Origin of the sequence: Streptomyces shenzhenensis, from assembly GCF_003688995.1 — a bacterium.
GTDB lineage: Bacteria > Actinomycetota > Actinomycetes > Streptomycetales > Streptomycetaceae > Streptomyces > Streptomyces shenzhenensis_A.
In genome coordinates this window covers 1-56096 of sequence record NZ_PENI01000050.1, presented here as the reverse complement: position 1 = coordinate 56096, position 56096 = coordinate 1, and the positions used below count along the sequence as shown (strand labels likewise).

The 56096-nt window shown below is 69.6% G+C and carries 49 protein-coding genes, 9 tRNA genes, 1 other RNA gene and 5 pseudogenes; 30 read left to right on the top strand and 34 right to left on the bottom strand.

All coding sequences use genetic code 11. The annotated features are described in order from the left end of the window. Positions 1-418, bottom strand: a pseudogene (locus CTZ28_RS43305) (hypothetical protein); the annotation flags it as partial. 1062 nt (positions 419-1480) lie between these two features. Here CTZ28_RS43305 and CTZ28_RS43300 point away from each other — a divergent pair. Beyond that, entirely contained in the window at positions 1481-1738 is a 258-nt protein-coding gene (locus tag CTZ28_RS43300) for a hemolysin XhlA family protein (protein WP_259472078.1), read from the top strand. 133 nt (positions 1739-1871) lie between these two features. After that, positions 1872-2354 (top strand): hypothetical protein, encoded by a 483-nt coding sequence (locus CTZ28_RS43295; protein ID WP_121895255.1) that lies wholly within the window; start codon positions 1872-1874, stop codon positions 2352-2354. A gap of 154 nt (positions 2355-2508) precedes the next feature. Here the strand turns inward: CTZ28_RS43295 and CTZ28_RS43290 are convergent, their stop codons facing one another. Further along, a complete protein-coding gene (locus CTZ28_RS43290; RefSeq protein WP_121895254.1) occupies positions 2509-2772 on the bottom strand; it encodes a GntR family transcriptional regulator in 264 nt (87 codons plus the stop codon). Between the two features lie 302 nt (positions 2773-3074). On the opposite strand from CTZ28_RS43290, the gene CTZ28_RS47565 reads away from it, so the two are divergent. From CTZ28_RS47565 to CTZ28_RS43270, 4 genes are all read left to right on the top strand, one after another. Further along, positions 3075-3299 (top strand): hypothetical protein, encoded by a 225-nt coding sequence (locus CTZ28_RS47565; RefSeq protein WP_121895253.1) that lies wholly within the window; start codon positions 3075-3077, stop codon positions 3297-3299. An 81-nt stretch (positions 3300-3380) separates the two neighbouring features. After that, positions 3381-3566 carry a hypothetical protein gene (locus CTZ28_RS43275; RefSeq protein ID WP_121895252.1) on the top strand — a complete coding sequence of 62 codons (186 nt, stop codon included), beginning with the start codon at positions 3381-3383 and terminating at the stop codon, positions 3564-3566. A 35-nt stretch (positions 3567-3601) separates the two neighbouring features. Then, entirely contained in the window at positions 3602-3727 is a 126-nt protein-coding gene (locus CTZ28_RS49150; RefSeq protein WP_259472077.1) for a hypothetical protein, read from the top strand. 176 nt (positions 3728-3903) lie between these two features. After that, positions 3904-4308, top strand: coding sequence for a hypothetical protein (locus CTZ28_RS43270; protein ID WP_121895251.1), 405 nt, complete (start codon positions 3904-3906; stop codon positions 4306-4308). A 193-nt stretch (positions 4309-4501) separates the two neighbouring features. Here CTZ28_RS43270 and CTZ28_RS43265 read toward each other — a convergent pair whose 3' ends face one another. Both CTZ28_RS43265 and CTZ28_RS43260 read right to left on the bottom strand, forming a co-directional pair. Next, positions 4502-5353: a helix-turn-helix domain-containing protein gene (locus tag CTZ28_RS43265; RefSeq protein ID WP_121895250.1), complete on the bottom strand. Its 852-nt coding sequence runs from the start codon at positions 5351-5353 to the stop codon at positions 4502-4504. Beyond that, positions 5325-6116 (bottom strand): DUF6879 family protein, encoded by a 792-nt coding sequence (locus tag CTZ28_RS43260; RefSeq protein WP_121895249.1) that lies wholly within the window; start codon positions 6114-6116, stop codon positions 5325-5327. The genes CTZ28_RS43265 and CTZ28_RS43260 overlap by 29 nt, the downstream gene beginning before the upstream one ends. Positions 6117-6250: 134 nt before the next feature. Here CTZ28_RS43260 and CTZ28_RS43255 point away from each other — a divergent pair, with 134 nt between their 5' ends. The 3 genes from CTZ28_RS43255 to CTZ28_RS43240 all read left to right on the top strand — a co-directional run bounded on the left by CTZ28_RS43255 (position 6251) and on the right by CTZ28_RS43240 (position 7721). Continuing rightward, a complete protein-coding gene (locus CTZ28_RS43255; protein WP_259472076.1) occupies positions 6251-6433 on the top strand; it encodes a hypothetical protein in 183 nt (60 codons plus the stop codon). Further along, positions 6430-6819 (top strand): hypothetical protein, encoded by a 390-nt coding sequence (locus tag CTZ28_RS49145; protein WP_259472075.1) that lies wholly within the window; start codon positions 6430-6432, stop codon positions 6817-6819. Before CTZ28_RS43255 ends, CTZ28_RS49145 begins: the two co-directional genes overlap by 4 nt. 284 nt (positions 6820-7103) lie before the next feature. After that, positions 7104-7721, top strand: coding sequence for a glycine-rich domain-containing protein (locus tag CTZ28_RS43240; RefSeq protein ID WP_310887658.1), 618 nt, complete (start codon positions 7104-7106; stop codon positions 7719-7721). A 216-nt stretch (positions 7722-7937) separates the two neighbouring features. Here the strand turns inward: CTZ28_RS43240 and CTZ28_RS43235 are convergent. From CTZ28_RS43235 to CTZ28_RS43210, 5 genes are all read right to left on the bottom strand, one after another. After that, positions 7938-8010 (bottom strand) — tRNA-Lys (locus CTZ28_RS43235). A gap of 102 nt (positions 8011-8112) precedes the next feature. Beyond that, entirely contained in the window at positions 8113-9636 is a 1524-nt protein-coding gene (locus CTZ28_RS43230; RefSeq protein ID WP_121895246.1) for an amino acid permease, read from the bottom strand. A gap of 77 nt (positions 9637-9713) precedes the next feature. Continuing rightward, complete coding sequence (locus tag CTZ28_RS43225) at positions 9714-11486, bottom strand: FG-GAP repeat domain-containing protein (RefSeq protein WP_121895245.1); 1773 nt, start codon at positions 11484-11486, stop codon at positions 9714-9716. 157 nt (positions 11487-11643) lie between these two features. Further along, a complete protein-coding gene (locus tag CTZ28_RS43220) occupies positions 11644-13827 on the bottom strand; it encodes a DEAD/DEAH box helicase (RefSeq protein WP_121895244.1) in 2184 nt (727 codons plus the stop codon). A gap of 831 nt (positions 13828-14658) precedes the next feature. Further along, positions 14659-15009 carry a metallopeptidase family protein gene (locus tag CTZ28_RS43210; RefSeq protein WP_067022470.1) on the bottom strand — a complete coding sequence of 117 codons (351 nt, stop codon included), beginning with the start codon at positions 15007-15009 and terminating at the stop codon, positions 14659-14661. Between the two features lie 104 nt (positions 15010-15113). Here CTZ28_RS43210 and CTZ28_RS43205 point away from each other — a divergent pair, with 104 nt between their 5' ends. The 7 genes from CTZ28_RS43205 (at position 15114) to CTZ28_RS43175 (ending at position 21725) form a co-directional block, all read left to right on the top strand. Then, the gene (locus CTZ28_RS43205; RefSeq protein WP_259472074.1) at positions 15114-16667 is read left to right on the top strand and encodes a metallophosphoesterase; all 1554 of its coding nucleotides are present in this window, start codon (positions 15114-15116) and stop codon (positions 16665-16667) included. Between the two features lie 79 nt (positions 16668-16746). Further along, positions 16747-16819 (top strand) — tRNA-Glu (locus CTZ28_RS43200). Between the two features lie 37 nt (positions 16820-16856). Then, a tRNA-Asp gene (locus tag CTZ28_RS43195) sits at positions 16857-16931 on the top strand. Between the two features lie 25 nt (positions 16932-16956). Continuing rightward, positions 16957-17030: transfer RNA gene (locus tag CTZ28_RS43190), tRNA-Phe, on the top strand. Between the two features lie 202 nt (positions 17031-17232). Beyond that, positions 17233-21210, top strand: a complete 3978-nt coding sequence (hrpA, locus tag CTZ28_RS43185) for an ATP-dependent RNA helicase HrpA (RefSeq protein WP_121895241.1) — start codon at positions 17233-17235, stop codon at positions 21208-21210. Between the two features lie 94 nt (positions 21211-21304). Next, a tRNA-Asp gene (locus CTZ28_RS43180) sits at positions 21305-21379 on the top strand. Positions 21380-21533: 154 nt separating this feature from the next. Further along, positions 21534-21725, top strand: coding sequence for a DUF6274 family protein (locus CTZ28_RS43175; protein WP_121895240.1), 192 nt, complete (start codon positions 21534-21536; stop codon positions 21723-21725). A gap of 487 nt (positions 21726-22212) precedes the next feature. Here the strand turns inward: CTZ28_RS43175 and bldC are convergent, their stop codons facing one another. Further along, positions 22213-22419, bottom strand: a complete 207-nt coding sequence (gene bldC / locus CTZ28_RS43170) for a developmental transcriptional regulator BldC (protein ID WP_003949541.1) — start codon at positions 22417-22419, stop codon at positions 22213-22215. Between the two features lie 498 nt (positions 22420-22917). Continuing rightward, positions 22918-23760 (bottom strand): DUF8083 family protein, encoded by an 843-nt coding sequence (locus tag CTZ28_RS43165; protein WP_121895239.1) that lies wholly within the window; start codon positions 23758-23760, stop codon positions 22918-22920. 255 nt (positions 23761-24015) lie between these two features. On the opposite strand from CTZ28_RS43165, the gene CTZ28_RS43160 reads away from it, so the two are divergent. Next, the gene (locus CTZ28_RS43160; protein WP_121895238.1) at positions 24016-25104 is read left to right on the top strand and encodes a Leu/Phe/Val dehydrogenase; all 1089 of its coding nucleotides are present in this window, start codon (positions 24016-24018) and stop codon (positions 25102-25104) included. Between the two features lie 430 nt (positions 25105-25534). Further along, entirely contained in the window at positions 25535-25786 is a 252-nt protein-coding gene (locus tag CTZ28_RS43155; protein ID WP_121895237.1) for a DUF3073 domain-containing protein, read from the top strand. A gap of 105 nt (positions 25787-25891) precedes the next feature. Here the strand turns inward: CTZ28_RS43155 and purM are convergent, their stop codons facing one another. The 7 genes from purM to purS form a co-directional block, all read right to left on the bottom strand. Then, positions 25892-26956 carry a phosphoribosylformylglycinamidine cyclo-ligase gene (gene purM / locus CTZ28_RS43150; RefSeq protein ID WP_121895236.1) on the bottom strand — a complete coding sequence of 355 codons (1065 nt, stop codon included), beginning with the start codon at positions 26954-26956 and terminating at the stop codon, positions 25892-25894. Positions 26957-26986: 30 nt separating this feature from the next. Continuing rightward, entirely contained in the window at positions 26987-28516 is a 1530-nt protein-coding gene (purF, locus tag CTZ28_RS43145; protein WP_121895235.1) for an amidophosphoribosyltransferase, read from the bottom strand. A gap of 41 nt (positions 28517-28557) precedes the next feature. After that, positions 28558-28734, bottom strand: coding sequence for a hypothetical protein (locus tag CTZ28_RS50075; RefSeq protein ID WP_259472073.1), 177 nt, complete (start codon positions 28732-28734; stop codon positions 28558-28560). Positions 28735-28812: 78 nt separating this feature from the next. Continuing rightward, positions 28813-29595 carry a maleylpyruvate isomerase family mycothiol-dependent enzyme gene (locus CTZ28_RS43135; RefSeq protein WP_121895234.1) on the bottom strand — a complete coding sequence of 261 codons (783 nt, stop codon included), beginning with the start codon at positions 29593-29595 and terminating at the stop codon, positions 28813-28815. Between the two features lie 280 nt (positions 29596-29875). Then, on the bottom strand, positions 29876-32134 hold the full coding sequence (gene purL, locus CTZ28_RS43130) for a phosphoribosylformylglycinamidine synthase subunit PurL (RefSeq protein WP_121895233.1): 2259 nt from the start codon (positions 32132-32134) through the stop codon (positions 29876-29878). Next, a complete protein-coding gene (gene purQ, locus CTZ28_RS43125; protein ID WP_121895232.1) occupies positions 32131-32835 on the bottom strand; it encodes a phosphoribosylformylglycinamidine synthase subunit PurQ in 705 nt (234 codons plus the stop codon). Before purQ ends, purL begins: the two co-directional genes overlap by 4 nt. Beyond that, positions 32832-33104 carry a phosphoribosylformylglycinamidine synthase subunit PurS gene (purS, locus tag CTZ28_RS43120; protein WP_067056252.1) on the bottom strand — a complete coding sequence of 91 codons (273 nt, stop codon included), beginning with the start codon at positions 33102-33104 and terminating at the stop codon, positions 32832-32834. Before purS ends, purQ begins: the two co-directional genes overlap by 4 nt. A 309-nt stretch (positions 33105-33413) precedes the next feature. Here purS and CTZ28_RS43115 point away from each other — a divergent pair, with 309 nt between their 5' ends. The 8 genes from CTZ28_RS43115 (at position 33414) to CTZ28_RS43080 (ending at position 38001) form a co-directional block, all read left to right on the top strand. Continuing rightward, positions 33414-33731, top strand: coding sequence for a histone-like nucleoid-structuring protein Lsr2 (locus tag CTZ28_RS43115; RefSeq protein ID WP_121895231.1), 318 nt, complete (start codon positions 33414-33416; stop codon positions 33729-33731). Positions 33732-33855: 124 nt separating this feature from the next. Next, positions 33856-33927, top strand: a tRNA-Gly gene (locus tag CTZ28_RS43110). An 80-nt stretch (positions 33928-34007) separates the two neighbouring features. Continuing rightward, positions 34008-34080, top strand: a tRNA-Gly gene (locus tag CTZ28_RS43105). 141 nt (positions 34081-34221) lie between these two features. After that, positions 34222-35166, top strand: a complete 945-nt coding sequence (locus CTZ28_RS43100) for an ABC transporter ATP-binding protein (protein WP_121895230.1) — start codon at positions 34222-34224, stop codon at positions 35164-35166. Further along, complete coding sequence (locus CTZ28_RS43095; RefSeq protein WP_121895229.1) at positions 35163-36014, top strand: ABC transporter permease; 852 nt, start codon at positions 35163-35165, stop codon at positions 36012-36014. Before CTZ28_RS43100 ends, CTZ28_RS43095 begins: the two co-directional genes overlap by 4 nt. Before the next feature lie 59 nt (positions 36015-36073). Next, complete coding sequence (locus CTZ28_RS43090) at positions 36074-37294, top strand: sensor histidine kinase (RefSeq protein WP_121895228.1); 1221 nt, start codon at positions 36074-36076, stop codon at positions 37292-37294. Then, positions 37291-37905 (top strand): response regulator transcription factor, encoded by a 615-nt coding sequence (locus CTZ28_RS43085; RefSeq protein WP_121895227.1) that lies wholly within the window; start codon positions 37291-37293, stop codon positions 37903-37905. Before CTZ28_RS43090 ends, CTZ28_RS43085 begins: the two co-directional genes overlap by 4 nt. Positions 37906-37928: 23 nt before the next feature. Then, positions 37929-38001: transfer RNA gene (locus tag CTZ28_RS43080), tRNA-Gly, on the top strand. 46 nt (positions 38002-38047) lie between these two features. On the opposite strand, the gene CTZ28_RS43075 is transcribed toward CTZ28_RS43080, so the two are convergent. The 6 genes from CTZ28_RS43075 to ffs form a co-directional block, all read right to left on the bottom strand. Beyond that, a complete protein-coding gene (locus CTZ28_RS43075) occupies positions 38048-38947 on the bottom strand; it encodes a phosphoribosylaminoimidazolesuccinocarboxamide synthase (RefSeq protein ID WP_121895226.1) in 900 nt (299 codons plus the stop codon). A gap of 68 nt (positions 38948-39015) precedes the next feature. Then, positions 39016-40515, bottom strand: a complete 1500-nt coding sequence (locus CTZ28_RS43070) for a N,N-dimethylformamidase beta subunit family domain-containing protein (RefSeq protein WP_121895225.1) — start codon at positions 40513-40515, stop codon at positions 39016-39018. 322 nt (positions 40516-40837) lie between these two features. After that, positions 40838-42700 (bottom strand): hypothetical protein, encoded by a 1863-nt coding sequence (locus CTZ28_RS43065; protein ID WP_121895224.1) that lies wholly within the window; start codon positions 42698-42700, stop codon positions 40838-40840. 270 nt (positions 42701-42970) lie between these two features. Continuing rightward, the gene (gene purD, locus CTZ28_RS43060; RefSeq protein ID WP_121895223.1) at positions 42971-44221 is read right to left on the bottom strand and encodes a phosphoribosylamine--glycine ligase; all 1251 of its coding nucleotides are present in this window, start codon (positions 44219-44221) and stop codon (positions 42971-42973) included. Between the two features lie 208 nt (positions 44222-44429). Further along, on the bottom strand, positions 44430-46742 hold the full coding sequence (locus tag CTZ28_RS43055) for a DNA polymerase III subunit gamma and tau (protein WP_121895222.1): 2313 nt from the start codon (positions 46740-46742) through the stop codon (positions 44430-44432). A 58-nt stretch (positions 46743-46800) separates the two neighbouring features. After that, positions 46801-46899: signal recognition particle sRNA small type (gene ffs, locus CTZ28_RS43050), an RNA gene on the bottom strand. A 71-nt stretch (positions 46900-46970) separates the two neighbouring features. Here ffs and CTZ28_RS43045 point away from each other — a divergent pair. Beyond that, positions 46971-47058, top strand: a tRNA-Ser gene (locus CTZ28_RS43045). Between the two features lie 63 nt (positions 47059-47121). Here CTZ28_RS43045 and CTZ28_RS43040 read toward each other — a convergent pair. Next, positions 47122-48293, bottom strand: a pseudogene (locus tag CTZ28_RS43040) (tyrosine-type recombinase/integrase); the annotation flags it as partial. Positions 48294-48297: 4 nt separating this feature from the next. Further along, positions 48298-48528: pseudogene (locus tag CTZ28_RS43035) on the bottom strand (DUF2637 domain-containing protein); the annotation flags it as partial. 34 nt (positions 48529-48562) lie between these two features. Between CTZ28_RS43035 and CTZ28_RS43030 the strand changes: the two are divergent. Beyond that, a pseudogene (locus CTZ28_RS43030) lies at positions 48563-48937 on the top strand (hypothetical protein); the annotation flags it as partial. A 50-nt stretch (positions 48938-48987) separates the two neighbouring features. Here the strand turns inward: CTZ28_RS43030 and CTZ28_RS43025 are convergent. The 3 genes and pseudogenes from CTZ28_RS43025 to CTZ28_RS43020 all read right to left on the bottom strand — a co-directional run bounded on the left by CTZ28_RS43025 (position 48988) and on the right by CTZ28_RS43020 (position 51024). Continuing rightward, a complete protein-coding gene (locus CTZ28_RS43025; protein ID WP_259472079.1) occupies positions 48988-49824 on the bottom strand; it encodes an ImmA/IrrE family metallo-endopeptidase in 837 nt (278 codons plus the stop codon). A 132-nt stretch (positions 49825-49956) separates the two neighbouring features. Next, a pseudogene (locus CTZ28_RS49135) lies at positions 49957-50172 on the bottom strand (helix-turn-helix domain-containing protein); the annotation flags it as partial. Positions 50173-50190: 18 nt separating this feature from the next. Continuing rightward, positions 50191-51024: a hypothetical protein gene (locus CTZ28_RS43020; protein WP_121895220.1), complete on the bottom strand. Its 834-nt coding sequence runs from the start codon at positions 51022-51024 to the stop codon at positions 50191-50193. Positions 51025-51226: 202 nt separating this feature from the next. Here CTZ28_RS43020 and CTZ28_RS43015 point away from each other — a divergent pair, with 202 nt between their 5' ends. Then, complete coding sequence (locus CTZ28_RS43015) at positions 51227-51667, top strand: hypothetical protein (protein ID WP_147481284.1); 441 nt, start codon at positions 51227-51229, stop codon at positions 51665-51667. Between the two features lie 1005 nt (positions 51668-52672). Here CTZ28_RS43015 and CTZ28_RS43010 read toward each other — a convergent pair. Both CTZ28_RS43010 and CTZ28_RS43005 read right to left on the bottom strand, forming a co-directional pair. Continuing rightward, a complete protein-coding gene (locus CTZ28_RS43010) occupies positions 52673-52927 on the bottom strand; it encodes a GlcG/HbpS family heme-binding protein (RefSeq protein WP_121895218.1) in 255 nt (84 codons plus the stop codon). Between the two features lie 71 nt (positions 52928-52998). Next, positions 52999-53967 (bottom strand): NADP-dependent oxidoreductase, encoded by a 969-nt coding sequence (locus tag CTZ28_RS43005; protein WP_121895217.1) that lies wholly within the window; start codon positions 53965-53967, stop codon positions 52999-53001. 139 nt (positions 53968-54106) lie between these two features. Here CTZ28_RS43005 and CTZ28_RS43000 point away from each other — a divergent pair, with 139 nt between their 5' ends. Next, positions 54107-54484 (top strand): winged helix-turn-helix transcriptional regulator, encoded by a 378-nt coding sequence (locus CTZ28_RS43000; protein WP_121895216.1) that lies wholly within the window; start codon positions 54107-54109, stop codon positions 54482-54484. Between the two features lie 205 nt (positions 54485-54689). Here the strand turns inward: CTZ28_RS43000 and CTZ28_RS42995 are convergent, their stop codons facing one another. The 3 genes from CTZ28_RS42995 to CTZ28_RS42975 all read right to left on the bottom strand — a co-directional run. After that, a complete protein-coding gene (locus CTZ28_RS42995; RefSeq protein WP_121895215.1) occupies positions 54690-55091 on the bottom strand; it encodes a DNA-binding protein in 402 nt (133 codons plus the stop codon). Continuing rightward, positions 55088-55336 (bottom strand): type II toxin-antitoxin system CcdA family antitoxin, encoded by a 249-nt coding sequence (locus CTZ28_RS42990; protein WP_121895214.1) that lies wholly within the window; start codon positions 55334-55336, stop codon positions 55088-55090. Before CTZ28_RS42990 ends, CTZ28_RS42995 begins: the two co-directional genes overlap by 4 nt. Positions 55337-55860: 524 nt before the next feature. Beyond that, a partial coding sequence (locus CTZ28_RS42975; RefSeq protein ID WP_310887657.1) for a DNA-directed RNA polymerase subunit alpha C-terminal domain-containing protein occupies positions 55861-56096 on the bottom strand: 236 nt, incomplete at its 5' end.

The window sequence follows — 56096 nt, the reverse complement described above, 5'->3', positions numbered from 1 at the left end:
ACGACAGCACCGTCGGATCGATCAGATCGCTCCTAAGCGAAGCGGCCCCAGGGAAGAGTACCCCCCCCCCCGCGGATTCAGGATTTTTCACCTCGACCCGGTATTTGCCGCCGCCCAGGCTGTTGCCCGGGGTCAGCTTCACCGTGCCGTCCGCCTGCGTGGTACCGGTGATCGACCGCCCCGCGTCATCGGTCAGCACCACCGAGACACCGGACATACCCGGCTCCAGCGCCTGGTCCCACTTCCCGTTCGCGTTCACCTCACGCACGACACGGATGGTCGCGTCACCGTCCCCGGAGTCGGCCGCCGCCGGGGACACCGACGACACCACCCCCGTCACGGCGAGCGACGCCGATAACGCCGAAGCCAACGCCAAAGACATACCGCCGGACCATCGCCGACGCTGCCGCAGATCCACTGCCAATTCCTTTCGCCATCAACAGGGCGTGCGTCCGAAGCGAGCCTGCTCGCGAACCGAAACGCGTCTGTAAGAATCTTCACGACCGCCTCATATGACGAGCACATGAGCCGAACGAGCGAGTTCCTCACCTTGTGAGGCCGGGGTGGCATTAGGGCCGCCGCCCGTTTCTTCCGGATGCTCGATGTCCTGGACCCGAACTCAGAAGACAACGTGCTCATCACGATCAGCCGGCGCCAGCTACATCGAGCCCGCAGGGCATGCCGAGGTGCACGGTTCGTGGTGGTGCAGGGGGGCGCGTCGTTGTGCCGGGGGTCGGTAATGCGTCCGTGTGCTTCCGGTCCGTCACCCAATGGGATGTTGCCCCTGTGGACGGCCGCCGTGCCGGGCGGTCAACATTGGCGCTGGCGTGCTCGCCGGGGTTCCAGCCGGTCACGCTGGGGTGGGGCCCCGCCCTGATACATCCACCGACAGGGGCCCCGCCCTCGACATGCGGGCCGGAGTCCCGCGCACACTCTGGCGTGTACTCAGGGGGCGGTTGACAGACAGGCACGCTCTGGGCCGCCCCCCGGTATAGCGGCGCCTGACACGCCCCTTACACCGTGGTGGCGGTGATCATGCCAGGTGAAGGGCACGGTGTCGTGACACAACCGGCGCACGTCACCTGATGGGATGACCGCTGGTGGACAAGCGGGGTGGCCGAAACTCATCGTGATCACCGGTGTCGTGACCTGACGGGTTCAGCCTCCCTGCTTTGCGGGGCCAGCAGGATGCGGTGCCACGCCGGGTGGGGCCCCTCACGCCGACCGAGGGGCCCCACCCACGAGATCGTCATGCGAGCCCGGATCCCCTCGCCCGCCGCACGACGCCATGCGGGGGGGCACACTCATCCCTCGCCACTGGACCAAGGCACCTTGAACCAGTGGCTATCGGCCACTGCTGCCTTCGGGCAGTGGGGCCCTTTCGCCATGCCCGGAAATACCCACGCGGCGTGACGTCATCTTGACGAGCGATCCCCGACGCCGCGACCGTGTGAACCGACGACGGGGCGGGAGCGCGCGAGTGACCACCACCCCAGACCCGGGCGTCTACATCAGTTCGTCACAGATGTACCAGGAGTTGAGATCCCTGAGCACTGGCGTGACTCGGGTAGAGACCAAGCTCGACACCATCGGCCAGGGTGTGACCGAGGTCGCGAAGGACGTCGCCGACCACGAGTCCCGCATCCGAGCCCTGGAGGAAACGCGGTGGCGCGTGGCCGGGGCCGCTGCCGTCCTCGGCGCCGCCGCCGGGGTTGCCGGCCAATACCTGATGCGCTGACCCCACAGCGGCCCGCTCTCCTCCGCGAGGGCGGGCGGGGGCGGCAGCAACCTTGGCCGTAGTCGCTTCCGCCGGGAAACCGGCCGTGAACCTCCTGCGTCTCAGGTAGCGCTCTTGGCTGATCACCAAGTGAGTGATCGGCCGTCTTCGCATCATGGGCCATGGGGGGGAGATGCTGTTTTCGATACCCGACTACGGTTGGTGCCTGATCGCGGTTGCGGCGAGCGCGTTCTACATGCTCGGATTGTGGGCCCTGGGCCGCGGACTCCCTGACGAACTACAGCCCACGGAGCAGGAGAGCCGGCTGAGAAGACAGGCGTTCTACTTCGTTCCTGTGCTCCTGGTTGTTTTCCTTGTGGTGAATGTTCTGTTCCGGCCCGAACCGGCATCAACGATTCTGTTCCTGTACAGCGACGCGGTCGCCGTGATTCCGGTCGCCCTGGTTCCGGTCCGCTCTCGGCTCGTTCGCGCCACGCTGGCCCAGCGGCGCAACCCCGGCACCAAGATCAAACTTGACTGGGTTACGAAGGTATGGGTTTGGGGTGTCCTGTGGGCGTCCATACTGGCGGGCGCAGCCGCTCTGATGTCGGCACCGGGCCACGGTACGAGTCGCTAGAAGACGTCTCACCTTGGTGGATCTGCGCTCGCGGATGAAGCCATCCCGGGAAAAACATCTGCGGCCCGCGCGCTCACCCAACCGAAAACGGCCCCGCTCTCCGCATGGAATCCGCTATGGCGGGAGGGCGGGGCCGCCTTCGTGCGTTCAGGGGTCAGCCATTCGTTCCGGCGGGCGGGAGTGCCATCACGAACACTCCCTTGCCCTGCACACCCTGCACCAGGCCCTCGTCGGCGAGCAGCTCCAGCGCGCTCTTGATGGTGCGCCTCGACACGGTGCCGCCGGTCTCCTCCTCCAGTTCGGCCTGGGACGGAAGCCTGCGGCCCACTGGGACCTCGCCGTTACGGATGCGCTCGCGCAGCACGTTGGCTAGCTGCACGTACAGCGGCGTCATGGCGTCCCGGTCGAGACTCATCATGCTGTGACCGTAAGAGCACCGCCCGAGCAGTGATCCGGCGGAACGGCGGCATCTCGGCGAGCTTGGCCCGCTCGGCGGCGAGACGCGCGCGCTCGGCGGCCTTGGGCGCCCCAGGCTTGCCCCTCTTGTTACAGCGCGCGACCTGCTCGCGGCGGGCGGCGTTCTTGGCGCGGATGACGTCGTTGCGGTCGTCGATGGCGTTGAACATGTCCTCGACGTGGTCGACGCCGAGCCGGCGCGTGGCAACCATCCCCCTTCGGGAAGACACCAGTTGATGTGAATTCCCGAAGGGAGACCGCAGGATGGCGAAGGTGAGCAGACGCAGAATCCTGGGCGCATGCATCGTGGGCCTCACACCCATCGTCATGGCCCTGTTCATCACTGCTGTCGGGTCGAGCGACGCGGTCGAGATCGCACTGTGCTGGGCCTCGATGCTCACGGCCTCGGCCATCGGGGTCTGGACAGTTCTGGACCCCGGCGAAGGTGAGGTCGATAACGACGGCTTCGGCGGCGGGGTCGGGATGTGAACCCCCGTCACGGTCGGGCCATCCTCCCCGATCCGCTGGGATCACTTCCACTGACAGCAGGCCGCCAGCGATGATGTCGGCATGACTGACCGCATCAGCACCCTGATCTCGGCCTTCGGTGTCCTGGTCTGCACCGTGGTGCTCGCCATGTCCATCGGCTCCGGAATGTCGGCCCCCTGGATCGCATTCTGGAGTGCGACCTTCCTCGTTGCCCTCTACGCACTCGTACGTGACGTCAGGCACCTTCGCGCAGGCCAGACGAACTGACAGAAGACCCGGCGCCACAGGCGCATCATGGGGGCATGGAGCAGTACATCCGCCCCGGCCACCTCACCGCCGCACAGACCCGCCAAATCCTCGACGACATCAGCGCCGTCGCCGTCGTCACCACGCTCGACGCTGAACGCGCACATCGCGCTGCCGCGTGACCGCAGGTCAGACACTGTGTGACGATCGCCGTGCACAGCTGTGCCCTGAGACGGGTACTACAACGGCGAGAAGTGTGGAGTTCCTCCGCCGGGCCAGGTGCCTCGCTGAACGCAGCGACCAGGCAGTGGACACAGTGGTGCATGATGTCCCCTCAGCTTCAGTTCCAGGGGGGAACATGCACGTCCGCCGTACCGCCGTCGCGGCCACCGCCGCCCTCGCCTTCGCCCTCGTCGGGTGCAGCAGCGACAACGGCCAGGAAGACACCGCCGCCAAGCCCAGCCCCAGCAACACGCCCAGCGTCAGCGCGAGCGCCACCGAGGAAGCCGCCGGTATCCCGCCGAAGCCCGACGCCGCCACCAGCGAGGTCCTGCTCGACGTCCTCAAGGCCATCAACCCCGCCCTTGTGAAGGACGAGGACAAGACCATCGACAACGCCCGCAACCAGTGCTCGACCATCAACGGCGGAGGCAAGGCCGACCAGGCCGCCAAGGACCGCTTCTCCACCAGCGACCACGAGGTCACCGACGCGGAGGCCGCGGCCATCAACGCCGCCCTGACAGCAAGCCTCTGCAAGTCCTGACCCCGCACCACACCCGAGGTCCCGCCCACCAGTGGGGCCTCCGTCGTACCTGGAGGCTGACGTCATGGCCGGCCCCGCTCGTGGCAGCCATCAGCACCGCGATCACCGAGCAGTGCGGCATGGTGACCGCCGACATCGTCACCGACAGCGTGCAGCACATCGCCGCCGTCGCCGCAGCAGTGAGAGCGCGCCCTCACCGTGGGGCGAGCGCTCGCCGGGCCCGGTGGATGACGTTCTGAGCGTCCGCCCCGTACACCGTCGACTCGCTCAGCGTGGACCACACCCGCAGGTAGGTGGCCACGCTGTCGGCGTCGTCCAGCCATATCTCGGCGTGCCAGTCCTCAGTGATGACGAGGCGCTCGTCAAGGACCCAGAACCCGTTCGCGGTCGGCACCTTCAACGACGCCGTGAGGGGGATGATCCCGAGCTCCACAGTGTCCATGCCGATCGTCCCGGCGAGCCGATCGAGCTGCGCGGCGAGTACGGAAGGCGGGCACACCAGTGCGTGGAGAGCCGCCTCCCACACCAGGGCATGGAACCTGTGGCCTGCCTCGTAGAGCCACTCCTGGCGCCGCACGCGGGCACGCACGGCTTCGTCGGTGTCGCGCGTCGACCCGAACAGGTCCGCGTACCGCAGGAAGATCGCCCGCGCGAAGTCCGCAGTCTGGAGCATGCCCGGGATGACGGACTCTTCCCACGCGCAGATGGCCGTGGCCCGGCCGACTTCGAGGTTCCAGCTGTCCTGAACGGGCCGGTGGCCAGCGGCGAGTTGGCGGCGCCACGAACGGATGTGAGACTCGAAGCCCTTGAGGCGGGCGTCCAATTCCGCGAAGGCTTCCGGCCGGCCGACGCCTTCAGCCCATGCACGCAGGTCGTCGGCAGTTGCGGTCTGCCGGCCTCCCTCCAGCTTGTACACCTTGGAGTGCGGCCAGCCGAGCCGCTCGGCGAGCTGGGTGCCGGTGAGCCGTCCCGCGGGGGCCTGGAGGCGTAGTTCCCTCAGCCGTTGTCCGAGGGCCTCACGGGCCTGCTGATAGTCCGTGCTCACCGGTACCGTTCCAGCCCTTCGTGTCCAGCTGGGCGGCGAACTGGTCGTACGGGATAGACGCGTGTACGGCGGCGTCCCGGACCCGGCAGTAGCGCAGCACTTCGGCAGGCTCCGTGATGATCTCGACGTCGTGGAAGACGTCCGCGTCGTCGAAGCGGAGGACCGCGACCAGGCGGCTGTCGAAGACCCAGAAGTCCTCGCCGGGCAGGTGCACGCGCTCGGCGTCCTCGCGCCACAGGTTCCGTACGTCCTCGCCGGTGGCCGCGTTGACTCGCGCGTACGAGAGGAGAAACAACTGGCCCTCGGCCGGCGGCTGGTCGACGACGCGGACCCGGCCGACGTACTTCCCGCTCGCGGTCTGCTTGCGGATGTTCGCGCACCAGTCGCTGTCAAGGTCCATCGGCGCGATGCCCGTTGCGAGGAACTCGGCGTACCCGGGGTCCTCGCGGTCTGAGGCGTAGCCGCGGCGTGTCTCAAGATGCCAGGCCGAGTGCTCGAACGTCTCGAAGAGCCGGCCGAACTCGGTGAGGTCGATCAGCTTGGGCACGCGCTCCATCTCCTTGGGACCGTGGTTAACGAGCAGCTCGCGCGGTACGGCGACTGCGGCGTCGCCGGGGCCGAAGTGCTGGAGCCGGCGCAGGTCTTCGGGGTCGGTGACCGGTGGGCCCTGGACGATGACCTCGCCGGAGTCCAGGTCTTCGTGGATCGCCGGACATCCGCCGCTCTTGCTGTCCGTGCCGTTGAACCGGAGTCGTCGTTCCATGTCGCCGTCCTCAGGACGGGGTGGTCGCCACCAGCATCACCGCATGTGGTGCCCCGTTCTACAGCATGCCGCCCCCTGCAAGACACCACACGAGAACATTTGGCCAGACAGCGAGACCTGAGCTGAACGACGCCGTGAGCGTCGACCCGTTCACCGCCGTCGAGTCCCTGCGTGCAGCCCTCGACGCGGCCGGGATCGTGCTGCCGTCCCTCGCGGTAGACCCGGCATCCCCGACCCTCGCCCTTGTCGACCTCGGCCGTGTCCGCGCGGACGTGGCCATGCGGCTGGCCGAAGCACTCCAGCGAGGAGCAGCATGAGCAGAACAGCCGCAGAGATCCCACCGGAAGTGCTCGACGTCCTGGCGCTGCCAGACCTGGACAGCCTGCCCGACGCCAAGGTGCGCGGCGCCGAATGCCTCTGGTGTCCACGCGCCCACGTGCAAGCTCTGTCGGACGAAGGAGACGGCCACCGATTGTGCGGCCGGCCGCGGCCTGTACCGGCTCGTCAGAGACTGCCGCCGATGACTGGGCAGCCGACCGCCACAGACAGACGCGGCCTGTGTTCCTGGTGCAAGCGGTTCTCCAACAGCATCCAACTGATCCAGATAGACGACGCAGGATCGGGCCCGGCCATGCGTGGCCTGTACGCCTGCGGCCCGTGCCGTGAAGTCCACCGCCTGGTCCCGCTCGCCGACCGGCCATGACCCCGCCTCCCGAGCCGCCGCCCGCCGCATCGCTGACCTACGCCCAGTAGGGCGTGCTGCTGGTGCGGCAGGAGCCTGCTCGACGTGGTCGGCGCCGTGTCGGCCGGCATCGCGCGCGGCCGGGAGGGCGTGCACGTCCTCGACGTCGAGGTGTACGCCTGTCCGCCCCTGTCGGGCTGCGGGCCACAACGCCTCTCACAGACTCCCGTCCAGGCCGGGCTGACCGGGCAAGGTACCCCGACCCGGGCGGGCCATCCCCATCCGCAACCAGCGAAGGAGATCCCGTGACCATACCTCCGGGCCCCACCCCGCCGCCCGTCCTGGAGCTGCCCGCCCTCGCGCGCATGCTCATCACCGACGCCCAGTTCGCCGGCGTCCGCGGCACCGTCATGGACGCCAACCCCGACATGGCCGAGGAGATGGCCGGCCGCATCGTCGACGAGGGCATCAAGTTCGTGGCGGCCTGCGCCACTCACCCCGGTCTCGGACTGGCCCCGTCGCGGATCGTCGATGAGGGCTGGCACGCACTGATCCTGCACACCAGCATGTACGCCGAGCTGTGCGAGCGACTCGGCGGCGAGGGTACGTTCGTGCACCACTCCCCGGCCTACGACCCCACCAGCTACGACCCTCCGATCCTGGATCGAACCCGCGAGACGATCGCGGCGCTCGGCTGGGACGCGGGCCCGGAGCTGTGGGGACCGCCGTCCGACGAGACCCTCGTCTCCGTGGCGGCGAAGTGCAAGCACGCCCCAGAGTGCACCATCGTCGTCACCCCCAAACCGAAGCCCGGGGCGGCGCAGCCTGCCCGTGAAGGGAGGCACCGTGTCCGAGTGGATCGACCCGCGCTACGCGGAACTGGTGGCGGCGTGGAAGCGCGCCCAGCGCCCGACGTCGCGTGACCCGAAGGAAGAGAGGCCGGTGCGGGGGTTCGTGGCCCCGCCCAAGCCCTGACAGCTGCGCCAGCTGCGGCCCCGGCCCGACGCCGATCCGGCCGGGGCCGCTCCGCGTCTTGATCGCCTGCGTCTCGGGCGAGCAGTGGGCGAGCTAACGATCACTGAGGGCCCGAAAACGCCGAGAGCCCCAGTCCAGATACTCCCTGAACTGGGGCGATCCCGTAGGCCCTGTGGGACTCGAACCCACAACCAATGGATTAAAAGTCCACTGCTCTGCCAATTGAGCTAAGGGCCCAGGCGGTGTTGCCTCCCCGAGCATAGCCGGACGAGGCCGTGTCGCCGATCGGGTATCGGGGACGCGGCCGCGTCGCGGGGACGGAACGGCCGAAACCGGGCGTCAGGGGTCCGCCGGTTCCGGGGCGGGCGGGCGGGACAGGGCGCGGGCGTGGTCGAGGTTGAGGAACCAGTGGCGGGCCGAGGCCAGCCACCAGGTCGCGGCGAAGCCCAGGACGACCAGGACGGCGACCGGGGCGTAGTTGAAGGTCTCCCAGGTGACCGGGGAGACCTGGGGCAGCATGAAGAGGATCGTGATCACGCCGACCCACCCCACCGCGACGATCCCGATCGGCTGCGACCAGCGGCCCAGGTGCCACGGCCCCCGCTCGAACGCGGCACCCTTGCGGACCCGCAGCAGGGTCGGGACGACGTACGCGATGTAGAGGCCGATCACCGCGATCGAGGTCACGGCCGCGTACGCGGTCTCGTTGAGCAGATAGGGCAGGCCGAGGACGAGCGCGCCCGCCGCCGCCAGCCAGACCGCCGCCACCGGGGTGCGGGTGCGCGGGCTCACGCTGTGCCAGACGCGCGAGAACGGCAGCGCGCCGTCGCGCGAGAAGGCGTAGATCATGCGGCTGTTGGCGGTCACGGAGGCCATCCCGCAGAACAGCTGCGCGCCGATCACCACGAGCAGGAGCAGCTTGCCGGCGGTCGCGCCGAGCGCGTCCAGCAGGATCTGGGCGGGCGGTGCCCCCGTCGGCGACGCCAGGGCCTTGTCGTACGACTGGATCGCGAAGGTGAAGCCGAGCAGGAGGACGAAACCGGCCACCCAGGACGTCCAGATGGAGCGGACGATGCCCTTGGGGCCCGCCGTCGACGCGTCGTGCGTCTCCTCCGTCATATGGGCGGAGGCGTCGTAGCCGGTGAAGGTGTACTGCGCCATCAGCAGGCCGATCAGCACCACGTACACGCCGCTGCCCCAGCCCGTGTTGTTCACGAACTCGGTGAACACGAAGGACGCCGACCGGTGGCGGTCCGGCACGAAGGCCAGCGCGCCGACAATCAGGGCGACGCCCAGCACGTGCCACCACACGCTGACGCTGTTCAGGAAGGCGACGATACGGACGCCGAAGGTGTTCAGCAGGCCGTGCAGCAGCAGGATCGCCGCGAACAGCAGGATGGTCCGGCCCGGGGTCACCTCGAAGCCGAACTGGAGATTGAGGTAGGCGCCGAGGAAGGACGCGGCCCCGAAGTCGATGCCCGCCGTGACCGCGACCTGGCCGAGCACGTTGAACCAGCCCGTGAACCAGGCCCAGGCGGCGGCCGAACGCGGCGGGGCCAGGCGGTGGGCCCAGAAGTACAGGCCCGCCGAGGTCGGGTACGCCGAGCAGATCTCGGCCATCGACAGGCCCACGAACAGCGTCATCAGACCGACCGCCACCCAGCCCCAGACGATCACCGCCGGGCCGCCGGTGTTCATCCCGAAGAGGTAGAGGGTCAGACAGCCGGACAGGACCGAGATGATCGTGAAGGAGACGGCGTAGTTGGAGAACGCCGACATCCGGCGGGCGAGGACCTGGGTGTAGCCGAGCTGGGCAAGCCGTTCCTCGTCCGACGGCCCGCGTGCAATCGCGTCATCTGTCATGTCCCCAGCAATTCCCTGGACGGGGGTATGACATGCGTCACACGGTGACCGGAAAGCGACGGTCCCGGGCCCAGGGCTCAGAAGAGCCCCTTGTAAACCTTCCAGCCCGTCGCGATGCGCACCCGCGAGGCGAACGACCCCTTGCCCGTGCCGGCCTGCCGGTACAGATTGCCCGCCGTGTCCCGCACGACCAGGTCGTTCTTGCCGTCACCGGTGATGTCCCCGACCCCGACGACCGCGTTGTACGAGGCCCCCCAGCCCGAGAAGACCTTCACCCGCGCCTTCACCCGGCCGCCGCCGGTGCCGTCGTACCGCCACAGCGTCCCGGCCTTGTCCAGCGCCAGCACATCCCCGAAACCGTCACCGTTCAGATCACCGGCGCCGACGATCTTCCGGTACGCCGACCAGGTGCCGATCTTCACGCCCTTCTTCAGCTTCCCGGCACCATCGTCAGCGAACAGATAGACGTCCCCGGTCGACGCCTTCCGCGCCAGCAGATCGGTACGGCCGTCACCGGTCAGATCACCCGGCGTGGTGAGGACGTTGTACGCGTTCCAGCCCTTGCCCAGAGAAGTGTGGCTGTTCGACGGCGTGTACGCCGCACCGCACCGGCCCTGATAGCGCCGCAGCTCGCCGTTCGGCATACGGACCAGCAACTCGGCGCAGCGGTCCGTGCCCATGTCCCCGAACGGCACCGCCACCGTCCCCGCGGGCCAGCCGGAACCGCTCGCCTTGAAGTCGAACGTGCCCTTGCCCTTGGTGAAGTGCAGGGTCAGCGCGCCCGAGGAGCTGAGCGTGACCAGTTCGCCGTAGCTGTAGTACCCCTGATCGTGGAAGCCCTGAAGGCCGCCGTTGTATCCCAGCGGACCACCCGGGGTGTACCTGCCGCCGCCCTCCTCGGCGGCGGCCGTCAGGCTCCAGGTCTTGGGGCCGTTCGCGAGATAGGCACCCGAGTCCGACTTCAGGTCCCAGTCGATCTCGACGTGCGCGCCCCGGCCCGTGATGGTGCGCTCGGCGCGTCCCCGGGCGTCCTTCACGGTGAAGGTCCACCGCGCCGGCTTGTTCAACTGCCAGACGCTGCCCCAGCGCTCGCCGCCGTTCCGGCCCTTCGCGTCCACCGAGTCGCCGTCCACGTCCGACTCGATCTTCGCCAGGGACTGCGTCGGCACACCGCTCCGCACGATCCGGATCGCCTTGTCCGGTCCGACGTACGCGATGTCACCGCCGAACTTGTCCACCGTCCAGGTCAGCCGCCGCTGGTCGGCGGTGTTCCCGGCCGGCAGATCAGCGACCGCGCGCGGGGCGGCGGCCGTACCGGTGTGGAAGTCCGTCAGCATCAGGGCGCCGGCCGCCCGGTCGTGCCGGACGAGGTAGCCGTCGCCGACCAGCACCGGACCGGCCGGAACCGTGATCTTCTTCTTCGCCGTACGGTCGTACACGCCCGCGGCGCCCGTCGGCCCGCAGTTCCAGTAGATCCAACGGCCGACGACCTGGAGCTCCTTGACCTTGCAGGGGGCGCCCGTGGACACGGTCGCCACGGTCTTCCGCTTCTCCAGGTCGTACGCCGTGACCACCCCGTTGCCCGTGCCCGGCGTCCACAGGTTCGCACCCCACACGGAGGCGGCCGTGACGGACCTGGTCACTCGCACGTCGTCGGTGCGGTAGCGCTGCACCGCGTCGACGTACTGCTTGCCGGTCGAGGACGCCTGGTACACGTAGTAGCGGCCGGTGGCGTCGACGAAGCGGCCCCCGGTGACCACAGGCTCGTCCGCGCCGTTCCGCACGGCGTAACCGCGGGTCGTCGTGGCCAGCACCGTCGAACCGTCGGCCGAGAGCTGCCGGCCGACCACCCACTAAGCGCTCCGCTGGGACCGCCGCGATATGCCGTCGGTCGGCTGCGGCACCATCGTGGCTGGTCGCGCAGTTCCCCGCGCCCCTTCAGGGCGCTGTTGCCGGAAGGGCCCGTACGACCGGAGTCGTACGGGCCCTTCCTCGTCTCACTCGGCGTCAGCCGTTGCGCTTCCAGCGCGGCTTGTCCTCGCGGCGCCCGAAGGAACCGGAGGAGCCGCGGTGGTCGTCGCGACGGCCGTACGGACGGTCGTGGCTGCCGGCACGGAAGCCCGGCCGGTCACCCTGACGGTCCCGGTTGAACGGACGGTCGCTGCCACGGTGGCCACCCCGGTCGTCCCGGCGGAAGCCGCCCCGGTCGTCACGCCGCTCGAAGGAACGCCCACCCCGGTCACGATCGCGGTCGCGATCCCGGTCACGGTCGAAGGAACGGTCACGGTCGGACGGACGACGGTCATCGCGACGGAAGCCGCCCCGATCGTCACGCCGCTCGAAGGAACGGCCACCCCGGTCGTCCCGGCGGAAACCGCCCCGGTCGTCACGCCGCTCGAAGGAACGCCCACCCCGGTCACGATCCCGGTCACGGTCACGGTCACGGTCACGGTCACGGTCACGGTCACGATCGCGATCGAAGGAACGGTCACGGTCGGACGGACGACGGTCATCGCGACGGAAACCGCCCCGATCGTCACGCCGCTCAAAACCACGGTCCCGGTCACGGTCGAAGGAACGCTCACGGTCACGATCCCGGTCCCGGCTGAAACCGCCGCGCTCACCGCGCTCCGGCCGCTCGACATCCTCGGCCGTCGCCTGCTCCGGCACGGACACCCCGGCCGCCGCCTCGGCCACCGACGCCTGAGCCTCCGCCACCGCGGCCGCCGGATCCTCGCCACGCTCACGAGCGACCCTCGCGACCAGCCGGTCGGCCTCCTCGCGCAGCTCGGCAGCGCGGCGCTGAGCGCGCTCCAACTGCTTGCTGAGCTGAGCGACCTCACGCTCGGCCTGCTGGGCCGCATTGCCCGCCGACTCGGCCTGGACCTCGGTCATGGAACGGGCGCCGGTGATCTCGGCGACCTCCGGATCGAAGGCACCGGCACCCTGGATGATGTGACGCGCGGCATCGACACCCGCGTCCTCCATCAGGCGGAAGATCTGACGCCGCTGGTGCGGCAGCGAAAGAGAGACGACCGTGCCGGTACGGCCCGCACGGGCGGTACGGCCGGCCCGGTGCAGATAGTCCTTGTGGTCACCCGCCGGATCGACGTTCAGCACCAGGTCGATGCCGTCCACATGGATACCGCGGGCGGCGACATCCGTGGCGACCAGGACATTGACGTACCCGTCCTTGAAGTCGGCCAGCGTCCGGGTGCGGGCGCCCTGGGTCATGCCGCCGTGCAGCGCGTCGGCCTTCACACCCGCGTCGCGCAGCTGCTCGGCGACACGGTCGGCGCCCAGCTGAGTGCGGACGAAGATGATGGTGCGGCCCTTGCGGGAGGCGATGGCCGCGGTGACCGGCGCCTTGTCCTTGGGCTTCACGATCAGGATGTGATGGGACATCGTCGTGACCGCGCCCTGCGCCGCGTCCACCTCGTGCGAGACGGGCGAGGACAGATAGCGGTCGACGAGAGTCTGGATCTCGTTCTCCATGGTCGCGGAGAACAGCATCCGCTGGCCGCCCGCCGGGATCTGGTCGAGCAGCTCGGTCACCTCGGGCAGGAAGCCCAGGTCGGACATCTGGTCGGCCTCGTCCAGGACGGCGATCTGCACATCGTCCAGGGAACACGCGCCGCGGTTGATGATGTCGCGCAGCCGGCCCGGGGTGGCGACGAGAACGTCGACGCCCCGCTCCAGGGCGTAGATCTGGTTGCCCATGGACGTACCGCCACAGACGACCTTCATCTTCAGGCCGAGGACGTCACCGTACGGCTGGAGCGCGTCGGCGACCTGCATGGCCAGCTCACGGGTCGGGGTGAGGATCACGGCCCGCGGGCGCTTCTTCGCGGTGTGGCCGCCCGCCAGCGTGGCCAGCGTGGGCAGACCGAAGGAGAGGGTCTTGCCGGAGCCGGTGCGGCCACGGCCGAGGATGTCCTTGCCGACCAGGGCGTCCGGAATGGTCGCGGCCTGGATCGGGAACGGGACGGTCACACCGTTCTGCGCGAGCTTGCGCACGACACCCTCGGGCAGCCCGAGGTCGGCAAAGGTGATCTGGGGAGTGTCAGCGGTCTCGGCGACCTCGGCGGTCTCATCGGCCTCGGTCACCACGTCGGTCTGGGCGACCTCGGTGCGCTCAGGGTCTTCGATGTGCTCGGACACGACGACATGATCAGTACTGGACACGGACATGCGAATGCGAAACCTTCCGGAGTCTCGTCGGCACGCGCCCGTCAACTCCGTGATTCGCAGAACGACCGCCTCAATGCAGTCAGCCACGGCAAAGGAGAGAACGCGCCACACGGCGCGCTCTGCAGTGGCGCCGGGCAAATGGGATCAAACGATCTACCACCATACGCACCCACCACCCCCCAAGGCAAACCGAGCCCCGATCCCCGGGAGAGCAGGCTTCCCGGCTACACCGGAGCACCCGCCGCCGGAGCCGGCTCCCGCTGCACCAACTGCGGACCCGGCTCCTCATGCGCCGACGAGGACGGCTCCGCAGTCGGCGGCGGAGGCGGCGAGACCGGCGGCTCGGGAGGCGGCGGCGTCGGCGTCGGCTCATCCGTATGCGGATCAGGCTGCTGCTCCCCCGTCGGCACCGGATCACGCGGCCGCTCACTCCGCCCGGGCCCGGCCGGCGCCGCGGACGCACTGCCCCGACCCGACGGCGTGGCCGACGCGGACGCCGACTCCCCGGACCGCTCCTTCCCGTCGCCCCCACGCTCACCGTCACCACCCACCGCGCCCCCGTACCCGGCACCGGCGCCGGACACCGCCGAACCACCGACGGGCGCCTTCCCGCCCTGCTGCCCGCCGGACTGCGACGGCCCGGCCCGGCCGGCGTCCGCGCCGACACTCACACAGCCGGCGGCAGCGGCGACGACCAGAACCGCGGCGGCGAGACGGACGGATACGTACAAGGGGCGCACGGGAGCCACCTCCGAGGGCGGGCGGGCGGGCGGGCGAAGAAGTCAACCTGCCCAACTCCCGCCGCCCACAAGAGGACACGCGTCCGCCCACTCAGCCGTAGCCCAGCGCATGCAGACGGGCGTCATCGATCCCGAAATGGTGGGCGATTTCATGCACCACCGTCACCTCGGTCTCCGCCACGACCTCCTCCCGCGACTCACACATCCGCAGCGTCGGCCCCCGATAGATCGTGATCCGGTCCGGCAGCACACCGGCATACCACTCACCGCGATCCGTCAGCGGAGTCCCCTCATACAGCCCGAGCAACTCGGGATCATCGGCCGGCGGCTCGTCCTCGACGAACACCGCCACGTTGTCCATCAGCCGCGTCAGCTCCGGCGGAATCCGGTCGAGCGCCTCAGCGACCAGTTCCTCGAACTCCTCGCGCGTCATCTCCAGCACACGGCCATTGTCCGGTACGGGACGGCCGCAGGAGAGCCGCGGACCGCCGCATATCCACTCCCGCACCTGGGCATACGCGACCAATGGTCCGCGTTCGCGTCTCCATGCCGAAACGTCTCGTCCCTCTGCCGCACCGCCGCGCCCCCCTACCGAAACCCACCGCCGCCCAACCCGCCCTCGAACTCACCCCCCGCCCACACCCCTGGGCCCGCACCCTCGGCCTGACAGCAGTCGTCCTCGTCGGCGCCTGGCTGGGACTACTGATCGTCGGCAACGTACGGGCACCCATCGGCCCCATGAACACGACCATGACCCTGCGCCCCTCACTCACCGGCGGCACAAAGATCAACGTCTCCCCGCTGGGCGCACTGACCCTCGACAGCCACATCGCACCCGTCCGCCTCGACGTGAACATCGACCAACTCGACCCGCTGCGCTCCCAAGCCCTGGTCGACCACCCCGAACGGCTCTCCAGCCTCCAGGACGAAGTCACCCGCGACGTCGCACACGGCACACTCGACCTCGCCGTCCGCTCCGGCGTCGCCGTCGTCACCGGCGCCACCGCGCTCGGCCTCGCCGTCTACCGCCGCCCCCGCCGCGCCCTCACCGCAGGCGGCCTGGCCCTCGCCCTCCTCACCGCCTCGGGCGCCACCGCGTACGCCACCTGGAACCCCACGTCCGTCCTGGAACCCAAGTTCTCCGGCCTGCTCTCCTCCGCACCCTCCGTCGTCGGCAACGCCCGCAGCATCGTCACCGAATTCGACGTCTACCAGAAGGAATTGGCCCGCCTGGTGACCAACGTGACCAAGCTGTACGACGTCACCTCCACACTCCCCGCCTACCAGCCGGACCCCACCACCATCCGAGTCCTGCACGTCTCCGACATCCACCTCAACCCGGCCAGCTGGAAGATCATCGCCTCACTGGTGGAGCAGTACGAAGTGAACGTGATCGTCGACTCCGGCGACACCATGGACCACGGCACAGCCGCCGAGAACGGCTTCCTGGACCCCATCGCCAACCTCGGCGTGCCCTACGTCTGGGTCCGCGGCAACCACGACTCCCGCCAGACCCAGCGCTACCTGGAACGCATGAAGAACGTGCACGTCCTCGACGACGGCCGGGCACAGACCCTGGCCGGTCTGCGCTTCGCCGGCATCGGCGACCCACAGTTCACCCCCGACCGCTCGACCGCACCCGGCGGTGACCGGGCCGAACAACTCGCCGGGGACCGGCTGGCCACGGCGCTGCGCGACCAGCGGGCAGCCGGCACACCGGTGGACGTGGCCATCGCCCATGAGCCCTCCGCGGCCCGGGAGACCGACGGCGAGGTGCCCCTCGTCCTCGCCGGCCATCTGCACCACGAACAGACAGAGGTCATGAAGTACGGCACCCGGCTGCGCGTCGAAGGGTCGACCGGCGGCAGCGGTCTGCGCGCCGTGGAGGGCCGCCACCCGGACCCGATCGAGGCCTCGATCCTCTACTTCGACCGGGACAGCCGGCGCCTCCAGGCCTGGGACGAGATCAAACTGGGCGGGCTGGGGCTGACGACCGCCGAGGTCAGCCGCCACCTCCCGGAGGAGAACCTGCCCGGCGCGAACCCGACCCCCACGGCGCCCGGTACACCCTCCCGGACCCCCGCTCCCTCCGGCTCGTAAACCGTTTTGGCGATACTCCCCGCCATCCCATATGCTTCTCACGTCCCCGACGCGCTGAGAAGCGCCAGGCGGGCCGATAGCCCTCATCGTCTAGCGGCCTAGGACGCCGCCCTTTCAAGGCGGTAGCACGGGTTCGAATCCCGTTGGGGGCACGCAACACTGTGTGCGACACTGTCGCACACAACGCAAGGTCCTGTGGAGCAGTTTGGAGTGCTCGCCACCCTGTCAAGGTGGAGGCCGCGGGTTCAAATCCCGTCAGGACCGCAAAGACCTTACAAAAGGTCTTGACGGCTGGGTAGCTCAGTTGGTACGAGCGATCGCCTGAAAAGCGATAGGTCGCCGGTTCGACCCCGGCCCCAGCCACAGCAGAGGCCCCGATCTTCGGATCGGGGCCTTGTCGTGTACCCGGTGGTGCACGTTCAGCTGAGTACGAGCGTCCGCGTCCACTACCCGAGAGCAGCCTCTCCGGCTCGCAGCTCGCCCCCGTCGATGGCTTCGGGGGCGTTCCTGGGCGGTTCAAATCCGTTAGCCATGGATTTCTCCGGGATGAGATCCTGGACCGCGTATGTCTACGCATCCTGCCCCCGGGGCACACACGCTCGGGGGCCTCGCCCCCCGCCTGACCGAGTTGTCGTTGCGTGATGCGCATCGGCTCGGACGCAGGCTCGAAGGTGCGCGCAAGATCCGTAAGCCGGAGGCGCGTGCCGCTGTTCTTGCCGAGATCGAGGCCGAGGTCGTGTCGGCCGAGGCGCGCATGGCCGGTCGGCGGTCGCGTGTGCCGGTGGTCGGCTATCCCGAGCAGTTGCCGGTCAGCCAGAAGAAGGACGAGATCGCGGCGGCCATCCGTGATCATCAGGTCGTGATCGTCGCCGGTGAGACGGGTTCCGGCAAGACGACGCAGATCCCGAAGATCTGTCTGGAGCTGGGCCGTGGTGTGCGCGGGATGATCGGGCACACTCAGCCTCGTCGGATCGCTGCTCGTACGGTCGCCGAGCGGGTGGCGGAGGAGCTGAGGTCGCCGCTCGGTGAGTCGGTGGGCTGGAAGGTGCGTTTCACCGATCAGGTCGATCCGGACGGTACGTTCATCAAGCTGATGACGGACGGCATCCTGCTCGCCGAGATCCAGACCGACCGCGAGTTGCGGGCCTACGACACGATCATCATCGATGAGGCGCACGAGCGGTCTCTGAACATCGATTTCCTGCTCGGGTATCTGGCTCAGCTGTTGCCGAGGCGGCCGGATCTGAAGGTCGTCATCACCTCGGCGACCATCGACCCGGAGCGGTTCTCCCGGCATTTCGGTGATGCGCCGATCGTGGAGGTCAGCGGGCGGACGTATCCGGTGGAGGTGCGGTACCGGCCGCTGCTGGAGGAGGACGGCGAGGACACCGACCGGGATCAGATCACGGCGATCACGGACGCGGTTGAGGAGCTGATGGCGGAGGGCCGTGGCGATGTCCTCGTCTTTCTCTCCGGCGAGCGGGAGATCCGGGACACCGCGGACGCGCTGGAGAAGAAGAAGTACCGGTTCACGGAGATCCTGCCGCTGTACGCGCGGCTGTCGCACGCGGAGCAGCATCGGGTCTTCCAGCCGCACTCGGGCCGCCGGATCGTGCTGGCGACGAATGTGGCGGAGACGTCCCTCACTGTGCCGGGTATCAAGTACGTCATTGATCCTGGTTTCGCCCGTATCTCCCGTTACAGTCACCGTACGAAGGTGCAGCGGCTGCCGATCGAGGCGGTCTCGCAGGCGAGTGCGAACCAGCGCAAGGGCCGTTGTGGTCGTACGTCCGACGGCATCTGTATCCGGTTGTACTCCGAGGACGATTTCAATGCCCGGCCGGAGTTCACCGATGCCGAGATTCTGCGTACCAACCTGGCTTCGGTGATCCTGCAGATGACTGCGGCGGGTCTCGGGGACATCGAGAAGTTCCCGTTCATCGATCCGCCGGATCATCGCAATATCCGTGATGGTGTGCAGTTGCTCGAGGAGCTGGGTGCGCTCGACCCGGCGCAGAAGGATCCGCGTAGGCGGCTGACGCAGGCGGGCCGGAAGCTGGCTCAGTTGCCTGTCGACCCGCGGTTGGCGCGTATGGTCCTGGAGGCCGACCGCAACGGCTGTGTGCGTGAGGTCATGGTCGTGGCGGCCGCGCTGTCCATTCAGGATCCGCGGGAGCGTCCGGCGGACAAGCAGGCTCAGGCCGATCAGCTGCATGCCCGGTTCAAGGACGAGACGAGTGATTTCCTCGCTTTTCTGAATCTGTGGCGTTACGTGCGTGAGCAGCAGAAGGAGCGGGGTTCGTCGTCGTTCCGCCGGATGTGCAAGCAGGAGTTCCTGAATTTTCTGCGTATCCGTGAGTGGCAGGACATCTATACGCAGTTGCGCACTGTCGCCAAGCAGATGGGTATCCATCTGAACGAGGAGGATGCGCCCGCGGACCGTATTCATGTCTCGTTGCTGGCCGGTCTGTTGTCGCATGTCGGCATGAAGGATGTGAAGAGCGCCGGCGGGGAGAGCGGGAAGGGCGGCGCGAAGAACGAGTATCTGGGTGCCCGGAACGCGAAGTTCGCGATCTTCCCGGGGTCGGCGTTGTTCCGGAAGCCGCCGCGGTTCGTGATGTCGGCGGAGCTGGTGGAGACGAGCCGGCTCTGGGCGCGGGTCAACGCCAGGATCGAACCGGAGTGGGTCGAGCCGCTGGCCGGTCATCTGGTGAAGCGGACGTACAGCGAGCCGCATTGGGAGAAGGATCAGGCGGCGGTGGTGGCGTACGAGAAGGTGACGTTGTACGGCGTCCCGATCGTCGCCGACCGTAAGGTCAACTACGGCCGGATCGATCCGGAGGTGAGCCGCGAGCTGTTCATCCGGAATGCGCTGGTCGAGGGTGACTGGCGTACGCCTCACAAGTTCTTCGCGGACAACCGCAGGCTGCTCAGCGAGGTCGAGGAGCTGGAGCATCGGGCGCGGCGCCGGGACATCGTCGTGGATGACGACACGTTGTTCGACTTCTATGACCAGCGGGTGCCGGAGCATGTGGTGTCCGGGGCGCATTTCGATTCCTGGTGGAAGCGGCAGCGGCAGGAGCAGCCGGAGTTCCTGGACTTCGAGCGGGAGATGCTGATCCGTGAGTCGGCGGAGGCGGTCACCAAGGCGGATTATCCCGATGCCTGGCGTCAGGGGCCGCTCACGTTCCGGGTGACGTATCAGTTCGAGCCGGGTGCGGATGCGGACGGTGTGACCGTGCACATCCCATTGCAGGTGCTCAATCAGGTCACGGCGGAGGGTTTCGACTGGCAGATCCCGGGGCTGCGTGAGGAGGTGGTGACGGAGCTGATCCGTTCGCTGCCGAAGCCGATCCGGCGGAACTATGTGCCCGCGCCGAATTATGCGCGGGCGTTCCTGGAGCGGGCTGTGCCTCTGCAGGAGCCGCTGGCGGTCACGATGGCGCGTGAGCTGAAGCGGATGGTGGGGGTGCCGTTCGAGGCGGACGACTTTGACTGGTCGAAGGTCCCCGACCATCTGAAGGTCACGTTCCGGATCGTTGACGAGCGGCGCCGCAAGCTCGCCGAGGACAAGGATCTGGAGGCGTTGCGGCTGCGGTTGAGGCCGCGGGCCAGGAAGGCGCTGTCGCAGGCCGCGGCGGCGACGGCGGTGCGGACCGGCGGTGAGTCGCTGGAGCGTTCGGGGTTGGCCGACTGGACGATAGGGGCGCTCACCCGGGTCTTCGAGACGCGTCGGGCCGGCCAGCCGGTGAAGGCGTATCCGGCGCTGGTGGACGACGGGGACACGGTGTCGGTGCGGCTCTTCGACACGGAGGCGGAGCAGGCCGAGGCGATGTGGCGGGGCACGCGGCGGCTGATCTTGCGCAATATTCCGGTCAGTCCCGCGAAATTCGCGAGCGATCGCCTGACGAACGCCCAGAAGCTCGCGCTGTCGGCGAATCCGCATGGTTCCGTGCAGGCGTTGTTCGACGACTGTGCGATGGCGGCGGCGGACCGGCTGATCGCCGATTTCGGTGGTCCGGCGTGGGACGAGGAGTCGTACCGGAAGCTGTACGACAAGGTGCGCGCGGAGATCGTCGACATGACGGTGCGGACGGTCGGTCAGGTGCAGCAGGTGCTGGCTGCCTGGCAGTCGTGTGAGCGCCGGCTGAAGGCTGTGCGCAGCCCGGCGCTGCTGCCGAATCTGGCGGACGTCAGGGCCCAGTTGGACGCTCTGGTGAAGCCGGGCTTCGTGACGTGGGCGGGGGTGCGGCGGCTGCCGGACCTGATGCGCTACCTGGTGGCGGCCGACCGGCGGCTCCAGCAGATGGCGACGGGTGTCCAGCGGGACACCACGCGCATGGAGAAGGTGCACGAGATGCAGGACGAGTACGCGTGGCTGCTGGAGCAGTTCCCGCAGGGCCGTCCGGTGCCGGCTGTGGTTCTGGACATCCGGTGGATGATCGAGGAGCTTCGGGTGAGCTATTTCGCGCATGCGCTCGGCACGGCGTATCCGGTCTCGGACAAGCGGATCGTGAAGGCGATCGACGCCGCGGTTCCGTGATCGCGTCGGTACGCTGGGTGAGTTCGACCGGGGGGCGCACCCTCCTGTACAGTCTCTTCTCGCAGCGCACCGCACGAATGGCGCCGCTGCACAAGGTCCTGTGGAGCAGTTTGGAGTGCTCGCCACCCTGTCAAGGTGGAGGCCGCGGGTTCAAATCCCGTCAGGACCGCAGTGCACAAGGGTTCGCTTCCCGCAAGGGGGCGGGCCCTTTTTGTGCTTCCGTGCGCGGCTGGACGGGGCGGGGGCGCCCTTGACGGCGTCACTTTCCGCCGGTACCCAGGGAGCAGGGCTCGTCCTCCTGTGCGGGCCTGTGGAGGTGGCGTATGGCCGCAGTGGCGAGGCACGAGACGCGGGCGCTTCTCAGGGCGCATCTGTCGGCGGCTTCGTCCTACCGGCATCTGACCCGCCATTGCGCGGTGTGCCACCGTCTGCTGCGTCTGGCGATGGATTCCGCTCCGCGGGCCGCCGAGGCTCCCGAGGGCGCCGCCGAGGACGAGAGCCCTCTCCCGGCGTGATCGTCGCGGCCTCAACACCCTTGCCACGGTGGGCTGCTGGGCCGTGGGCCGGTTCGGGCGCGAGTGGCGGGCGGTCTTCTCTAGCGCATCGTGACCGGTGGCGACAAGTGTCCAGACGTGTGACGGGTGTCACCGCAAGAGTTCCTGAAACGGTGCCGTTTACACCCGACCTACAACTGGTCAATTTAATATGTGCAATTGCACCCCTCTCTGGGGTCATCCACAGCGGATCCGACACCCCTCCCCAGACTCCGACAAGCCCGCTCACAGGTTCCTCGTCGCCCCGGCCGCCGGCGCACAAAAAAGATCGCGCTGGACCCGGCGGAGTCCAGCGCGATCGACGACGCACCCTGTGTCGCTGCCTAGAACGTTCTGATCGGCTTGGGCGTGGGCCCTGTTGGGGCAGGTCCCGCGTCGCTTGGAGCTAGGGTTCCGGGCGCCTCGACCGATTGGGGGAACCAGCCGTATTGCCCGGTTATGAAGTTGTTCAGGCCTCGCTGCGCTGCTGCGGGATGCCCGCGAGCAGTGCGCGGACCTCGGCCTCGCGGTAGCGGCGGTGCCCGCCGAGCGTACGGATCGACGTGAGCTTTCCGGCCTTCGCCCACCGCGTGACCGTCTTCGGGTCAACGCGGAACATCGTGGCGACCTCAGCCGGGGTCAGCAGCGGCTCGGCATCAGGGGTGCGAGCGGTCATGAGCGGCCTCCTCGGGAGAACCGAACCTTCTCGGTTCTTTCCTCTAAATTCTGCACCTTGACCCGCGTTGCCCGAAATGGCGGACGCGAGTCGAGTCGGTTATAGGACGAACGGCTTGTCCTCGGCACTACAACTACACCATCCGTCCAGCCGCGTCGGCCAAACCGATGGAATTGCCCTCCCAGGTGTTCATCACCGACGGAAGCCGATGGACCGTGCCATAGCGGACAGTCACGCCAGTGTGACGATCAGTCACACTGGCGTCGAGGAGTCACCAGACCCCCCCCTAAAGCGCGCAATGCTGAGTCCTTCCCGGACTCCTTGTCCTATTTTGGCATGAGGAGGGGCAAGAGACGCAAGGGCCAGGTAAAGTGCGGTCCATCACGCTTGACGCAAAAGCCCGGATCGGGGCCAACATCCCGTCACGCCGGGAAGCGTCCTCGACCGTACGCGGTCCCTGCCGCCACGGCCGTGACCTACATCACCTCTGACATCATGTCAGTTTGCCGAGCGAAGATCCCGGACCGTCCGCCAGCGCTCCACGAGCCGGCCGTACGCCTCCCCCGCGGCGGCCCCGTCGCCCCGGCGCAGCGCGTCGATGCCCTCGGCCACGTCGGCCGCCGAGTGGTCACCCGCCAGCTCGCCCGCCGGCACCGCGTGCACCAGACCGCCGTAGTCCAGTTCCACCAGCGAGCGCGGGTGGAACTCCTCCAGCCAGCGCCCGACGTCCACCACGCCGTCGATCAGCGGGCCCTCCTCGATCGCGTCCTTGAGCGTGCGCAGCGCCCGTGCGACCCGGCGCCGCGCCTGCACCATCGGCGTGCGGTAGCGCAGCAGCGGCGCCTTCTCGTCGGCTCCCTCGGTGTACTCCCGCTCCTCGTCGGAGACCAGCACGAACCAGCTCAGCGGCACCTGCCAGGTGGCCGTGCGGATCCAGGGGCGGGCGTCGGGGTTACGGGTGAGCCAGCGCTCGTAGTCCTGGGTCGCCTGGCGGCGCACGAGCGGGGGCAGGACCGCGTCCAGGACCGGCGGCGGCAGTTCCTCGGCCAGCTCACCGAGGGCCTGCCAGCCGCGCAGCCGGGTGCGCCAGGGGCAGACGCAGACCACCCCGTCGACGTCCAGCACGAAGGCGTCGCCGCTCTCGTGCACCGGCACCGGCATCGGCGGGGTGGGCAGCAGATCGGCCAGGGAGCGGCGGAGCTCGTCCTGGTAGGAAGGACGGTCGGGGCGGCGGGCGTAGCGCGCCCAGTGGCCGCGCTCCGGCTCCGGGAAGGCGGCCAGCGGTTCGTACACACGCAGGTACGTCGCGTAGGGGACGATCACCGAGGACACCTTGGGCACGCCTGCTCCCTCCCCATCGGACCCGGCTCGAAACGCGTGCGGGACCCGCACTCGGACCCGTCCGAGCGGCTCTCGGACGTAGGGAAACCCCTGGAAATCCTGCCATGGCCACGGGCGGGCGGACGACGCGTCAAGGTGATCCTGAACACTGTGCGGTCGGCGGGCGGCCCAGGCTCTACGCTCGTGCCACGGCATCCCGCCACCTGCACGGGAGACCCGTCTCCACTCGCCGCTACTTACCCGGGAGTCACCACAGTGACCGACGTGACCAACGGCGTCCTGCACACCCTGTTCCACTCGGACCAGGGGGGACATGAGCAAGTCGTGCTCTGCCAGGACCGCGCCAGCGGCCTCAAGGCCGTCATCGCCATCCACTCCACCGCCCTGGGCCCCGCGCTCGGCGGGACCCGCTTCTATCCGTACGCGACCGAGGCGGAGGCCGTCGCCGACGCCCTCAACCTCGCCCGCGGGATGTCGTACAAGAACGCCATGGCCGGCCTCGACCACGGCGGCGGGAAGGCCGTGATCATCGGCGACCCGGAGCGGGACAAGTCCGAGCAGCTGCTGCTCGCCTACGGGCGGTTCGTGGCCTCGCTCGGCGGGCGGTACGTCACCGCGTGCGATGTCGGCACCTACGTCGCCGACATGGACGTCGTGGCGCGCGAGTGCCGCTGGGCCACCGGCCGTTCCCCCGAGAACGGCGGCGCGGGCGACTCCTCCGTCCTCACCGCCTTCGGTGTCTACCAGGGCATGCGCGCCTCGGCCCAGCATCTGTGGGGCGACCCGTCGCTGCGCGGGCGCCGGGTCGGCGTCGCCGGGGTCGGCAAGGTCGGCCGGCACCTGGTGCGGCATCTGCGGGACGAGGGCGCCGAGGTCGTGATCACGGACGTGCGCGAGGAGGCCGTGCGGCGCATCCTGGAGCAGCATCCCGAGGGCGTGACCGCGGTGGCCGACACCGACGCGCTGATCCGGGCCGAGGGGCTCGACGTCTATGCCCCGTGCGCGCTCGGCGGCGCCCTCAGCGACCACAGCGTGCCCGTGCTCACCGCCAAGGTGGTGTGCGGCGCCGCCAACAACCAGCTCGCCCACCCGGGCGTGGAGAAGGACCTCGCCGACCGCGGGATCCTCTACGCGCCGGACTACGTGGTGAACGCCGGCGGGGTCATCCAGGTCGCCGACGAGCTGCACGGGTTCGACTTCGACCGGTGCAAGGCGAAGGCGGCGAAGATCTTCGACACCACGCTGGCCATATTCGCACGTGCGAAGGAGGACGGGATTCCGCCGGCTGCCGCGGCCGACCGGATCGCCGAGCAGCGGATGGCGGAGGCCCGCACCGCGCGCTGAGCGCTCCGCTGGAGATGCCGCGAGGTGCCGTCGGTCGTCCGCGGCACCATCGTGGCTGGTCGCGCAGTTCCCCGCGCCCCTTCAGGGCGCTGCCGAACCGCAGCGGACTTCACCGGACCTGCTGAGCGCACCCGGCCGGACCCGATCGCACGTTTGACCGGTACCCGCCGGCGGCAAGTTGGAGAGAACTCTCACTTCAACCGGCGGGTCGCCCCCGGATAAGTGGTTAAAATCGCCACTGACCAGCGAGGACGGGGCGCCTCGACGGTCCTGCGCACACGCGCTTCCTGCGGGCGACGTACCGTATGGGCGCGGGCTCAGGTACCGTGGAAGCCCTACGGACCGGCCTCTCCACGGAGAGTCCGTTCCGGATCATGAACGCGTGTCAGACTCTGGGGCCGTCGAGCCCCGTCGTTGAGGGGGTCGAGCCATGGGGCGCGGCCGGGCCAAGGCCAAGCAGACGAAGGTCGCCCGCCAGCTGAAGTACAACAGCGGTGGGACGGACCTCTCACGCCTGGCCGAGGAGCTGGGCGCATCGACGTCGAACCAGTCGCCGAACGGCGACCGCTTCGAGGACGATGAGCATGACGACGACCTGTATTCACGGTACGCCGACCTCTATGAGGACGACGACGAGGAGGACGAGGACGGTCAGTCCTCGCAACACCGTCGCGGCGCGTGACGTCGGCAGCGGCTCAGCCGCTCCTTCCCGGTCCGGGGCCCTTGGCACCGGACCGGGTTTCTTGCTGTCCGCACGGGCCTCCGGCCCCGGACCGCCCGGCCGGGTCTACGCGTAGTCACCCACCAGTTGCGCGCCCGTGGTGTGCTCACCCCGGTCGGTGATCTCGCCCGCCACCCAGGCCTCGACCCCGCGGTCGGCCAGCGTCGCCAGGGCCACGTCCGTCGACTCCTGCGGCACGATCGCGATCATGCCGACGCCCATGTTGAGGGTCTTCTCCAGCTCCAGCCGCTCGACGTCGCCGGTCCTGCCGACCAGGTCGAAGACCGGGCCCGGAGTCCAGGTGGCGCGGTCGACGACCGCGTGCAGCCCGTCCGGGATCACGCGTGCGAGGTTGGCGGCGAGCCCGCCGCCGGTCACATGGCTGAAGGCGTGCACCTCGGCGGTGCGGGTCAGGGCCAGGCAGTCCAGGGAGTAGATCTTCGTCGGCTCCAGCAGCTCCTCGCCGAGGGTGCGGCCGAACTCCTCGATCCGGGCGTCCAGGGACAGCCCGGCCTGGTTCAGCAGCACATGACGGACCAGGGAGTACCCGTTCGAGTGAAGACCGGAGGACGCAATGGCGATCACCGTGTCACCCGTACGGATAAGATCCGCGCCGAGCAGCCGGTCGGCCTCCACGACGCCCGTGCCGGCGCCGGCGACGTCGAAGTCGTCCTCGCCCAGCAGGCCCGGGTGTTCGGCCGTCTCGCCGCCGACCAGGGCGCAGCCGGCCAGCACACAGCCCTCCGCGATGCCCTTCACGAGGGCCGCCACCCGCTCCGGGTGCACCTTGCCGACGCAGATGTAGTCGGTCATGAACAGCGGCTCGGCGCCGCACACCACAATGTCGTCCATGACCATCGCGACCAGGTCGTGGCCGATGGTGTCGTACACACCGAGCCGGCGGGCGATGTCGACCTTCGTGCCGACGCCGTCGGTGGCGGAGGCCAGCAGCGGGCGCTCGTACCCCTTGAGCGCGGAGGCGTCGAAGAGGCCGGCGAAGCCGCCGAGGCCGCCGAGGACCTCGGGACGCCGGGTCTTCTTCACCCACTCCTTCATCAGCTCGACGGCGCGGTCGCCCGCTTCGATGTCGACGCCCGCGGCTGCGTAGCTGGCACCAGTGGTCTCAGGCATGACTGTGACTTTCGTGTCGTACGGCAGGTGTTACGGGCGACGGATCGCGTCGACTGCGGCCGGGGCGGCCGTGCCGGCCGCCAGCTCGGTCTCCAGGAGCTGCTTGCCGAGCAGCTCGGGGTCCGGGAGTTCCATCGGGTACTCGCCGTCGAAGCAGGCGCGGCACAGGTTCGGCTTGGCGATGGTGGTCGCCTCGATCATGCCGTCGATGGAGATGTAGGCCAGGGAGTCGGCGCCCAGCGAGGTGCCGATCTCGTCGATGGACATGCCGTTGGCGATCAGCTCCGCGCGAGTGGCGAAGTCGATACCGAAGAAGCAGGGCCACTTCACGGGGGGCGAGGAGATCCGGATGTGGACCTCGGCCGCGCCCGCCTCGCGGAGCATGCGGACCAGGGCGCGCTGGGTGTTGCCGCGCACGATGGAGTCGTCGACGACGACCAGGCGCTTGCCCCTGATGACTTCCTTGAGCGGGTTCAGCTTCAGGCGGATGCCGATCTGGCGGATGGTCTGCGAGGGCTGGATGAAGGTCCGGCCGACGTAGGCGTTCTTGACGAGGCCGGCGCCGAACGGGATCCCGCTGGCCTCCGCGTAGCCGATGGCGGCCGGGGTGCCGGACTCCGGGGTCGCTATGACCAGGTCGGCGTCGACCGGCGCCTCCTTGGCGAGGCGGCGGCCCATCTCGACGCGGGAGAGGTACACGTTCCGGCCGGCGATGTCGGTGTCCGGGCGGGCCAGATACACATACTCGAAGACACAGCCCTTGGGCTTCGCTTCCGCGAATCGCGATGTACGCAGGCCGTTCTCGTCGATGGCCACGAACTCGCCGGGCTCTATCTCACGGACGAAGCTGGCGCCCGTGATGTCGAGGGCGGCGGTCTCCGAGGCGACGACCCAGCCGCGTTCCAGGCGGCCCAGCACCAGCGGGCGGATGCCCTGCGGGTCGCGGGCGGCGTACAGGGTGTGCTCGTCCATGAAGACGAGCGAGAAGGCGCCCTTGACCTTGGGAAGGACCGTATGCGCGGCCTCCTCGATGGTCAGCGGCTTGCCGTCCTCGTCGGCCTGCGCGGCGAGGAGGGCCGTGAGCAGGTCGGTGTCGTTGGTGGCCGCGACCCGGGTCGAGCGGCCGTTGGTGTCCTTCGGCAGGTCGGCGACCATCTCGGCGAGCTGCGCCGTGTTGACCAGGTTGCCGTTGTGGCCGAGCGCGATCGAGCCGTGCGCCGTGGCACGGAACGTCGGCTGGGCGTTCTCCCACACGGAGGCGCCGGTGGTCGAGTAGCGGGCGTGTCCGACCGCGATATGACCCTGGAGCGAACCGAGCGAGGTCTCGTCGAAGACCTGGGAGACCAGTCCCATGTCCTTGAAGACGAGGATCTGGGAGCCGTTGCTGACCGCGATTCCCGCGGATTCCTGACCCCGGTGCTGGAGGGCGTAGAGCCCGAAGTACGTGAGCTTTGCGACCTCTTCGCCCGGCGCCCAGACCCCGAAGACGCCACACGCGTCCTGAGGGCCTTTCTCGCCGGGGAGCAGATCGTGATTGAGTCGACCGTCACCACGTGGCACGGCACCGAGTGTAGGCGAGATCGACCACTGGTCCGAATTGGCTAATGCCCCGAAGATGCGTGTTCGTCATCCACCGCCGTTCCGCCACCGCGGTCACGGTCTCGCTGTTTTCGCTGGTCAGCGCGAGGTTGCGGTGATCCAGGCGGTGGCCGACCCGGGTCGCCGAAGAGGCGCAGCAGGCTCTTTTCCGCGGGTATGAGTGAGGCGTCGCACATCATTCGGGTGGTGGCGGGAGTGCCCAGAGTGATATGGGCGTCGCGGACGGTGGTCTTCGGGGTCGCCGTCGTCCGTTCGCGCTACGACATCAGCGGCAGCAGCCCGCCGAGGTCCGCGCGCTCGCCGCTCGCGCTGACCTTCGCGTCCGCCACGGCGTCCGCCCAGGCCAGCCGCCCCGTGGCGAGCCGGATCCAGGTCAGCGGGTCGGTCTCGACAACGTTGGGCGGAGTGCCACGGGTGTGCCGGGTGCCCTCGACGCACTGCACGACGGCGTACGGCGGAACGCGCACCTCGGTGGAGCCGCCGGGCGCCTTCACCGCGAGGGCGTCGGCGAGGAGGCGGGTCGCCGCGGCGAGGGCCTGCCGGTCGTGGGGCACCTCCAGGCCGGGCACGGCGGCGTTCAGGTCGTCGGTGTGGACGACGAGTTCGACGGCCCGGGTGACGAGGTAGTCGGCGAGCGGCAGGGCGCCGGCGTTGGTCTCCAGGATCCGGCTGCCGGGGTGCGCGTCGAGCCGGGCGACGAGGTCGCGCTCGACGTCCGCGAGGTAGGCGTCGAGATCGGGGTGGCGCTCGACGAGGCCGCGGGTGAACTCCGCGATGGCGGCGGAGTTGGCGGCCGTCGCGAACGGCCAGTCGAGCAGCACGGTGTCCTGCCGGGCCGGCTCCGGTCGGTCGAGGGAGCGGCCGATCGCCGTGACCGCCATCCCGATGTGCGCGACGAGTTCGCGTACGGTCCAGTCGCCGAGCCTCGTGGGAAGCGCGAGCTGTCCGGGGGTGAGGGTGCGGACGGCTTCCCGTACGGCGCCCAGCTGGGCGAGGACCGCCGTGCGGGTGCGGGCGGGGTTGTAGGTCCGTGTACGCATCGCTCCGCTGGGTTGGCCGGGGGTTGGAGGGGGGTGCGTTTGGAAGGGTGGGGTTGGTTGTGGCTGGGGTGCGCCTACGAGGGATTGGGGTCAGTGGGTGGGCGGGTGCGGGTTTGTTGTGGCTGGTTGCGCAGTTCCCCGCGCCCCTGTGAGGAACGGTCGTCGGGGCGGGTGCGGGTTTGTTGTGGCTGGGCGCGCAGTTCCCCGCGCCCCTTCGGGGGCGGGCCCCGTCCGTCAGATGCGGTGTTCCCCGCGCCCCTTTTGGGGCGCGGGGGTGGGGTTAGGTCAGGAGGGTTGGGATTGTTGATTCGTGGGCCTGGGTCAGGTGGGTCAGGGGGAGGGTGAACTCGCCCTGGAGCTCGACCGCGTCCGCGTCCACCACGCCGATGCGGGTGGCCGGCAGGCCCCGCGCGCCGCACATGTCGTTGAAGCGGACCTCCTCCGAGCGGGGCACCGCGACGAGCGCGCGGCCGGCCGACTCGGAGAAGAGGAAGGTGAAGGCGTCCAGGCCGTCCGGTACGACCAGGCGCGCGCCCTTTCCGCCGAGCAGGGCCGACTCGACGACCGCCTGGATCAGACCGCCGTCCGACAGGTCGTGCGCGGAGTCGATCATGCCGTCGCGGGAGGCGGAGATCAGGATCTCGGCGAGCAGCCGCTCACGCTCCAGGTCCACGGCCGGCGGCAGACCGCCCAGGTGGTCGTGGATCACCTGGGACCAGGCCGAGCCGCCGAACTCCTCGCGGGTGTCGCCGAGGAGGTAGAGCAGCTGGCCCTCCTCCTGGAAGGCGACGGGGGTGCGGCGGGCCACGTCGTCGATGACGCCCAGCACCGCCACGACCGGGGTGGGGTGGATCGCCACCTCGCCCGTCTGGTTGTACAGGGACACGTTGCCGCCGGTCACGGGCGTGCCCAGCTGCCGGCAGCCGTCCGCGAGGCCGCGTACCGCCTCCGCGAACTGCCACATCACGGCGGGGTCCTCGGGCGAGCCGAAGTTCAGGCAGTCGGAGATCGCGAGGGGCCGCGCGCCGGTCGTCGCCACGTTGCGGTAGGCCTCCGCGAGCGCCAGCTGCGCGCCCGTGTACGGGTCGAGCTTGGCGTAGCGGCCGTTGCCGTCCGTGGCGATGGCGACGCCGAGTCCGGTCTCCTCGTCGATGCGGATCATGCCGGAGTCCTCCGGCTGGGCCAGCACCGTGTTGCCCTGCACGAAGTGGTCGTACTGCGAGGTGATCCACTTCTTGGACGCCTGGTTCGGGGAGGCCACCAGCCGCAGAACCTGGTCCCGCAGTTCCTCGGCGGTCGCGGGCCGGGGCAGCTTGTTCGCGTCGTCCGCCTGGAGCTCGTCCTGCCAGGACGGGCGGGCGTAGGGGCGCTCGTACACCGGGCCCTCGTGCGCGACGGTGCGCGGGTCGACGTCGACGATCTTGCCGCCGTGCCAGTAGATCTCCAGGCGGTCGCCGTCGGTCACCTCCCCGATCACCGTGGCGATGACGTCCCACTTGGCGCAGATCTCCAGGAAGCGGTCGACCTTCGCCGGCTCGACGACCGCGCACATGCGTTCCTGCGACTCGCTCATGAGGATCTCCTCGGGCGAGAGGGTCGAGTCGCGCAGCGGTACGTCGTCCAGGGTCACCCGCATGCCGCCGGAACCGTTCGACGCCAGTTCGGAGGTGGCGCAGGACAGGCCGGCCGCGCCCAGATCCTGGATGCCGACGACGAGCTTCTCCTGGAAGGCCTCCAGGGTGCACTCGATGAGGAGCTTCTCCTGGAAGGGGTCGCCGACCTGGACGGCCGGGCGCTTGGACGGCTTCGCGTCGTCGAAGGTCTCGGAGGCCAGGATGGAGGCGCCGCCGATGCCGTCGCCGCCGGTCCTGGCGCCGTACAGGATGACCTTGTTGCCGGCGCCGGACGCCTTGGCCAGGTGGATGTCCTCGTGCCGCATCACGCCGATGGCGCCGGCGTTGACCAGCGGGTTGCCCTGGTAGCAGGCGTCGAAGACGACCTCGCCACCGATGTTGGGCAGGCCCAGGCAGTTGCCGTAGCCGCCGATGCCGGCGACGACGCCGGGCAGCACCCGCTTGGTGTCGGGGTGGTCGGCGGCGCCGAAGCGCAGCGGGTCGACCACGGCGACCGGGCGGGCGCCCATCGCGATGATGTCGCGGACGATGCCACCGACGCCGGTGGCCGCGCCCTGGTAGGGCTCGACGTAGGAGGGGTGGTTGTGCGACTCGACCTTGAAGGTCACGGCGTAGCCCTGGCCGACGTCCACGACGCCGGCGTTCTCGCCGATGCCCACGAGGAGCGCGTCGGACTCGGGGGCCTTCTCGCCGAACTGGCGCAGATGGACCTTGGAGGACTTGTACGAGCAGTGCTCGGACCACATGACGGAGTACATGGCGAGTTCGGCGCCGGTCGGGCGGCGGCCCAGGATCTCGACGACCCGCTCGTACTCGTCCTTCTTCAGGCCGAGTTCGGCCCAGGGCAGCTCGACGTCGGGGGTCGCGGCCGCGTGCTCGACCGTGTCCAGAGGCGTCCGGCTCATGCGTTGACCAGCTTCTTGAGGATCGAGGTGAAGAAGGGAAGGCCGTCGGTGCGGCCGGTGCCGATCAGCGGTTCCACGGCGTGCTCGGGGTGCGGCATGAGGCCGACGACGTTGCCCGCCTCGTTGGTGATGCCGGCGATGTCCCGCAGGGAGCCGTTCGGGTTGCCGTAGCCGTCGGCGGTCTCGCCGCGGACCAGGTACCGGAAGACGACCCTGCCCTCGGCCTCCAGCCGGTCGAGCGTGTAGGCATCGGCGACGTACCGGCCGTCCATGTTCTTCAGCGGGATGCTGATCTCCTGGCCGGGGCGGTAGTCGCCGGTCCAGGCGGTCTCCGTGTTCTCCACCCGCAGCTTCTGGTCGCGGCAGATGAAGTGGAGGTGGTCGTTGCCGAGCATCGCGCCCGGCAGCAGGTGGGCCTCGGTGAGGACCTGGAAGCCGTTGCAGATGCCGAGGACCGGCAGTCCGGCCCGCGCCTGCTCGATGACGGTCTCCATCACGGGCGAGAACCGGGAGATGGCACCGGCCCGCAGGTAGTCGCCGTAGGAGAAGCCGCCGGGCAGCACCACGGCGTCGACCTGCTTGAGGTCCTTGTCCTTGTGCCAGAGGGCGACCGGCTCGGCGCCGGCGAGGCGGATCGCGCGCCGGGTGTCCTGGTCGTCGAGGCTCCCCGGGAAAGTGACGACGCCGATACGAGCGGTCACTTGGCGGCCTCCGCGACTTCCGCCGCCTCTTCGACCTTGACGGTGAAGTCCTCGATCACGGTGTTGGCGAGGAAGGATTCCGCGAGATCGTGGATGCGGGCGAGCGCGGCCTCGTCGACCGGCCCGTCAACTTCCAGTTCGAATCGCTTTCCCTGACGTACATCCGAGATACCTTCGAAACCCAGGCGCGGCAGTGCACGCTGGACCGCCTGGCCCTGGGGGTCGAGGATCTCCGGCTTGAGCATGACGTCGACTACGACGCGTGCCACTGGCACTCCCGGTGTGTGGTGCTGAGCAGGTTCCTTCAGCCTACCCGTACCAAATTTCTACGCGGGTAGAGTTGTAGGAACCTACGTGATCGCCATCACGATCCGGCATCGAAGGGGTGCGGTTGTGAAAAATTCCGGGAAAGATCCTCGGCCGGCGCCTCATGGCTATTGCCCTCGGACACGCTGAGAGATTTAGTCGGGCTTCACATTTCATTGTTGGGCACTGTACAAATGAATTGACAATAGCCGATACTCGGCACGTCATCGCAGATGAGCTGTATGAGGTGCCGCACGAAGGGACCGATATTCGTGGCGCAGAAGGTCGTGGTCACTCTCTTTGACGACATCGACGGCTCGGAAGCGGCGGAAACGATCGCCTTCGGACTCGACGGCAAGTCGTACGAGATCGACCTGAACCAAGCCAATGCCAAGAAACTGCGTAGGGCCCTGGAGCCGTACGTGGCGGCCGGCCGCAAGCGGTCGAGGTCGGGCAAGGCGTACCGGCAGACGGAGGTCGCCCCCGATCCGGCGGCCGTGCGTGCCTGGGCCCAGGCGAACAAGATGGACGTACCCGCGCGAGGCCGCATCCCCAAGAAGGTCTACGAGGCGTTCAGCGCCGCGCAGTGAGCGCGGCCGACGACAGGTCATCCGCCCCTCGCTCCAACCGACTTGCGCTGCACCCCTCCTGGTCAGCTAGAGTCTGGAGCACGCCGAGGGGCGAGGCCGAAAGGCCGAGACCCACGGAGTGTCTGCGGGTGTAGTTCAGTAGCAGAACATCCCCCTTCCAGGGGGAAGGCGCAGTGTGCAATTCCTGTCACCCGCTCTGCATCGCCGTCCGGACCAGTCAAGAAGGTCAGGTAGGCTGGTGCTCGCGCCGGTCGGTGAGAGCCGATCGGAAGCAATGCGGACGTAGCTCAGTTGGTAGAGCGCAACCTTGCCAAGGTTGAGGTCGCGAGTTCGAGCCTCGTCGTCCGCTCGGGAATGAGACCCCGGTCCACTGGACCGGGGTCTTTTCTTTGCCCGCGGATCATCGCGTCCGGCCGCCCCTGACATTTGTCATGCCGAGCGATGACATCGCGCACTGCAGCCCGGCCCGGGCCGCCGGGACGCTGGTGTCATGGACAACAACGAGCACGAACACGTGATCGAGGTCACCGACCTCCGGCGTGTCTACGGGGGCGGGTTCGAGGCCGTGCGCGGGATCAGCTTCTCCGTGACCCGCGGAGAGGTCTTCGCGCTGCTGGGCACCAACGGGGCCGGCAAGACGTCGACGGTCGAGGTACTGGAGGGGCTCGCGGCACCGGCCGGCGGCCGGGTGCGCGTCCTCGGCCACGACCCCCACCGGGAGCGGGCCGCCGTACGCCCGCGCACCGGCGTCATGCTCCAGGAGGGCGGGTTCCCGGCCGAGCTGACCGTCGCCGAGACCGCGCGGATGTGGGCGGACTGCTCCAGCAGGGCGCGCCGGGGGACCGCCGAGGCGCTGGAGATGGTCGGCCTTGACCGCAAGGCCGGGGTGCGGGTGAAGCAGCTGTCCGGGGGTGAGCGGCGCCGCCTGGACCTGGCCCTCGCCGTCCTCGGCGAACCCGAGGTGCTGTTCCTGGACGAGCCCACGACCGGCCTGGACGTCGAAGGCCGCCGGGACACCTGGGACTTGGTGCGGGCGCTGCGCGACGCCGGGACGACCGTGCTGCTGACCACGCACTACCTGGAGGAGGCGGAGAACCTGGCCGACCGGCTCGCGATCCTGCACGAGGGACGCATCGCCGCCGCCGGGACCCCGGCCGAGGTGACCGCGCTGCGGCCCTCCCGGATCTCGTTCGAACTGCCCACCGGCTACTTCCTCGGCGACCTGCCGCCCCTCGACCAGCTGGGGGTGTGCGAGCACGAGACGGACGGCCGGACGGTCCGGCTGCGGACCCGGGAGCTGCAACGGGCGGCCACCGGACTGCTGGTGTGGGCCGAGCGGACCGGGGTGGAACTGCACCGCCTCGACGTGCGCTCGGCCTCGCTGGAAGAAGCGTTCCTGGGGATCGCCCGGGAGAGGGAGACGACGGCGGCATGAGCACCCGGACCGACACGACTGCACCGGCCCGACCCGGCACCGCGGACCGGCCCGGCGACCGGGACCACCGCACCGGCCGGGCGACGCTCGCGCCCGCGGCCCGGCGGCTGCGCGCCCTCGCCCGCGCCGAGTTCACCCTCCTCGGCCGCAACCGCACCGTCATCGTGACGGCGCTCCTCGTGCCGCTCGCGCTGCCGTTCAGTGTGCGGCCGGCGCTCGACCGGATCGATCTGCGGGCCCAGGGGCTGAGCGTCGGCGCGGTGATGCTGACCGCGGCGATCGGTTTCTCCCTCCTGTTCGCCGTGTACACCTCCCTGGTGAGCGCGTTCGTCGCCCGCCGCGAGGAGTTGGTGCTCAAGCGCCTGCGCACCGGGGAGCTCGGCGACGGCGAGATCCTCGTCGGCACGGCCCTGCCCGCCATGAGCCTCGGCCTCGCCCAGGCCGTGGTGCTGTCCGTGGGCTGCACGCTCCTCGACGCCGGGGCACCCGAAGCGGTGTATCTCACCGTCCTCGGTGTCCTGCTGGGCCTGGTGCTGTGCGCCGCGCTCGCGGCCCTCACCGCCGCCGTCACCAGGACCGCGGAGAGCGCCCAGGTCACCGCGCTGCCGTTGCTCTTCATCTCCATGATCGGATCGGGCATCGCGATCCCCACGGAGGTCATGCCGGACCGGCTCGCCGCCGTCTGTGAACTCCTCCCGCTCTCCCCGGCCATCCGGCTGGTGCGGGGCGGCTGGACCGGCCAGCTGACCGCGTTCGAGGCACTGGCCGCCCTGGCCACCGCGCTGGCCTGGACCGTTGTGGCGGTGTTTGCTGTACGGCGGTGGTTCCGCTGGGAGCCGCGGCGCTGACCACGGGCCGACGCCCGAGGGACGCAGAAGGGCACAGAGGGACACAGAGGGACGGAGAGATGGGCAACAGGAACGGCTGGTGGCGGCGGAAGAGCACGCCGGCCAAGGTCGACACCTACACGCGCTGGTCGTTCCACTCCTTCTCGGTGGCGGAGCTCACGCTGATCGGGCTTTCGACGTTCGCGCAGGGGGACGCGGCCCTCGCGGGCTGGCTCACGGCACTGGTACTGGCGCACGCGGTGTTCAGTGCCGTCTTCGCCTCCCGCGCGCTGGACTGGACCCGTGGCCTGCGCCCGCAGCCGGTGCGGCTGCTGTGGGCCTATGGCGCAATCACCGTCGTGGTCGCGGTGGCCGCGCTCGGGTTCCAGGAGTACCGGCCGGGCGACGACCATGCCGTCTCGGCCGCAGGGACGGTCTTCAGCGGCGTGGTGATCTTCGGCGCCGGGATGATGACACTCGGGGTGCGCGACCGGCGTCGGGGGCTCGCGCTCGTGGCGGGCTTCGCGGTCGGCGCCGGGCTGGTCGTCCTGCCGCTGGGCGTGCCCGGCCCCGCCGCGCTGATCTCCGTCCTCGCGGTCCTCTTCGGCGCCGGGTTCCTCGCGTTCACCTGCATGTTCTCCGTCTGGCTGCTCAACGCCGTCTACGAACTGGACACGGCCCGCGAGACCCGCGCCCGGCTAGCCGTCGCCGAGGAGCGGCTGCGGTTCGGGCGGGACCTGCACGACGTGCTGGGGCGCAATCTCTCGGTGATCGCGCTCAAGAGCGAACTGGCCGTGCAGCTCGCACGGCGCGAGCGGCCGGAGGCCGTGGAGCAGATGATCGAGGTGCAGCGCATCGCGGGGGAGTCGCAGCGGGAGGTGCGGGCTGTCGTCCGCGGCTACCGGGACGCCGATCTCGCCGTCGAACTCACCGGCGCGCAGGGCGTGTTGACTGCCGCCGGGATCGACTGCGAGGTGGCGGGCGAGGCCACGGGGCTGCCCGCCGAGGTCCAGTCGGCGCTGGCCTGGGTGGTGCGCGAGGCGACCACCAATGTGCTGCGGCACGGGAATGCCGGGCGGTGCCGCGTGCGGCTCGGGGCGCGCGACGGACGGGTGACGCTGACCGTGGAGAACGACGGCAGGTCCGGCACCCCGGACGGCGGTGGCGGTTCCGGGCTCGCGGGGCTGCGGGAGCGGCTGGCCGCGGTGGACGGGACGCTGGAGGCGGGCGCCGTCGGAAAGGACGGGTTCAGGTTGGTGGCCGAGGTGCCCTTGGCGAGTGAGAGCGGAGTGACGCGATGAGTTCCCCGGTACGGCTGTTGCTCGCCGACGACGAGCACCTCATCCGGGGCGCGCTGGCCGCGCTGCTCGCCCTGGAGGACGACCTCCTCGTCGTGGCGGAGGCGGCGAGCGGGCCCGAGGCGCTGGCGATGGCCCGCGCCCACCGGCCTGACGTGGCCGTCCTGGATCTGCAGATGCCGGGCGCCGACGGTGTGAGGGTCGCCACATCCGTGCGGGCCGAACTGCCCGGTTGCCAGGTGCTGATCGTCACCGGGCACGGCAGGCCCGGACATCTGAAACGGGCCCTCGCGGCGGGCGTGCGCGGCTTCGTACCGAAGACGGTCAGCGCCCAGCGGCTCGCGGAGATCATCCGTACCGTGCACGCCGGAAACCGCTACGTCGACCCGGAGTTGGCCGCCGACGCGATCGCCGCCGGGGACTCGCCGCTGACCGCGCGGGAGGCCGAGGTGCTGGAGCTGGCCGCGGACGGGGCGCCGGTCGCGGAGATCGCCGAGCGGGCCGCGCTGTCGCAGGGGACCGTGCGGAACTACCTCTCGTCGGCGGTGACGAAGCTCGGCGCGGAGAACCGTCACGCGGCGGTCCGGCTCGCCCGGGAGCGAGGTTGGGTATAGTTGCTCCCACGCCACGGCGTACTGCGGACGTAGCTCAGTTGGTAGAGCGCAACCTTGCCAAGGTTGAGGTCGCGAGTTCGAGCCTCGTCGTCCGCTCGGGAATGAGACCCCGGTCCACCGGACCGGGGTCTTTTCATGCCCGTCAGCTCCAGCTCATGCCGGTCAGCCGCTCGTACGCCTCCACGTACTTCGCCCGGGTCGCCGCCACGACCTCCTGCGGCAGCGGCGGCGGGGGCTGCTCGCTCTTCCGGTCCCAGCCGGACTCGGCGGAGGTCAGCCAGTCCCGCACGAACTGCTTGTCGTACGACGGCTGCGCGCGGCCCGGCTGCCACTGGTCGGCCGGCCAGAAGCGGGAGGAGTCCGGGGTGAGGACCTCGTCGGCGAGGACCAGCGCGTCGCCGTCGAAGCCGAACTCGAACTTGGTGTCGGCCAGGATGATCCCCCGGTCGCGGGCGATGCCCCGGGCCCGGCCGTAGACGGCGAGGGTGGCCTGGCGCAGCTGGGCGGCGGTCTCGGCGCCGACCTGGCGGGCGACCTCCTCGTAGGAGACGTTCTCGTCGTGCTCGCCGACCTCGGCCTTGGTGGCCGGGGTGAAGATCGGGGCGGGCAGTGCGGAGCCGTCGACGAGGCCCTCGGGGAGAGCGAGACCGCAGACCGTACGCGACTCGTTGTACTCGACCAGGCCCGAGCCGGTCAGATAGCCGCGGGCCACGCACTCGACGGGGACCATCCGCAGGGACGTGCAGACCAGGGTGCGGCCCGCCCAGTCGGCGGGGGCGCCCGCGGGCAGCTCCGTGCTCAGCACATGGTTCGGGACCAGGTCGGCGAGCTGATCGAACCACCACAGGGAGAGCTGGGTGAGCACCCGGCCCTTGTCGGGGATCTCGGTGGGCAGCACCCAGTCATAGGCGGACAGGCGATCGCTGGCGACCATCACGAGGTCACCCGCCTCGTTCTGGTACAGCTCGCGCACCTTTCCGGTGTGCAGATGCACCAGCCCCGGAACCTGGGTCGGTTCGGGCTTTTCGACGAATCCGGACACGGTTCCTCCCCATGGTTCTGTCCAATGGGTTGATTCTCCCGTATCGGACAGCGGCCGGGGACAGGGGGTCAGTCACGCTTGCAGATACGGTCCAGCAGATTGGCCGTGGCGCGCTGGACACGGCTGTCCACATGGCCGGGTCGGTCCAGGGCCGGGGACCAGGCGAACGTGCCGGACGCGAAGACGAGCGCTCCGGAGGGCGCCCGGTACAGCGAGGTCTCCTGGTGGCGCCGTACGCCCTCGTTGTCGGTGTAGGGGGAGTGGGCGAGCAGCATGCGCTCCTCGTGGTCGGGCAGCGGGGTGCGCGGGAAGTAGCGGTCGGCCTCGCCCGCCACCAGGCCGGCCAGTTCGTCGCCCTCGTCCGCGCCGGTGGCCTCCCACAGCCAGTGGCCCGCGTTGCGCACGACCAGGGGGCGGGGTTCGGGGACCCGGCCCGCGTACTGGATGCCGACGAGTTGCTGCTCGGGCCGGTCGACCTCCCGCCACAGCACCGGCCGGCCCGGCCCCTTGCGCTTGCGGCAGGTGAGCAGGCGGTCGGGGACGCCGGACGGGGCCGGGGCCAGCTCCACCTGCCAGTACATGGTGTTGGCGGACAGGAACACCAGCGAGGTGCCGTTCTCCCGGGCCAGCTCCGCGGTGCGGCGCATGTTGGCCGACCAGTACTCGTCGTGGCCGGGGAAGACCAGGCCCCGGTAGCGGCTGGGGTCGACCCGGCCGGCGTGCAGGTCGCGGGCGTCGGCGTAGGCGAGGTCGTAGCCGTAGCGCTCGGCCCAGCGGATGAAGTCGTAGGCGTGGCCGACGTGCAGGGGCAGGCCCGCGCCCGCGTACGGGCGGTCGAAGGAGACCGTGGTGGCCGCGTCGGCCTCGCCCAGCAGGCGGCCCTGGTCGTCCCAGGCGTGGTAGAGGCTGGCGCCGGTGCGGCCGTCCTCCGGGTAGAGGTTGTAGGCCTGCCAGGTGACGTCGGGCAGCAGCAGGAGCAGATCGGCGGGCCGGCTGTCGCGGATCGTGAACGGCACGTGGGAGCGGTAGCCGTCCACCGTGGTGAGGACGGCCACATAGGCGCCGTTGCTCCAGTACGACGGGACCTGGAGCCGCCAGGACAGCCACCAGTGGTGGCAGGAGACCGTGCGGTCGGCGGTCAGCGGCGGGGGCTGGACGATGCCGGAGAGCCGGGGGCTGGTGGTGATCTTGGCGGCGCCGTCGCCGCCGTAGTGCCCGATCCGGTAGATGTCGACGCTGAACTCCTGCGGCGGGTCGACGGTGATGTGGAAGTCGACGGCCTCGCCCGGTGCCACCGCGCCGGTCGAGGTGAAGCCCTTGATCTGCCGGTGCACGTCGTCGGCCGAGCGCGGGCCGCCGGACGAACGCGGCGCCGGGATCCGGGCGTTGCCGCCGGCGGCGGCGGACTGCTGCGGGATCGGGTCGACGTACCAGGGGACGACCTGGCCCGTGTCGTCGAAGTAGGTCTCGCTGCCGCGCAGCCAGGGAACGGGTCCCTGGCCGAAGGGGTCACTGACGGCGTGTGCGAGTGCTCCCGACTCCCAGCGGCGGATGTGCTCGGATCCCATGATCGCTCCCCTCCCTCGTGCCCCCGTGACGCGCCGTCCGCGCTGCCGTGTGCGCCCTTCGGTGCCCCGGTGCGCGAACGGTCCCAGCACATCACATTCCGCACGCGCGCAGTCACTACTTGTTGTGAATTGACCGAAACTGGAACATCGAGCTCCGTTATGCCGGATGTCCGCTGCCGTCCGTTGCCCCGAGCTGCCCTGAGCTGCCCTGAGCTGCTCCGTTGCCGGCGGCGCCCTTGCCGTCACGGCTCGCGTGTCCCCGCCGTCGTCCGGGCGCCGGCGGCGCCCTTGCCGGGGCGCCGCGGCGGGGTATGTCCGTACGTCAGACCAGCCGGACCGGCTTCTCCGGTCGTATCCCCGACGCGACCAGCCAGGCGCGCAGCGGGGCCGGGTCGCCGTCCTCGGTCAGGCTGAGGACTCTGGACCCCAGGTCGGCGGCCCGCTCGCCGTTGACGATCAGGGACGGGCCGTCGAGCCAGTCCAGGCCGGGCGTGGCACCCGCGGTGTCCATCGCGGCGCAGCAGACCATCGCCGTGACGTGGTCGGCGAGGAGTTCGCGGGCGGTGCGCGGCGGCTGGAGCGGGAAGAGCGGCAGGGCGCCGTCGTCCCACAGGGCGGTGTCGGGGCCCTGTCCTGGGGCGGCCCGGCCGGTGGCCGCCGCGGCGGTGGCCGAGGCCTCCTCGCGGGCCAGCTCGGCACTGAGCCGGGCCGCGAGCGCGGCACCGAGCGGGGTCCCGGTGTCGGCGCCCGGCTCCTCGTACCCCTCCCACTCCGGACGGGGTGCGAACAGGGCGTCCCGGGCGCCGTCCGGGTCCGCGTCGCCGAGGTCGGGGTGGTCGGCCAGGTCGGCGAGACCGGTCGGGCCGTCGTGCGCGGCGAGGCCGAGGCGGTCGCTGCCGGCGGGGGCCGGTGGCAGGGACAGGTGGTCGAGGACGCGGGCCAGGGTGGGGCCCTCGGAGTTCCGGGCCGTGACGTCCGGGGCCGGGCGTACGTCCAGGGCGTCCAGGACGCGGTGGAGCCGGGCCGCGTCCGTACGCCATTTGCGGTCGACGACCTCCTCCGGGTACTCCTGCCAGTCCACCGGGGACCAGTCGGGCCCCGGTTCCGCCGGGCCGCCGTGGAAGAGGCGGGCGGCGAGCAGCGAGGCGGCCTCGTCCACCGTGCCGGGCTCCTCCAGCAGGTCGCAGGCGGGGCGCTCGCCGAGACGGGAGGCGAAACCCTCGGCCAGCCGGTCGCGGCGGGACAGCTCGGTGAGCGCCGCGACGACGCCCGCGTCCAGCCGGGACGGCCAGCGGCCCATCCGCCAGGCGGGGAGCGCGACGCGGGTCAGCAGCCGGTCCCAGCCCGCGTACGCCAGGCCCACCTGCTCCTGGGCGACGATCCGCACGCCGTAGTCCACGGCCTGGGCCCGCTCGGCGGCGGCCGCCGCCACGCCCCGCTCCATCTCGGCGGCGTGCGTGCGGCAGCCGCGCAGCAGCAGGCGGGCCACCCAGCCGACGCCCGCGAGCACGGTGCGCGCGATCGGGCCGCGGCCGGGTGCCGAGGTCACGGCCACCGCCGCGTCCAGCCCGCGGACGAAACGGCGGGCAGCCGCTATGTCGGGGTGCGCCGAGGGTCCGGTGCCGGCGACGACCGGGGCGAGGACCGCGCGCAGCTCGCCCACGCGCATCCACCACAGGAAGGGGGAGCCGATGACGAGGACGGGCGCGGCGGGCGTACGCCGGTGGGGGCGCCGCCCCGGGTCCGCCAGTTCGTCGCGGCGGTGCGGCGCGGGCGGGCCGTGCGCCGGATGGGTGCGGTCCTCCAGCCAGCTGTCGCAGTCCGGGGTGAGCGCTATGGCGGACGGGGTCGGCACGTCCAGGCGGTCGGCGAGGTCGCGCACCATCCGGTACAGATCCGGGGCGGACTCCTCGGCGATCGGGATCGTCGGGCTCACGGCGGGGCGGGCGCGGGCCACGACCAGGGCGATGCCCGCCGCGGCCAGCAGCACCAGCAGGGCGACCGCGGTGACGACCCCGCGCGCGGTGTCCCAGCCGCCGCCCACGAGATGGCCGGTGGTGCCACCGACCAGCAGGATCACGGCTGCCGCGGCGGGCAGCAGCGCCACGGCCAGCGCCCGGCCGCGCACCCGCAGCACGGCGAGGGCCCGGGAGCGCGCCGCCTGCGCGCCCGCCTCCACACCCATACCGGTCACGACCGGACGTCACCCCCTCGCTGTCCTGGCGTTTTTCCTGGCGTTGCCCACTCCCCCACTGTGGCATCCGTCACTGACATTGCAATGTCGGTGGGCCAAGTGCCGGAACGCTTGGGCCGCACCCTAGTTGGGGCCCCGGCTCGCGTCAGCCGGATGGAGCATCGCTCACTCGATGGAATGGCTTTGGTCAGAGGTGGATGACGGACAGCAAAGATCAGGCCCCGGATTTACATCCGGGGCCTGAGCTGCGTCGACGGCCGGTCAGACGCCCGCCGCCTTGGCCGCGATGTCCGTTCGGTGCTGGGATCCGTCGAGACCGATGCGCGCGACGGCCGTGTACGCGCGCTCGCGGGCCTGGACCAAGTCCTCGCCGGTGGCCGTCACGGACAGGACCCGGCCGCCGGCACTGACGATCGCCGCGCCGTCGCGCCTGGTTCCGGCGTGCAGTACGTACGCGTGCGGGGCGTCCTCGGCGGCCACCGCGTCGAGGCCGGTGATCGGGTCGCCGGTGCGCGGGCTGCCGGGGTAGTTGTGCGAGGCGACGACCACGGTGACCGCGGCCTCCTCGCTCCAGCGCAGCGGCTCCAGGTCGGCGAGAGTGCCCTGCGCGGCGGCGAGCAGGACGCCGGCCAGCGGGGTCTTCAGCCGGGCCAGCACCACCTGGGTCTCGGGGTCGCCGAAGCGGGCGTTGAACTCGATGACCCGCACGCCGCGCGAGGTGATCGCGAGGCCGGCGTAGAGCACGCCGGCGAAGGGGATGCCGCGGCGGCGCATCTCGTCGACGGTCGGCTGCAGGACGGTCTCCAGGACCTCGTCCACCAGCTTCGGGTCGGTCCAGGGCAGCGGGGAGTACGCGCCCATGCCGCCGGTGTTGGGGCCCTCGTCCCCGTCCAGGGCGCGCTTGAAGTCCTGCGCGGGCTGGAGCGGGACGACGGTCTCGCCGTCGGTGAGGGCGAACACGGACACCTCGGGGCCGTCGAGGAACTCCTCCACGACCACGCGCTCGCAGGCGGCGGCGTGCGCCTTCGCGGCGTCGAGGTCGTGCGTGACGACGACGCCCTTGCCGGCGGCGAGACCGTCGTCCTTGACGACGTACGGCGCACCGAAGGCGTCCAGCGCCCTGGCGACCTCCTCGGCGCTGGAGCAGACGTAGGAGCGGGCCGTGGGCACCCCGGCCGCCGCCATCACGTCCTTGGCGAATGCCTTGGACCCCTCGATCCGCGCGGCCTCCCCGGACGGGCCGAACACGGGGATGCCCGCCGCGTGCACGGCGTCGGCGACCCCGGCGACCAGCGGGGCCTCCGGGCCGACGACCACGAGGTCGGTGCCGAGGTCGGTGGCCAGCGCGGAGACGGCCGCGCCGTCCATGGGGTCGACCGGGTGCAGCTCGGCGACCTCGGCGATGCCGGCGTTGCCTGGGGCGCAGTGCAGCGCGGTGACGGCGGGGTCGAGGGACAGGGAACGGCACAGGGCGTGTTCGCGGGCGCCGCTGCCGATGACGAGGACCTTCACGGGGTCAGCCTAACCGGCGCGGGGAGCGGCTCTTTGTGCGGGCTTCCGAGGGGCGGGGGGTGGTGACCTTGTGCGAATCTCCAAAGAGCTGTGGGGAGGGGCGGGTGAGGAACATCGATGAGGCGGGTGAGCAGTGCTGCCGGGGGTGGCCCGCTCCCCCGGCCGGCGTGCGGTGTCCTGCTCGTTGTCCTATCGGTCCTACTCGGTTCTACTCGTTCGTGAACTCTTCCATCACCGTCGCGCCCAGTTCCCGCACGATGAGGTCGTGGCCGGAGAGGGCCGACTCGTCGAGGTCGGGGTCGTCGTCCTCGGGGATGTCGTCCTCGGGGGCGACCGGGGGCGGCTCCGAGGCAGCGGTCGGCCGGGGGGCCGGGGCGGGGGCGGCCTGCGCGGCGGAGGGCCGGCCCTGGGGCGCGGCGGGCGGCGGTGCCGTCGGCTGGGGCGCGGCGGGGCGTTGGCCTGGCGCGGTGCCGGGGCTGTTGTGGCCCGGGGTCCCGCCGGCGTAGCCGCCTCCGCCGCCACTGCCGTAGCCTCCGCCTCCGCCGTAGCCTCCTGGGGTTCCGCCGGTCGGTGCCGGGGCCGAGCCGCCCGACGGATCGACGATCGCCTCGACCTTCCACTGCACGTTGAACTGCTCGGCCAGCGCCTGCCGCAGCACGTCCTCGCTGCCGCTGCTCGCGAAGTTGTCACGGGCGCCCGCGTTGACGAAGCCGAGCTGCAGAGTGGTGCCGTCGAAGCCGGTGACCTGTGCGTTCTGGCTGAGCAGGATCCAGGTGAAGCGGCGGCGGTTCTTGACGGCCTCCAGGATGTTCGGCCAGAGCATGCGGGGGTCGAGGCCGCCGGAGGCGGGGGCCGCGGGGGCCTGCGGGGCGGGGGCCTGAGCCGTGGGCTGCGGGGTGGCGGCGGGCGGGGCCTGCGGGGTGGCGGCGGGCGGGTTCGGGGGCTGCTGTCCGCCGCCCGCCGGGGCCGCCGTGGGCCAGCCGCCGGGCCGTCGCCCTCCGCCCGCGGGCGCCGCGGTGGGCCAGGCACCGGGACCGGCCGCGGGGGCGGGAGGGGGAGGGGGTGTGGGGGTCTGGGGGGCGGCCGGTGCGGGTGCGGGCTGAGTAGTGGGCGCGGGCGTCGGAGCGGCCGGGGCCTGCGGGCTTGCGGTGGGCGGGGCCGGGGGCATGGCGCCGGGAGGGGTGCCCGGCGGCGTCCCCTGAGGCGTCACCGGCGGTGTTGCCGGGGCTGCGCCGCCGCCCGGTGTCCGTACGGCCGCGCGGGCCGCGGCGGGACCACCGCCGGGCAGACCGCCGCCTCCCATGTGGGCGTCGGGACCGGGGACGTACCCCGCCGCGGGGGCGCCGCCGCCTCCGGAGAAGTTGACGCCGCGCTCCAGCCGGTCGAGGCGGGCCATGACGGAACGCTCGTCCCCGTAGGCCGCGGGCAACAGCACGCGCGCGCAGATGAGTTCGAGCTGGAGACGGGGCGAGGTGGCGCCACGCATCTCGGTCAACCCGTCGTTGACGAGATCGGCGGCACGGCTCAGTTCGGCGGCGCCGAAGATGCCGGCCTGGGCCTGCATGCGCTCGAGGACGTCGGCCGGGGCGTCGATGAGCCCCTTCTCCAGGGCGTCCGGCACGGCGGCGAGGATCACCAGGTCACGCAGCCGTTCCAGCAGATCGGCGACGAACCGGCGGGGGTCGTTGCCCCCTTCGATCACCCGGTCCACGACCTCGAAGGCGGCCGCCCCGTCACCGGTGGCGAACGCCTCGACCACGGAGTCGAGCAGCGATCCGTCGGTGTACCCGAGCAGCGAGGTGGCCATGGCGTACGTCACACCGTCGGCGCCGGCGCCCGCGAGCAGCTGGTCCATGACGGACATGGAGTCACGCACGGACCCGGCCCCGGCGCGCACGACGAGCGGGAGCACCCCGTCCTCGACCGGGATGTCCTCCTTCTGGCACACCTCGGCCAGGTAGTCCCGCAGGGTGCCGGGCGGCACCAGCCGGAACGGGTAGTGATGGGTCCGCGACCGGATGGTCCCGATGACCTTCTCGGGCTCGGTGGTGGCGAAGATGAACTTGAGGTGCTCCGGCGGCTCCTCGACGACCTTCAGCAGGGCGTTGAAGCCGGCCGACGTGACCATGTGGGCCTCGTCGATGATGTAGATCTTGTAGCGGCTGCCTGCGGGGCCGAAGAAGGCCTTCTCGCGCAGCTCACGGGCGTCGTCCACGCCACCGTGCGACGCGGCGTCGATCTCGATGACGTCGATGGAACCGGGCCCGTTCCTGGCCAGGTCACGGCAGGACTGGCACACGCCGCACGGGGTGGGCGTCGGCCCCTGCTCGCAGTTCAGGCAGCGGGCCAGGATGCGCGCGCTCGTCGTCTTGCCGCATCCGCGCGGCCCGCTGAAGAGGTACGCGTGATTGACCCGGTTGTTCCGCAGCGCCTGCTGCAGCGGGTCGGTGACATGCTCCTGCCCGATGACCTCGGCGAAGGTCTCCGGGCGATAGCGGCGGTACAGCGCGAGAGACGACACGCCTACGAGGTTATAGGCGCCCACTGACAACGATCCCCGCCGCGGTTCCCCACCCGGGCACAGAAGCGCCCCCCACGCACCCGTCAGAGCCAACCTACCCTTGCTGCCTTCCGGCCCTGGGGGAGTTCAGTCAGATAGCGCCGCGTGAGGGGCTTCGCACAGGTTACCCGATCTGAGCCGGAGGAACGAGTTCGCGAGCACTCCTCCGGGTCATGTAATGTTTCCGGCGGAGGATTCGCCTAGAGGCCTAGGGCGCACGCTTGGAAAGCGTGTTGGGGGCAACCCCTCACGAGTTCGAATCTCGTATCCTCCGCCATTGCTCTCACCGGGCAATACGTCGAAGGGCCCCACCGCGCGGTGGGGCCCTTCGACGTTGTCCTCAGCCCTCGTTGTCCTGGTTTTTGTCCACAGCGGGTGTCTCGGGGGGTCCCCAGATGGCTTCGGCGATCTTCCGGGCCACGTCCTTGAGCATGGCATCCGGCACGTGGAGGTACCGCGACCGCATGCTCGCGGACGTCCCCGGCTCCCATCCCATGATCTGGTCAATGACGCGAGCCGGGACACCGAGCAGCATCAGCACGGTGGCGGCCGTGTGGCGGGCATCGTGCAGCCGAGCGCTCCGGACCCCCGCGTCGTCCAGCAGCCGCTTCCAGTCGTGGTAGTCCGTGTTCGGGCTCAGCGGGCCACCCAGCGGCTTGGTGAACACGTAGTCCGACTCGGTCCACAAGTCGCCGGCCGTCTTGCGCTCGCGCTCCTGCTTCTCGGCATGCGCACGGAGCATGGCGACCAGCGGGCCCGGCAACGGAACGGCACGGCGGCCGGCACGAGACTTGGTGTTCTTGGTCTCACGGCGCACCTGCACCTTGTCCGGGCAGTCGCCCGCCTTTCGGCCGCACGGCGCGGATTCCTTGCACCCGTGCTCGTATCTCGGGCGCAGACGGTTGCGGCGAAGCTTCAGGTACTCGTTGTCCAGGTCGACGTCTGACCAGCGCAGTCCGAGCGTCTCGCCCTGCCTCAGTCCGAGTGCCAGAGCCAGCATCCAGCATCCAGCATCCAGCGGGCACTGTTCCGCCGCTTGTTGGCTTCGAGCAGGAGGCGCTGAACCTCTTCCACGGAGTAGGGCTCTACCTCGGATTCGTCCTCTTCCATCCGTGGCGGCTTGGCCAGAGCGGCGGCATTCTTCGCCGCGTAGCCACGCCGTACCGCCTCCCCCAGCGCGGTCCGGGCTGTGCGGTGAGCCTGGTGAGCTGTACCGGCCTTGCGCTCCCCGTTCGCCTGCATACGGCGATACAGACTCTCCAGATGCTCGGGCTGCAAGCGGTCAAGGCGGTGCTTGCCGACACCGGGCACGAGGTGCACGCGGACGGCCACCTCGTAACCGTCATACGTGTTCTCGCTGACGGTCGGTTTGGCGATGTTCTCAACCCAGTGCTCAAGCCACTTCGCGACCGTCCACGCCTTGCCCGGCTGTTGCGCCGAACCCGCGTCACGCTGCTTCTCCAACTTACGGACTTCTTCGACAAGATCCTCGCGTGTTTTGCGCGTCAGATGTCATGCCGCCGTGCCCGCCCAGCCGGGCCAGCACGTCATCGAGCTTGACGACGATGACGACCGCGGCATCGACCACAAGCGGCAGGATTGGGGCCGTCCAGTCCCACTTGTCGGCCGTGTGCGCGGCCATCAGCGGCGTGACGGTGAGGATCGAGTAGAGCATCGCCCCGCACACGATCAGCCACGTGCCGCCGGACAGGGCGCGCTCTGCTGAACGCGTCTGAACACTGTTCACGCCGCACCCCCGACCGGCTCCGGCGCGGGCTGAAATTCGGGATTCGGTTTCCGGGATCCTTGAGACGGCCGTCTACGACGGGGTACGCGGGTTCACTCTGTCGTACTTCCACCGCGCTGAAGAGTTGGTGGCGGAGTTGGTGGCCTCTGGTCTGGAGGACGTGCAGGTCTTCGGGATCGAAGGGCCTGCGTGGTCACTCGTGAAGGCAGCCGAGCAGCAGCCGGGCGAAGGGTCGACCGACGACCTCATCGCGTCTGCCATGGAAGCGGCACGCATGGCGGAGCCGTACCCAGAGCTGCTAGCCGCCAGTTCGCATCTGCTCGCCGTGGGGCGGGCTCCCTACCCGGCGCAGTCTGCGGCGCCGTTGGCGCCGCAGACTGCCGAGATCGGGAGGGCCCGCTATTCCTGATGGCGGCGCGAGGCATACAGGGATAGACAGGAATTGATCAAGCCCGGGACTTAGGTCCCGGGCTTATTAATTTTGCTTCCAAACAGGGGGATCACGCCGTCTTGGCCAACTACTTCTTGAGGCTCAAGAAATAGATCTTCACGTACGGGGAACCTTGCTGTCACCGTTCGAAAGATCCCCGGAGTTACCCGGGACTCTTTGGCCAGTGAGAGTTCGTCCATCCCTACGCTCGACAGGATTTCCACCGCCTTGGGGTAGAGTGACGGTTGCTCCACGGCGGGCATTTCTCCTGGTTCTCGGCGGCGCCATCCCTTCGATGACAAATAGGCGACAGCGTTGCGATACGTCACGTCACTCATTACACCGAGAGCCCTGGAGCGATACAGGAGAGCTTGAAGGCTTACCCCGTAAGTCTCCTTCAGTGTTGCGAGGATTCTCCAGTCTGCCTTGCTGGGCAAAAGGTCGCGCAACTCCTCCTCCGGGAGGAGGAGTTCAGCCGCGAATCGGTGGGCCTGGTTCTCGACGACCTTGCTTCCGGGTTCGGCATCCACGTGCATCACGAGGTGCCCAATTTCATGGGCAACGTCGAAGCGTTGACGGTAGTAATCTTCCTTGGCTGGATTCAATACCACCGTCGGCCTGTAGCCGTCGTCAAAAGAGTAGGCGTCAACTGCGGCAGTTTGCGCGGGGCTGAACACCACCACGACGCCATGATTTTCCGCTAGGCGCACGAGGTGGCCAACGGGCCCTGAGCCAATGTCCCAGTGCTTGCGAAGAAGACGAGCCGCCTCCTCGGGGAGCGTGCTCGACTCGTCTTCCACGTCGACGCTTAGCCGAGGCAGATTTGGTTCGGGGAACTCGACGTGCCGTTCGAGGGCGGCGCCCACATCTCCAGCGATAACTCCGTACGCGAAGGCTTGGTCTCGCGCCAACTGCGTCGTCGAACGCAATGAGCGAAAGTGAGGTACGGAGTCGCTGGCTGTCGATTGGTGAGGGCCAGGGAGGAAGAAACCCGGGTCCACTCCAAGCGTCAGGCATAGCTGAGCAACTGTCGCGGGCGCTGGGCGTTTCGTGTTGTTTTCATACGCCGCGACAGCAGTAGCGCTTTTGTCGATTTTCGTCGCGAGTGCGTTCTTTCTAAGGCCGATCAGCTGTCGCGCGAGCGTCAAACGTCGTCCGTCGAAGAGGCGAGAGGCGTCACTAACCTGCACATCTGTGCGGCGTGAGGAATCCATGACTATCCACTCGTTTCATTACTTGTCGTTCTCTCCCGACGTCAGGCGACGCTCTCCGCTCCCTTCCGACGACTGACGGCGAAGGCGAACGGGTGCGTCCTGGATGCCAGACAATCCGGGACGAGGGTCGGGCGAAGTGGGAATCGGTACCGAAGTGGGAGTACCTGGTTCGGCTGCAAGTAGATCATGCTTCCAGTACCAGGCATCTCCGCCCCCACGATTCAAACGAGAGCGCCCCAAGTAAAGTTCTCGGATGTTCAGCTCTCGTTCGATACTGTGCGCGACGATGAGTGTTGTCGCGTTGAGCTCCGCGTTTTCTTCCCTCAGAGCCTGGATGGTGGCGGCGAGCGACTCGGCCTCGTCCTCCCAAAGGGTGGGGTGAGGGTCCAGCCACCCGGCCGGCTTCCCCTGAGACGCAACACGCTGCTTGGTGGGGCTCTTCTGGGGCCATGGGATGCGATTGCTCTCCCCGAACACGAACGATGTGAGCAGGAACCGCCAATCCCCACACCGCCACCCCGGCGACTGATTGAGGTCAGACCAGACGACTGTGCCTGGGGCGATGAGCGGCATCTTGCGGTGCTCGCCCGGGGCCAGTCCGGCAGCCACGAGGTCCAGGCCGGCTGAGGCAGACTCGGGTGAGTCCACGCTGTGCTTCCCCGTGGAGAACGCTCGGTGCAGTCGGTCAACGAAGAGCTTGTGGGCGGTAGATCCGACCCAGCCCTGGTCATGCCCTGTTTCGGGGTCGTAGTCCTCCATGGTGCGTCGGTAGGCCGACGCGCTAGCCCATGTGAGGGTCGCGAGAACACCACTGGACTCAAGGTCCTCAAGCGCATCCTGCTGTTCGCTCATGCCGCATGACTCTACCTCATCCCAGTAAGTGGTGCGTAAAAATAAACCCGATGCCCGCAGTGGCGTATCCAAGTAAACCGAACACGTGATCTAATCTGAACCTATCGTCTTGCTGGCCAGCCCACCAGTACCCCGTCTCTGCTCGTGCCTGGCAGGTTGGCGTCGATTCCTCGACAGTCACGGCATTCGCCTGATCAACGGCGTGAGCGCCTGCGACGATGTGGTCATGCCGAAGCCTGGAATGCCTCTCCAAGCCGCGCTCATTCCCGACTGCACCAAGCCGGAAGCCCACCGTGCTGCCTATAGGACGGCCAAGGCCAACGATGCGATCTTCGTGTGCGTTGCCCGCCATGGGCAGCGCTGGAAGGTGCAGCTTGACGCTATGGCCAGCCGCAAGCCCTACGTCCCAGATCAGTCACTGGCCGTCCTGCGATCCGCGGCCGAAGCGCTGGTCTTGGACGGCACGGTAGAGCAGGCCAACATCGGGGCCGACTACATCTCAATGGGGCCGATCGAGACCGAGGAGAGGGCCCGCGAGATCGGAGCCGCATTCCATGCGGCCATGTACGGTCTCCAGCTCCTACACATGGCAGCTCCGAGCCAGTCGGAAGCATCGTCGCGTCGGCCGGGCGGGGGCCGCTGACATCAATCCTTGACATCAGCCCGCGAAGCGGATGTTGGGGGGAGCTCTACTGCCGACTCTCGACAGAGCGGCGCTGAGGTGAGTTGTGCACGGCCCGCATCGCGGAGAGCCCATGTTTATCCATTCAGGGACTCCCGGCGGGCGAGGGTCCAAGCACAGGCGTTCGGAGTCGAGGTCGGCACCAACCTGATCCAGATCACGCACACCGGCTACACGGCAAGCGGGCGCGCCGTTGAGGTCACCCGTGCACCGTCCGAGCCCGGGTGGGTGCTGCGCTACGGCACGCCCATAAGCTTGACCAAACGCGATCGACGGCCCGCATTGACCAATGCGGGCCGTCGGCGTTTCCACTCCGCTCGGCACAGATCGTTGTCCTGGTCTTTGTCCAGCGCGCTGACGGACGCCACCGTTCACCGCCGTACGCGCACCCTCTCTGACCTGCCCCGCGAACCCCAACAAACGCCCCCGAACGGCCACGCGGACAGTTAGAAAGCGTGTTGGGGGCGACCCCTCACGAGTTCGAATCTCGTATCCTCCGCAGCCGCCTGAACAGGCGAGACGAGAACCCCGAACCGCATCGGCGGCCGGGGTTCTTGGCATACGACGGTCTCAGTTGCTGACTCATGCTCTGCGTCGAAGCAGGGAGACAGCCTCGCCTCATTCGGGGGCTGAAGACCGACGGCCGAGATCAGCCTCAGACGGCGCTCGGCCCACATCGGAGGATGTGCCCCGGGAGTAGTTGTACGACCCGCAGCCAGGTACGACCCGTGAGGTGGTCGCCTGACACCGCCAACTGGGCAAGCTGCCGGCGCCGAGCCGATCGGCTGATCAGTTCGATGCGTCGACCCCGAGGAGATCTGCCACCTTGCGCAGGGGCATCGGCTCGGCCAGCCACAGTCGCCTTGCGCCTGGGGTCACTCGGCTTCGTTCTGCGGTCCGTCGAGTTCGAGGCGGCCTCAGAGTTGCTCGCCTTGATTTCCCGGCGGAGCCGGGTCGGGCGGGCGGTCAGTGGGCGGGCAATTCGAACCCGAGAGCGGCCAGGGCCTCTTCGGCGGCCTGCTGGTCCTGCTCGTGGGTACCCCCGGAGATTCCGAGGCCTCCGACGCACCGGTCGTTGTCGATGATCGGGTAGCCACCGCCGACCGCCATCAGACGCGGGTGGCTAGCCAGCGGAGCGACCCGCGAATCGGCGAGGTAGTCGTTCCACGCGTGGGTGGGAGTGTGGAAGGAGGCAGCGGTCCGGCAGGCCGACGATTCCAGCCAAGGACAGCCGAAGCGTCAGTCAGTCGAAGAGTCAGACCCCTGAGCGATGCCATGACCAATCCTCACTGTCAGTCGGTGACGGTGAGGACGAGCTTGCCGCGGGTGCGGCCGGTCTCGCCGCGGGTGTGGGCCGAGCCGGCCTGCTCAAGCGGGAAGGTTTCGTCCACCGCGACGGCGACATGGCCGGCGTCGATCAGGCCGCCGATCGTCGTCAGCGCCGCACCGTCCGGCTCGACCAGGAACGGGGTGACCCGTACGCCGGCCGCCTCGGCGGCCTGGGCCAGCTCCGGGGAGACGCCGGCCGGGATCGTGACCAGCAGGCCACCGGGGCGCAGGACCTTCAGCGAGCGGGTGCTCGTCCGGTCATGGGCATCGCCCACCAGCTCGATGACCACGTCGACCTGAGCGGTGGCGTCCTCGAAGCGGGTGGTGGTGTAGTCGATGGTCTCGTCAGCGCCGAGCTCCTTGAGCCAGGTGTGTCGGGCGGCACTGGCGGTCGCGATCACGTGCGCGCCCAGGTGCTGGGCGAACTGGACCGCGAAGTGGCCGACCCCGCCCGCGGCTGCGGTGATCAGGACGCGCTGGCCGGCCTGGATGTGGGCGGTGTCGACCACGGCCTGCCAGGCGGTCAGCGCCGCCAGCGGCACCGCCGCGGCGTGCACGTGGTCGACGGTGGCGGGCTTGCGGGCGAACTGCCGGGCCGGGGCGGTCACGTACTCGGCGTAAGCGTTCGCGGCGCGCGGGAACCACGGCATGCCGTACACCTCGTCACCGACCTTCAGCGTGGTCACACCGAAGCCGACCTCCTCCACCACCCCGGACACGTCCCAGCCGAGGGTGAACGGCGGCTCACCCAGAACGCCGGCCATGCCGGAGCCGTCGCGGGTCTTCCAGTCCACCGGGTTGATCCCAGCCGCGTGCACCCGCACCAGCACCTCGGTGGGCAGGGGTACCGGGCGCGGCACCCTCTGGACCCGCAGCACCTCCGGGCCGCCGAAACCGTCCTGGACCACCGCGAGCATCGTGTCTGCGGACATACGTCATCTCCTCCTGAAAAGGCGCTCCGAGCAAGGCTGTGACGGCCTCCCGGACATCGATGACGCTATCCCCGGGGCTATAGTTACCTTCAAGGGTAAGTACTTCCCATTGGGAAGTGACCTGGTGAGGAGAGTGAGCGTGACGACCACCTGCCCCAGCGGCCAGCACTCGCACCACGACGTCTACGCCGCCCAGTGCCCCTGCAGGGCCCTGCTGGACCTGCTCGCCAACAAGTGGTCCGCTCTGGCCATCGGCGCCCTCGAAGACGGGCCCCGGCGCTTCGGTGAACTCCAGCGCAGGCTGCAGGGCATCAGCCCCAAGGTGTTGACCCAGACACTCCGCCGCCTCGAGGACTTCGGCATCCTCGACCGCACCGTCTACCCCGCCGTCCCCCTGCACGTCGAGTACGCCCTCACCCCCCTTGGCCAGAGCGCTGCGGTACCGCTCAACGCGCTCCGCTCGTGGGTCGAGGACAACATCGACCATGCCTTCCGTCCGGAGCCGGCCGCGCCATGACGGGGCAGACGGTCCTGCGCCACAGCACGCACGACCGATCGACGCGGTCCTCGCCGTCATCGCCCGGCAGCAGAAGTCTCAGTTTCGGTCTCATTCGCGCCCGTCCAGCAACACATGGAAAGCGTGTTGAGGGCACCCCGTCACGAGTTCGAATCTCGTATCCTCCGCAGCCGCCTGAACAGGCGCTCCCGGGACGATGTCGCGGTCATAGCCCGATGATCTGGGCCTTGCTCCCGCACAGCCGGGTCATGTCATCGACATCCGACGTAAGGATGGCGACCGGGCCGGGCTGACGCAGGGCCGCTTCCGCGACGGTGGCGTCGATCGCGTACTTGTGTCCATGCAGACCGGCACTCTTGAGCAGTTGTGCCGCCGCCTTGGCCGCTGCCTCCGTGACCGGCTCCACCTTGACCCGGGAGAGCGCCCATTGCAGTCGGGGCAGATGCACCCTGGCGTGGCTCACTTCCACGATGGTGTTGGCGCTGACGACAAGGTCCGCTCCCATGTCGTGGAACACCTGGAACATCGCCAGAACCTTCCGGTCCTGCGCCACCCAGGCCGACAGCCCCTCGCTGTCCAGGACGACAGTCTCAATGTGCCCGCTCACGCGGCGCTCGCGCCACCGGCGGCCCGCGGCGTACCGAAGATCCGCGCCCGCGCCTCGGTCAGCTCTTCCTCACTGAAGGCCCCGTGCTCGTCTGTGTGGCTGCGCAGGTCGGCCCCCAGAAGCTGGTGCCGGATCTGTCTGGCGACCGCTTCGGCCACGTAGCCGGAGATGTTGTCCGTGATCTTCTTCAGCTCCGCCACCTGCTCGGTGGGGAGTGTCACCGTGATGCGTGTGGTGTCAGCCATAGCGGTAAGCATACTGCGGTATGCGCGCTACGTGCTCTCCGATTTCCCGCAGTCGGTCCGGTCAGCGGCAGTCGGGGCGACTGCCCGTTCGAGCAGGGGTTCAGTCAATGTCACCCTGCACGTCGACGTACCCGAAGGACGCCGACGGCAGTTCCGGGCCGTTCTGCGACTGCACACCGCGGCGGACCCGGCTCTCGTCATCGAGGCCGCACGGCTGTGGAGCGAGCCGACCGAAGTGGCGCGGCTGCTCGGCCCGCGCGCCAAGACCGAGACCCTGCGTCGCGCGCCCGCGCCGTGCGCCCACCCAAGGTAAGCGAGCAGCTGGTCTTCCGCTGGGTTCCCGTCGGCGACCGCGTCTACAACCGCGCCCGGCAGGTCCGGGAAGCCCTCACCCGGCCGCGGTCCGGCAAGAGGGCCGTCGGCCTCCCCGGGCCCGGGTCTTGGTTGTCCCCCCTGGCAAAGGCGTGACCAGGGGGGATGTCACCGGGCCCGTGGGGTGGCGTGGGAGACGTTGATCAGAGCGTTCAGTACTGCTCGGTCTCCACGAAACCCGTGTTTCCGTTGTCGTCCGCGTCGAATGCCGCGGCGGTCGGGTCGAATCCGGGCGGGCTGTCCTTGAGCGCCAGGCCCAGGCCGGCCAGCTTCGCCTTGACCTCGTCGATCGACTTCGCACCGAAGTTGCGGATGTCGAGCAGGTCGGCCTCGGAGCGCGCCAGGAGCTCACCCACGGAGTGGACGCCCTCACGCTTGAGGCAGTTGT

What these genes read in the sequence shown, in the direction of transcription:
- CTZ28_RS43290 (WP_121895254.1), bottom strand. Translation starts at nt 2,772, where the DNA reads ATGATGAGTCTCGACCGGGACGCCATGACGCCGCTGTACGTGCAGCTA.
- CTZ28_RS47565 (WP_121895253.1), top strand. Translation starts at nt 3,075, where the DNA reads ATGGCGAAGGTGAGCAGACGCAGAATCCTGGGCGCATGCATCGTGGGC.
- CTZ28_RS43275 (WP_121895252.1), top strand. Translation starts at nt 3,381, where the DNA reads ATGACTGACCGCATCAGCACCCTGATCTCGGCCTTCGGTGTCCTGGTC.
- CTZ28_RS49150 (WP_259472077.1), top strand. Translation starts at nt 3,602, where the DNA reads ATGGAGCAGTACATCCGCCCCGGCCACCTCACCGCCGCACAGACCCGC.
- CTZ28_RS43270 (WP_121895251.1), top strand. Translation starts at nt 3,904, where the DNA reads ATGCACGTCCGCCGTACCGCCGTCGCGGCCACCGCCGCCCTCGCCTTC.
- CTZ28_RS43260 (WP_121895249.1), bottom strand. Translation starts at nt 6,116, where the DNA reads ATGGAACGACGACTCCGGTTCAACGGCACGGACAGCAAGAGCGGCGGA.
- CTZ28_RS49145 (WP_259472075.1), top strand. Translation starts at nt 6,430, where the DNA reads ATGAGCAGAACAGCCGCAGAGATCCCACCGGAAGTGCTCGACGTCCTG.
- CTZ28_RS43230 (WP_121895246.1), bottom strand. Translation starts at nt 9,636, where the DNA reads ATGACAGATGACGCGATTGCACGCGGGCCGTCGGACGAGGAACGGCTT.
- CTZ28_RS43220 (WP_121895244.1), bottom strand. Translation starts at nt 13,827, where the DNA reads ATGTCCGTGTCCAGTACTGATCATGTCGTCGTGTCCGAGCACATCGAA.
- CTZ28_RS43205 (WP_259472074.1), top strand. Translation starts at nt 15,114, where the DNA reads ATGCCGAAACGTCTCGTCCCTCTGCCGCACCGCCGCGCCCCCCTACCG.
- hrpA (WP_121895241.1), top strand. Translation starts at nt 17,233, where the DNA reads ATGTCTACGCATCCTGCCCCCGGGGCACACACGCTCGGGGGCCTCGCC.
- CTZ28_RS43175 (WP_121895240.1), top strand. Translation starts at nt 21,534, where the DNA reads ATGGCCGCAGTGGCGAGGCACGAGACGCGGGCGCTTCTCAGGGCGCAT.
- bldC (WP_003949541.1), bottom strand. Translation starts at nt 22,419, where the DNA reads ATGACCGCTCGCACCCCTGATGCCGAGCCGCTGCTGACCCCGGCTGAG.
- CTZ28_RS43155 (WP_121895237.1), top strand. Translation starts at nt 25,535, where the DNA reads ATGGGGCGCGGCCGGGCCAAGGCCAAGCAGACGAAGGTCGCCCGCCAG.
- purM (WP_121895236.1), bottom strand. Translation starts at nt 26,956, where the DNA reads ATGCCTGAGACCACTGGTGCCAGCTACGCAGCCGCGGGCGTCGACATC.
- CTZ28_RS50075 (WP_259472073.1), bottom strand. Translation starts at nt 28,734, where the DNA reads ATGATGTGCGACGCCTCACTCATACCCGCGGAAAAGAGCCTGCTGCGC.
- CTZ28_RS43135 (WP_121895234.1), bottom strand. Translation starts at nt 29,595, where the DNA reads ATGCGTACACGGACCTACAACCCCGCCCGCACCCGCACGGCGGTCCTC.
- purL (WP_121895233.1), bottom strand. Translation starts at nt 32,134, where the DNA reads ATGAGCCGGACGCCTCTGGACACGGTCGAGCACGCGGCCGCGACCCCC.
- CTZ28_RS43100 (WP_121895230.1), top strand. Translation starts at nt 34,222, where the DNA reads ATGGACAACAACGAGCACGAACACGTGATCGAGGTCACCGACCTCCGG.
- CTZ28_RS43095 (WP_121895229.1), top strand. Translation starts at nt 35,163, where the DNA reads ATGAGCACCCGGACCGACACGACTGCACCGGCCCGACCCGGCACCGCG.
- CTZ28_RS43090 (WP_121895228.1), top strand. Translation starts at nt 36,074, where the DNA reads ATGGGCAACAGGAACGGCTGGTGGCGGCGGAAGAGCACGCCGGCCAAG.
- CTZ28_RS43085 (WP_121895227.1), top strand. Translation starts at nt 37,291, where the DNA reads ATGAGTTCCCCGGTACGGCTGTTGCTCGCCGACGACGAGCACCTCATC.
- CTZ28_RS43070 (WP_121895225.1), bottom strand. Translation starts at nt 40,515, where the DNA reads ATGGGATCCGAGCACATCCGCCGCTGGGAGTCGGGAGCACTCGCACAC.
- CTZ28_RS43065 (WP_121895224.1), bottom strand. Translation starts at nt 42,700, where the DNA reads ATGGGTGTGGAGGCGGGCGCGCAGGCGGCGCGCTCCCGGGCCCTCGCC.
- CTZ28_RS43020 (WP_121895220.1), bottom strand. Translation starts at nt 51,024, where the DNA reads ATGAGCGAACAGCAGGATGCGCTTGAGGACCTTGAGTCCAGTGGTGTT.
- CTZ28_RS43005 (WP_121895217.1), bottom strand. Translation starts at nt 53,967, where the DNA reads ATGTCCGCAGACACGATGCTCGCGGTGGTCCAGGACGGTTTCGGCGGC.
- CTZ28_RS42990 (WP_121895214.1), bottom strand. Translation starts at nt 55,336, where the DNA reads ATGGCTGACACCACACGCATCACGGTGACACTCCCCACCGAGCAGGTG.